Origin of the sequence: Bacillus sp. ISL-41, from assembly GCF_018613235.1 — a bacterium.
In the GTDB taxonomy this organism is placed as follows: Bacteria; Bacillota; Bacilli; order Bacillales; family Cytobacillaceae; genus Mesobacillus.
This window is the reverse complement of sequence record NZ_JAGGQP010000017.1, coordinates 1-57,100: the sequence shown is the minus strand read 5'-3', so window position 1 is coordinate 57,100 and position 57,100 is coordinate 1. Positions and strand designations below refer to the sequence as shown.

65 protein-coding genes (1 of these 65 cut by a window edge) are annotated in these 57,100 nt (G+C 36.0%); 6 read left to right on the top strand and 59 right to left on the bottom strand.

All coding sequences use genetic code 11. From position 1 onward, the window contains the following. The 4 genes from rpiA to J7I80_RS08380 form a co-directional block, all read right to left on the bottom strand. On the bottom strand, positions 1–665 hold the 5' portion of the coding sequence (rpiA, locus tag J7I80_RS08395) for a ribose-5-phosphate isomerase RpiA (protein WP_214737483.1). It extends 1 nt beyond the left edge of the window; 665 of the gene's 666 nt are visible here — the first part of the coding sequence; the start codon lies at positions 663–665; only part of the stop codon is in view: it crosses the left edge, with 2 bases visible at positions 1–2. Positions 666–800: 135 nt separating this feature from the next. Further along, the gene (locus J7I80_RS08390) at positions 801–1,400 is read right to left on the bottom strand and encodes a DUF7010 family protein (RefSeq protein ID WP_214737481.1); all 600 of its coding nucleotides are present in this window, start codon (positions 1,398–1,400) and stop codon (positions 801–803) included. Between the two features lie 91 nt (positions 1,401–1,491). Further along, complete coding sequence (locus tag J7I80_RS08385; protein ID WP_214737479.1) at positions 1,492–1,830, bottom strand: YolD-like family protein; 339 nt, start codon at positions 1,828–1,830, stop codon at positions 1,492–1,494. Between the two features lie 104 nt (positions 1,831–1,934). After that, positions 1,935–2,303, bottom strand: coding sequence for a hypothetical protein (locus J7I80_RS08380; RefSeq protein ID WP_214737477.1), 369 nt, complete (start codon positions 2,301–2,303; stop codon positions 1,935–1,937). Between the two features lie 166 nt (positions 2,304–2,469). Between J7I80_RS08380 and J7I80_RS08375 the strand changes: the two genes are divergently transcribed. Beyond that, positions 2,470–3,882 carry a LysM peptidoglycan-binding domain-containing protein gene (locus J7I80_RS08375; protein WP_214737475.1) on the top strand — a complete coding sequence of 471 codons (1,413 nt, stop codon included), beginning with the start codon at positions 2,470–2,472 and terminating at the stop codon, positions 3,880–3,882. 37 nt (positions 3,883–3,919) lie between these two features. Here the strand turns inward: J7I80_RS08375 and J7I80_RS08370 are convergent, their stop codons facing one another. The 7 genes from J7I80_RS08370 to J7I80_RS08340 form a co-directional block, all read right to left on the bottom strand. Then, a complete protein-coding gene (locus J7I80_RS08370) occupies positions 3,920–4,096 on the bottom strand; it encodes a hypothetical protein (protein WP_214737473.1) in 177 nt (58 codons plus the stop codon). Positions 4,097–4,108: 12 nt separating this feature from the next. Then, complete coding sequence (locus J7I80_RS08365; RefSeq protein WP_214737471.1) at positions 4,109–4,273, bottom strand: Fe3+ hydroxamate ABC transporter substrate-binding protein; 165 nt, start codon at positions 4,271–4,273, stop codon at positions 4,109–4,111. 290 nt (positions 4,274–4,563) lie between these two features. Next, complete coding sequence (locus J7I80_RS08360) at positions 4,564–5,544, bottom strand: ABC transporter permease (protein WP_214737469.1); 981 nt, start codon at positions 5,542–5,544, stop codon at positions 4,564–4,566. Then, positions 5,537–6,448 (bottom strand): ABC transporter ATP-binding protein, encoded by a 912-nt coding sequence (locus J7I80_RS08355; RefSeq protein ID WP_214737467.1) that lies wholly within the window; start codon positions 6,446–6,448, stop codon positions 5,537–5,539. The genes J7I80_RS08360 and J7I80_RS08355 overlap by 8 nt, the downstream gene beginning before the upstream one ends. A 12-nt stretch (positions 6,449–6,460) precedes the next feature. Next, positions 6,461–7,240, bottom strand: coding sequence for an SGNH/GDSL hydrolase family protein (locus tag J7I80_RS08350; protein ID WP_214737465.1), 780 nt, complete (start codon positions 7,238–7,240; stop codon positions 6,461–6,463). A gap of 150 nt (positions 7,241–7,390) precedes the next feature. Further along, positions 7,391–7,903, bottom strand: a complete 513-nt coding sequence (locus J7I80_RS08345; RefSeq protein WP_214737463.1) for a cell wall hydrolase — start codon at positions 7,901–7,903, stop codon at positions 7,391–7,393. 205 nt (positions 7,904–8,108) lie between these two features. After that, entirely contained in the window at positions 8,109–8,456 is a 348-nt protein-coding gene (locus J7I80_RS08340) for a hypothetical protein (RefSeq protein WP_214737460.1), read from the bottom strand. A 108-nt stretch (positions 8,457–8,564) separates the two neighbouring features. Between J7I80_RS08340 and J7I80_RS08335 the strand changes: the two genes are divergently transcribed. Together J7I80_RS08335 and J7I80_RS08330 are read left to right on the top strand one after the other, a co-directional pair. Then, the gene (locus J7I80_RS08335; RefSeq protein ID WP_214737457.1) at positions 8,565–8,720 is read left to right on the top strand and encodes a hypothetical protein; all 156 of its coding nucleotides are present in this window, start codon (positions 8,565–8,567) and stop codon (positions 8,718–8,720) included. An 18-nt stretch (positions 8,721–8,738) separates the two neighbouring features. Further along, positions 8,739–8,924 (top strand): hypothetical protein, encoded by a 186-nt coding sequence (locus J7I80_RS08330; protein WP_214737455.1) that lies wholly within the window; start codon positions 8,739–8,741, stop codon positions 8,922–8,924. Between the two features lie 29 nt (positions 8,925–8,953). Here the strand turns inward: J7I80_RS08330 and J7I80_RS08325 are convergent, their stop codons facing one another. Continuing rightward, positions 8,954–9,220: a DUF1450 domain-containing protein gene (locus J7I80_RS08325; RefSeq protein ID WP_214737453.1), complete on the bottom strand. Its 267-nt coding sequence runs from the start codon at positions 9,218–9,220 to the stop codon at positions 8,954–8,956. After that, complete coding sequence (locus J7I80_RS08320) at positions 9,221–9,529, bottom strand: DUF3817 domain-containing protein (protein ID WP_214737450.1); 309 nt, start codon at positions 9,527–9,529, stop codon at positions 9,221–9,223. A 118-nt stretch (positions 9,530–9,647) separates the two neighbouring features. Here J7I80_RS08320 and J7I80_RS08315 point away from each other — a divergent pair, with 118 nt between their 5' ends. From J7I80_RS08315 to J7I80_RS08305, 3 genes are all read left to right on the top strand, one after another. Next, a complete protein-coding gene (locus J7I80_RS08315) occupies positions 9,648–10,403 on the top strand; it encodes a DUF3891 family protein (protein ID WP_214737448.1) in 756 nt (251 codons plus the stop codon). A 158-nt stretch (positions 10,404–10,561) separates the two neighbouring features. Beyond that, entirely contained in the window at positions 10,562–11,491 is a 930-nt protein-coding gene (locus tag J7I80_RS08310; protein WP_214737446.1) for an LCP family protein, read from the top strand. Between the two features lie 175 nt (positions 11,492–11,666). After that, on the top strand, positions 11,667–12,107 hold the full coding sequence (locus J7I80_RS08305) for a VanZ family protein (RefSeq protein WP_214737444.1): 441 nt from the start codon (positions 11,667–11,669) through the stop codon (positions 12,105–12,107). A 5-nt stretch (positions 12,108–12,112) separates the two neighbouring features. On the opposite strand, the gene J7I80_RS08300 is transcribed toward J7I80_RS08305, so the two are convergent. The 46 genes from J7I80_RS08300 to J7I80_RS08075 form a co-directional block, all read right to left on the bottom strand. Next, positions 12,113–13,105 carry a nucleotidyltransferase domain-containing protein gene (locus J7I80_RS08300; RefSeq protein ID WP_214737442.1) on the bottom strand — a complete coding sequence of 331 codons (993 nt, stop codon included), beginning with the start codon at positions 13,103–13,105 and terminating at the stop codon, positions 12,113–12,115. 23 nt (positions 13,106–13,128) lie between these two features. Further along, the gene (locus J7I80_RS08295) at positions 13,129–14,928 is read right to left on the bottom strand and encodes an ABC transporter ATP-binding protein (RefSeq protein WP_214737440.1); all 1,800 of its coding nucleotides are present in this window, start codon (positions 14,926–14,928) and stop codon (positions 13,129–13,131) included. 2 nt (positions 14,929–14,930) lie between these two features. Further along, positions 14,931–15,407: a S24/S26 family peptidase gene (locus J7I80_RS08290; RefSeq protein WP_214737419.1), complete on the bottom strand. Its 477-nt coding sequence runs from the start codon at positions 15,405–15,407 to the stop codon at positions 14,931–14,933. Beyond that, entirely contained in the window at positions 15,397–15,672 is a 276-nt protein-coding gene (locus J7I80_RS08285) for a PqqD family protein (RefSeq protein WP_214737417.1), read from the bottom strand. The genes J7I80_RS08290 and J7I80_RS08285 overlap by 11 nt, the downstream gene beginning before the upstream one ends. Continuing rightward, positions 15,669–16,448, bottom strand: a complete 780-nt coding sequence (locus J7I80_RS08280; RefSeq protein WP_214737415.1) for a hypothetical protein — start codon at positions 16,446–16,448, stop codon at positions 15,669–15,671. Before J7I80_RS08280 ends, J7I80_RS08285 begins: the two co-directional genes overlap by 4 nt. A 90-nt stretch (positions 16,449–16,538) precedes the next feature. Beyond that, a complete protein-coding gene (locus tag J7I80_RS08275; RefSeq protein ID WP_214737413.1) occupies positions 16,539–16,793 on the bottom strand; it encodes a hypothetical protein in 255 nt (84 codons plus the stop codon). 155 nt (positions 16,794–16,948) lie between these two features. Continuing rightward, a complete protein-coding gene (locus J7I80_RS08270; protein ID WP_214737411.1) occupies positions 16,949–17,833 on the bottom strand; it encodes a glycosyltransferase family 2 protein in 885 nt (294 codons plus the stop codon). A 6-nt stretch (positions 17,834–17,839) separates the two neighbouring features. Continuing rightward, positions 17,840–18,949: a glycosyltransferase family 1 protein gene (locus J7I80_RS08265; protein WP_214737409.1), complete on the bottom strand. Its 1,110-nt coding sequence runs from the start codon at positions 18,947–18,949 to the stop codon at positions 17,840–17,842. A gap of 42 nt (positions 18,950–18,991) precedes the next feature. Beyond that, the gene (locus tag J7I80_RS08260) at positions 18,992–19,990 is read right to left on the bottom strand and encodes an SDR family oxidoreductase (RefSeq protein WP_214737407.1); all 999 of its coding nucleotides are present in this window, start codon (positions 19,988–19,990) and stop codon (positions 18,992–18,994) included. Between the two features lies 1 nt (position 19,991). Then, the gene (locus tag J7I80_RS08255; protein WP_214737405.1) at positions 19,992–21,374 is read right to left on the bottom strand and encodes a nucleotide sugar dehydrogenase; all 1,383 of its coding nucleotides are present in this window, start codon (positions 21,372–21,374) and stop codon (positions 19,992–19,994) included. Beyond that, complete coding sequence (locus J7I80_RS08250) at positions 21,371–22,468, bottom strand: glycosyltransferase family 4 protein (RefSeq protein WP_214737404.1); 1,098 nt, start codon at positions 22,466–22,468, stop codon at positions 21,371–21,373. Before J7I80_RS08250 ends, J7I80_RS08255 begins: the two co-directional genes overlap by 4 nt. 370 nt (positions 22,469–22,838) lie before the next feature. Next, a complete protein-coding gene (locus tag J7I80_RS08245) occupies positions 22,839–23,504 on the bottom strand; it encodes an HAD family hydrolase (RefSeq protein ID WP_214737402.1) in 666 nt (221 codons plus the stop codon). 63 nt (positions 23,505–23,567) lie between these two features. Further along, positions 23,568–24,302: a 3-deoxy-manno-octulosonate cytidylyltransferase gene (locus J7I80_RS08240; RefSeq protein WP_214737400.1), complete on the bottom strand. Its 735-nt coding sequence runs from the start codon at positions 24,300–24,302 to the stop codon at positions 23,568–23,570. Positions 24,303–24,312: 10 nt separating this feature from the next. Next, positions 24,313–25,917 (bottom strand): aldolase catalytic domain-containing protein, encoded by a 1,605-nt coding sequence (locus tag J7I80_RS08235; protein ID WP_214737398.1) that lies wholly within the window; start codon positions 25,915–25,917, stop codon positions 24,313–24,315. A 48-nt stretch (positions 25,918–25,965) separates the two neighbouring features. Next, complete coding sequence (locus tag J7I80_RS08230) at positions 25,966–26,859, bottom strand: 6-hydroxymethylpterin diphosphokinase MptE-like protein (protein WP_214737397.1); 894 nt, start codon at positions 26,857–26,859, stop codon at positions 25,966–25,968. A 23-nt stretch (positions 26,860–26,882) separates the two neighbouring features. Then, positions 26,883–27,671, bottom strand: a complete 789-nt coding sequence (locus tag J7I80_RS08225; protein ID WP_214737395.1) for a 6-hydroxymethylpterin diphosphokinase MptE-like protein — start codon at positions 27,669–27,671, stop codon at positions 26,883–26,885. Between the two features lie 10 nt (positions 27,672–27,681). Then, positions 27,682–28,170 (bottom strand): KdsC family phosphatase, encoded by a 489-nt coding sequence (locus J7I80_RS08220; protein ID WP_285289124.1) that lies wholly within the window; start codon positions 28,168–28,170, stop codon positions 27,682–27,684. A gap of 29 nt (positions 28,171–28,199) precedes the next feature. Beyond that, positions 28,200–29,192, bottom strand: a complete 993-nt coding sequence (locus tag J7I80_RS08215) for a KpsF/GutQ family sugar-phosphate isomerase (protein ID WP_214737391.1) — start codon at positions 29,190–29,192, stop codon at positions 28,200–28,202. Continuing rightward, the gene (gene kdsA / locus J7I80_RS08210; RefSeq protein WP_214737389.1) at positions 29,176–30,015 is read right to left on the bottom strand and encodes a 3-deoxy-8-phosphooctulonate synthase; all 840 of its coding nucleotides are present in this window, start codon (positions 30,013–30,015) and stop codon (positions 29,176–29,178) included. The genes J7I80_RS08215 and kdsA overlap by 17 nt, the downstream gene beginning before the upstream one ends. 51 nt (positions 30,016–30,066) lie before the next feature. Next, on the bottom strand, positions 30,067–30,807 hold the full coding sequence (locus J7I80_RS08205; RefSeq protein ID WP_214737387.1) for a 3-deoxy-manno-octulosonate cytidylyltransferase: 741 nt from the start codon (positions 30,805–30,807) through the stop codon (positions 30,067–30,069). A 16-nt stretch (positions 30,808–30,823) separates the two neighbouring features. Then, the gene (locus tag J7I80_RS08200) at positions 30,824–31,606 is read right to left on the bottom strand and encodes a 6-hydroxymethylpterin diphosphokinase MptE-like protein (RefSeq protein ID WP_214737385.1); all 783 of its coding nucleotides are present in this window, start codon (positions 31,604–31,606) and stop codon (positions 30,824–30,826) included. 4 nt (positions 31,607–31,610) lie between these two features. Further along, complete coding sequence (locus tag J7I80_RS08195; RefSeq protein WP_214737383.1) at positions 31,611–32,390, bottom strand: glycosyltransferase family 32 protein; 780 nt, start codon at positions 32,388–32,390, stop codon at positions 31,611–31,613. Between the two features lie 65 nt (positions 32,391–32,455). Further along, complete coding sequence (locus J7I80_RS08190; protein ID WP_214737381.1) at positions 32,456–33,460, bottom strand: glycosyltransferase family 2 protein; 1,005 nt, start codon at positions 33,458–33,460, stop codon at positions 32,456–32,458. Between the two features lie 24 nt (positions 33,461–33,484). Next, a complete protein-coding gene (locus J7I80_RS08185) occupies positions 33,485–35,269 on the bottom strand; it encodes an ABC transporter ATP-binding protein (protein WP_251027664.1) in 1,785 nt (594 codons plus the stop codon). Positions 35,270–35,450: 181 nt separating this feature from the next. After that, on the bottom strand, positions 35,451–36,650 hold the full coding sequence (locus J7I80_RS08180) for a glycosyltransferase (RefSeq protein ID WP_214737379.1): 1,200 nt from the start codon (positions 36,648–36,650) through the stop codon (positions 35,451–35,453). 27 nt (positions 36,651–36,677) lie between these two features. After that, a complete protein-coding gene (locus J7I80_RS08175) occupies positions 36,678–37,313 on the bottom strand; it encodes an acyltransferase (RefSeq protein ID WP_214737377.1) in 636 nt (211 codons plus the stop codon). After that, the gene (locus J7I80_RS08170) at positions 37,306–38,070 is read right to left on the bottom strand and encodes a glycosyltransferase family 32 protein (RefSeq protein WP_214737375.1); all 765 of its coding nucleotides are present in this window, start codon (positions 38,068–38,070) and stop codon (positions 37,306–37,308) included. The genes J7I80_RS08175 and J7I80_RS08170 overlap by 8 nt, the downstream gene beginning before the upstream one ends. A gap of 20 nt (positions 38,071–38,090) precedes the next feature. Further along, positions 38,091–38,432, bottom strand: a complete 342-nt coding sequence (locus J7I80_RS08165; RefSeq protein ID WP_214737373.1) for a helix-turn-helix domain-containing protein — start codon at positions 38,430–38,432, stop codon at positions 38,091–38,093. A gap of 31 nt (positions 38,433–38,463) precedes the next feature. Further along, complete coding sequence (locus J7I80_RS08160; protein WP_214737371.1) at positions 38,464–39,651, bottom strand: DegT/DnrJ/EryC1/StrS family aminotransferase; 1,188 nt, start codon at positions 39,649–39,651, stop codon at positions 38,464–38,466. 4 nt (positions 39,652–39,655) lie between these two features. Continuing rightward, on the bottom strand, positions 39,656–40,300 hold the full coding sequence (locus tag J7I80_RS08155; protein WP_214737369.1) for an acetyltransferase: 645 nt from the start codon (positions 40,298–40,300) through the stop codon (positions 39,656–39,658). Beyond that, positions 40,297–40,911: a sugar transferase gene (locus J7I80_RS08150; RefSeq protein ID WP_214737367.1), complete on the bottom strand. Its 615-nt coding sequence runs from the start codon at positions 40,909–40,911 to the stop codon at positions 40,297–40,299. Before J7I80_RS08150 ends, J7I80_RS08155 begins: the two co-directional genes overlap by 4 nt. Positions 40,912–40,914: 3 nt before the next feature. Further along, the gene (locus tag J7I80_RS08145) at positions 40,915–41,070 is read right to left on the bottom strand and encodes a YwzD family small protein (protein ID WP_214737365.1); all 156 of its coding nucleotides are present in this window, start codon (positions 41,068–41,070) and stop codon (positions 40,915–40,917) included. Positions 41,071–41,084: 14 nt separating this feature from the next. Further along, on the bottom strand, positions 41,085–42,158 hold the full coding sequence (gene galE, locus J7I80_RS08140; protein ID WP_214737363.1) for a UDP-glucose 4-epimerase GalE: 1,074 nt from the start codon (positions 42,156–42,158) through the stop codon (positions 41,085–41,087). A gap of 13 nt (positions 42,159–42,171) precedes the next feature. Further along, positions 42,172–43,245 (bottom strand): EpsG family protein, encoded by a 1,074-nt coding sequence (locus J7I80_RS08135; protein WP_214737361.1) that lies wholly within the window; start codon positions 43,243–43,245, stop codon positions 42,172–42,174. Positions 43,246–43,336: 91 nt separating this feature from the next. After that, positions 43,337–44,215, bottom strand: coding sequence for a UTP--glucose-1-phosphate uridylyltransferase GalU (galU, locus tag J7I80_RS08130; RefSeq protein WP_214737359.1), 879 nt, complete (start codon positions 44,213–44,215; stop codon positions 43,337–43,339). A 14-nt stretch (positions 44,216–44,229) separates the two neighbouring features. Next, positions 44,230–46,056, bottom strand: a complete 1,827-nt coding sequence (locus J7I80_RS08125; protein WP_214737531.1) for a polysaccharide biosynthesis protein — start codon at positions 46,054–46,056, stop codon at positions 44,230–44,232. Positions 46,057–46,370: 314 nt separating this feature from the next. Next, positions 46,371–47,027 (bottom strand): CpsD/CapB family tyrosine-protein kinase, encoded by a 657-nt coding sequence (locus tag J7I80_RS08120; RefSeq protein ID WP_251027663.1) that lies wholly within the window; start codon positions 47,025–47,027, stop codon positions 46,371–46,373. Then, positions 47,014–47,745 carry a YveK family protein gene (locus J7I80_RS08115; RefSeq protein WP_214737357.1) on the bottom strand — a complete coding sequence of 244 codons (732 nt, stop codon included), beginning with the start codon at positions 47,743–47,745 and terminating at the stop codon, positions 47,014–47,016. Before J7I80_RS08115 ends, J7I80_RS08120 begins: the two co-directional genes overlap by 14 nt. A 164-nt stretch (positions 47,746–47,909) precedes the next feature. After that, a complete protein-coding gene (locus tag J7I80_RS08110) occupies positions 47,910–49,709 on the bottom strand; it encodes an ABC transporter ATP-binding protein (RefSeq protein ID WP_214737355.1) in 1,800 nt (599 codons plus the stop codon). A 17-nt stretch (positions 49,710–49,726) separates the two neighbouring features. Next, the gene (locus J7I80_RS08105; RefSeq protein WP_214737527.1) at positions 49,727–50,863 is read right to left on the bottom strand and encodes a nucleotidyltransferase domain-containing protein; all 1,137 of its coding nucleotides are present in this window, start codon (positions 50,861–50,863) and stop codon (positions 49,727–49,729) included. A gap of 62 nt (positions 50,864–50,925) precedes the next feature. Further along, complete coding sequence (locus tag J7I80_RS08100; protein ID WP_214737525.1) at positions 50,926–51,339, bottom strand: lasso peptide biosynthesis B2 protein; 414 nt, start codon at positions 51,337–51,339, stop codon at positions 50,926–50,928. Positions 51,340–51,419: 80 nt separating this feature from the next. Then, positions 51,420–51,716 carry a lasso peptide biosynthesis PqqD family chaperone gene (locus J7I80_RS08095; RefSeq protein ID WP_214737353.1) on the bottom strand — a complete coding sequence of 99 codons (297 nt, stop codon included), beginning with the start codon at positions 51,714–51,716 and terminating at the stop codon, positions 51,420–51,422. Beyond that, positions 51,703–52,650, bottom strand: coding sequence for a phosphoenolpyruvate carboxykinase (ATP) (locus J7I80_RS08090; protein WP_214737351.1), 948 nt, complete (start codon positions 52,648–52,650; stop codon positions 51,703–51,705). Before J7I80_RS08090 ends, J7I80_RS08095 begins: the two co-directional genes overlap by 14 nt. A 141-nt stretch (positions 52,651–52,791) precedes the next feature. Beyond that, complete coding sequence (locus tag J7I80_RS08085) at positions 52,792–52,944, bottom strand: paeninodin family lasso peptide (RefSeq protein ID WP_214737349.1); 153 nt, start codon at positions 52,942–52,944, stop codon at positions 52,792–52,794. Positions 52,945–52,958: 14 nt separating this feature from the next. After that, positions 52,959–54,893, bottom strand: coding sequence for an asparagine synthase-related protein (locus J7I80_RS08080; RefSeq protein ID WP_214737347.1), 1,935 nt, complete (start codon positions 54,891–54,893; stop codon positions 52,959–52,961). 543 nt (positions 54,894–55,436) lie between these two features. Beyond that, positions 55,437–56,594 carry a hypothetical protein gene (locus J7I80_RS08075; protein WP_214737345.1) on the bottom strand — a complete coding sequence of 386 codons (1,158 nt, stop codon included), beginning with the start codon at positions 56,592–56,594 and terminating at the stop codon, positions 55,437–55,439. Positions 56,595–57,100 lie beyond the last annotated feature (506 nt).

Genomic DNA, 57,100 nt, shown 5'->3' with positions numbered 1-57,100 from the left:
CACCTTGTTTTTTCAACCAGTTCACCATTTTCGATCGTAATCAGCCTTTTTGCCATATTCACAAACAAACCGTTCTCAACCACGCCCGGAATCATATTCAATTGCTTTTCCAGCTCCTCAGGTGATTCAATCTGTTTAAAATCGCAGTCAAGAATATAATTCCCATTGTCAGTGATGAATGGCTGGGTACCACTTAGTCTTAATTTCGGTTCACAGCCTAGCTCGGCAATCTTCCTTGAGATCATTTCTGCCCCAAACGTTACAATCTCAACCGGCAGCGGAAAGTCTCCCAATTTTTTAGCTCCTTTGGATGAATCTGCTATGACAATAAAGGCAGAAGCAGCATTAGCGATGATTTTCTCCCTTAGCAGTGCCCCTCCGCCGCCTTTAATCAAGTTCAACTCAGCGTCGAACTCATCCGCTCCATCAATCGCTACATCGATCCGTTCCACATCCTTAAAATCCACAAGCGTGATACCATTCTCCATAGCTAGAGCGGCGGTTTGTTCAGATGTTGGAATCCCTTTAATATTTAGACCGTTTCTCACTAACTCTCCCAATTTTTTGATTGTATAATAAGCGGTTGATCCTGTTCCCAGTCCAACGACCATTCCATCTTTTATGTATTCAGCAGCCCTGAAGCCGACTAGTTCTTTCTCATTCATCCTAGCACCTCCATTCCTTCGAACATAGAATAGCTTACACAATTAAAAGTTATGTACTGATTTTGGGTACAATTAGGATGGTATCTTACCCTTATGCAGGGGTATTGGTCGTTTAAGGTTTCCCATTTTATAAGCTTACATACTGATAGAGTTCTCTTTTTCTGCAGCAGTCCATTTTTCTTTTACCACTTTTGCTTCCTTTATCAACCAGAATAACGTAATAGAATATACAATGATGAGTGAAAAAGGAATGAGTAAATAAGCTTGATCCATCCAGCCGAAACAGATCACAGAGGCAGCCAGAACAGTGGCGACTGTTTGGAATATATAACCCTTGCTTTGGTAAATGGCTGCATAGGGCAGGAAATGAGCACCCGTTAAAACACCGACGACGAACGGAATCCAATTTGGCTGCTGATATGCTATAAGAATGATGATTGGCGCGAAGAAGATTTGGATTCCACCCACTAACCCGCCAATAGTTGAAAGCGGATTATGTGTTGCCAGAAAATTGACATGTACGACTTTTGAAACCAAGATTCCAAGAGGCAAAACCAGACCTATCCCGAAAAGATAAAACCAAACCATAATTTGTTGTGGCACAAAAAGTCCTCCAACTCCCATCATCAGCCAGAAAATGATTCCTGCGATAAACATGGGGTACCCTTTGCCAGCCTCTGCTGATATTTCCATCCTAAGTTCTTCAAAATTCAAATGAGAAACATTCTGTTTCATACCCGAATAGCTCCCTTCATAGGAGTATGTAATCTTCTCCTATCCTAAATATAAATTACAAAATGTTCTTTTAAAAGAATTTTCTTCCAGTCTATTTGGTTACCTCCACAGCGACAATATCATCAAATTTTATTGTTACTGCACTTTCATCCTCAATTACCATCCGGATCTCCTTCCTTATCGGATCAAGAAAATGGACATGGCCTTTTTCTTCATATGTAAATCCATCATCCCACTTCGTAATTTTAACCGGATATGTATATTCCATGGCGTAACAAATCCGATTTTCAAACTCCTGAATTTCGTATTCGTCCAGCAGCGGCCTGGCTTGCCGCAGTTCGTCACGTGCCAGTTCGCGCAATAATGCACGATGCTCAGGCATAAAGTGTGCAGGCATGAATTTAATTTTTCCTCTGTCTCGTATTCTCATGCTGACCATCCTTTCGGGAGTACTTAAAGCTATTATATCCCGAACAAATGTTCGTAAACCATATAAAATTTAATTTTAAATAAAAAAAACTGGCCTAGGCCAGTCTATGCAATCACTTCATGATATTTAAAATAGGTCGAGAGCTTGGAATCTACGTGGTCCTTCCATCCGTCTAAAGGAACATTCAGCTTCTTCAGTATTTTATAGGCGTGTACCCATGCGCTCATTTCAGCCGTAATCCGATAAGACCAGTCATTCAGCCATTTTTCATAGTCAAGATCGTCATTGATAAAATCAATACAATGGCCAATCTCGTGGGCAAAGGCATATACATTTTCCATCGTGGTCGATAATGGAATCGTTATGGACATGTTTGGATTAAAATTGATTTTTTTCTTAGAGTCATAAATCACCTTGCAGTTCAACTTCTCCGCCTCTTCTACTAAAAGTAAAAAAGTGCCGTACGTAACCATACCATTTTCCCCTTTTATCTTTATAGTTTTTTTCTATCTATTATATCGGTATTTTTAAATAATTATACAGTTTTTCTAAATATTCTGAAATAAAGTGTTTTACAGATAGGACATCTTTTGCCCGCATATCATCATAAAAGGTACCATACTTGGAGGATGATTATAAATGAAAATACATGTAGTAAGACCGGGTGACACTTTGTGGGCTATTTCGCAAAGCTACCAAACTGCCATGAACCAGATTATTTTAGCGAATGAGATGGATAATCCTAATGTATTAGTAGTTGGACAGTCCCTTGTGATCCCGGAAACTAACCGGGAGTATATCGTCCAGCAGGGTGATAATTTGTGGGGAATAGCCTCACGCTACGGAGTCTCTGTGCAGGAACTGGCAGGCTATAACAATATCGCGGACCCTTCGCTGATTTTCGTCGGTCAGATGCTTCAGATGCCATTCTTGAGTCACACTGTTCGTTCGGGCGAAACCTTATGGGCAATTGCCCAGCGATACGGTGTAAGTATTAACCAAATCACAGAAGCTAACAGTATATCGAATCCTTCACTCATTTATCCGGGTAGTGTACTAAGAATACCAGCGCCTCCAAAACTATTAATTGAAGTAAATTCCTATATAACGAGAATGGATGAGACAGGCAGAAGAAATGTTTTGTCACGCGGACACCTATTCACCTATCTTGCTCCTTTTTCCTATAAGATGGGTGAAGATGGATCACTCCTGAATCTGCAGGATACAAATGTTCTTCAAGCGGCAAACATGACCAACACCTCACCATTGTTGACGATTACGAATGAAGCGGAAGGTACGTTCAGTTCGGACCGGGCAGCTGCCATCCTGCGGAATCCAGATGTCCAGGATACTTTGTTAAGCAATATCCTCGCTAAAATGAAGGAAAAAGGCTATACCGGATTGAATATCGATTTTGAATATGTCTATCCAGAAGACCGTGAAAACTATAACAACTTTTTACGAAAAGCCGTTGGGCGCTTGCATCCTGAAGGGTATACTGTTTCAACTGCACTGGCTCCAAAGCAAAGTGCAGGTCAGCAAGGTCTGCTGTATGAAGCGCATGATTACGAAGCGCACGGAGAAATAGTTGATTTTGTCGTGATTATGACATATGAATGGGGCTGGTCCGGCGGCAGGCCATGGGCTATCGCACCGATCAGCGAAGTAAGAAAAGTTCTGGACTATGCCGTAACAGCCATCCCTCGTGATAAAATCCTGATGGGCGTGCCTCTCTACGGAAGGGACTGGCGAATACCGTGGGTGCAAGGAACCTATGCTCGAACAGTCAGCCCAAAAGGAGCAGTGGATCTAGCAGCACAACAGGGCGTCAATATTCAATTCGATACTACCTATCAATCACCATTTTTCCGCTACACCGATGCAGACGGACAACAGCACGAAGTCTGGTTCGAAGACGCAAGAAGTGTTCAGGCGAAATATAATACAGTAAAAGAATATGGTTTGCGTGGTGTCAGCTTCTGGACCCTAGGGCCAGCATTTCCCCAAAACTGGCCAGTGCTGCACAATAACTTTCGGGTGAGGAAACTATAAATATGAAAAATCCTGCGATTCCGGGATCGCAGGATTTTTATATGCCATCAAATATAGACCTTGCAAGAAACCTGAACAGATAGAAAACCAGCCGGAACGGAAGAAGGATCAATTCCGGAACCCAAAACAGCACATCAAAAACAAAGTCCCAAAAATTATAGCTGCCATCCTGCTTCTTCTTCCTTCTCTTTTCTGACCGTTTTTCTACAAACATTTCAGGTTCCTCCTATTTATTGTTGCACTCTTCGCAAATGATCTTACCCTGATACTGGATAAAGGCTTTGATCTCCGTCATGCCCTTCTTTTCCGGGTACCTCATTTTTACGTAAATCTCGTCATTTGACTGGATTTCCTTCTCGCATACCGAGCACTGTGGACTAATTTTGAACATGACCATCACCTCGGTTTTAAATACGTTTTTTAAGCATCAAAAGTTTCAACCTTTTTATTGGTACTGAAATACAACATGTCAACCGTTGATAAAATTATTTCGACCATCGATAAATTCTCTCTAACCGTTGATAAAATTGCCACAACCGTTAATAAATTCTCTCTAACCGTTAAAAAAACTGCGATGACCGTTAAATTACTCTGTCTAACCGTTAGATCATCTGCTGAAACGATTCCCAAACACCATAGAATAACCAAAACCCTGACCAAACTGGCCAGGATTCTCAAAACTTAATATATATCCTGCCTAATAAACACAACAAACGAGACAATTAAAGCAGCCAATCCCCAAAGAGCCAGCACGACAAGAGAAAAACCCAGTGTCATTCCTTCAATTGGCGGTGCCTGACCAGAAAGGTAACCTGTTAGATTCAAATTGATCATGAACAAGTATTTTGCTGACTCCCAGGATGAGACCATATTGCTAAGGATCGCTCCGGAAATCAGCGCAGCGAGCATAACGCCCATTCCGGCTGGCGTATTCCGTATCAGAACTGAGAGCATGAATGTGATTGTCCCGACAATCAGCGCCACAAACCACACAAGGCTGAACTCCATTAATAGGTATTGCCACTGGGGAATCATCTGAATCGCATTCGTATTCAGTTCATTTCCTTCCACGCTGAATCCGGTTATAACGGGAGCAGTCCAGCCTTGATACCCAAAAATGAGGCCTGATATCAAATAGGACAGCACCCCAAACAACACGACAATGATCGAAACGGATAGAATCAGAGTGATGTACTTGCTCATCAGAATCTTCCAGCGCTTCACCGGCCTTGTCAACAGTAATTTCACCGTTCCTGCGCTCCGTTCGGAGGAAACAATATCAGCTGCCACCACCATAATCATCAATGGCAGGAACAAGTTAATCGAGTGCTCTGCGAAAACACGCGCAAAGCTTGGCGCACCAGGCTCCATCGGATTCACATTGTTATCAAGATAGTATTGCTGCTGCTGAATGCGTAGCTGGAGTTCGCTTTTCCACTCATCTGAGATTCCGCTGCTCGTAATCCGGTTTTGAGTATCAATGATTTGCTGCTGCAGAGTCGTCCGCCAATCAACATCCCCAAACCGTTCAAGCCTTCTTTCAATTTCCCTGTATTGAGAATATGTAAAAAGTGCAACCAACACAGCGATGATTCCAGCCACTATCAGGATTCTTTTTTTGCGAACAATCTTCAGCATTTCATTCCTGACGAGGTTAATCAATCGACTCACCTCCAGTCAGTTCAAGGAAAAGATCTTCAAGAGCAGGCAATTTCCTGTTCATTTCATTTACCTGGACCCCTTTTTCCACCAGCATTCGGTTCCATTTAGCACTTTCATTTTCTAAATAAGGAGTAACCAAAGCTCCATCTGCTCCATCCGTTACCGTCGTCACTCCATTCAAAATCTCTTTCGCAGTATCACGAGGTTCCGCAAACCAGATGACCTTCTCCTGTAACGCCAAAAGATTTTCAACATAGTCCACTTTGATAACGGAACCCTTTGAAATAATCGCGACCCGATCACACATCAGCTGGATTTCGCTCAGAAGATGGCTTGATACAAGGACAGTCAATCCTTCTTCTTCAGCCAAATATCTGATAAAGTTCCTCATCTCCCTTATCCCCATCGGATCCAGTCCATTCGTCGGCTCGTCCAGAATCAATACCTTTGGCTTTCCCAGCAAAGCCTGGGCAATCCCAAGACGCTGCCGCATCCCAAGCGAATACGTACTGACACGATCATGAATCCGTTCATTCAACCGCACCAGTTCCACCACATAATTCATATGCTCGCGGTCCATTTCGGGAAGCATCCTCGCAAAATGCTCAAGATTCTCCCAGCCCGTCAGGTAAGAGTAGAGCTCAGGGTTTTCCACGATACAGCCCATCTGCTCCATTGCTTTCGTAAAATTCTTCCTGACATTGTAACCGCCAATTTCGATTGTCCCGGAACTTGGCTTGATCAATCCCACAAGCATACGGATTGTTGTCGTTTTGCCAGCACCGTTCGGACCAAGGAACCCAAAGACCTCGCCTCGTCTTAAATCAAAATCGATCCCTTTAATGATCTCTTTTTTGCCAATCGTCTTTCTCAGCCCTTTTACAGACAGCGTGATTTCACTCATCGTTCTCCCCCCTTACCATGTAATCAAAGATGCGACCCGTTCTGCGATCAGCCTGTAGCCTTCTGCATTCGGGTGAAATTTATCTGTGTATAAATAATCGTTTACACTCAGCTGAAATAAGTCGAACGTCGGCACAAAAACGGCCTTTTCATTCTGGTCAAGCAGTTGATTTGTATCGTAATTCCAATCACGGACGACCTTTGTTGTCAGCTCTGAATCATTCAAATCAATGAACGGATTATACAGTCCAATATGAAAAATGACAGCCGAGTCATTCATAGTCCTTAACTCTTTTAAAATCGATTCAAGGCTTTTCAAATAACTTTCCTTTGCCTGAGCGATTTGCTGCTCATCCATTTGCAAGAACGTCTGCCCGCTCTGGAACAAATCATTGCCGCCAATCGTTATGAGGATGTAGTCTGCGTCTTGAATCGTCCTTTGGATTTCTCCTTGTTTCAGCTGATCCAAAAGCTGATTCGAACGGTATCCTTTAACCCCGAAATTATGTATTGTGATCTTTTCCCTTGATTTTTCCTCAAGCTCATCAACCAGGTAGCCAATATAGCCTTTGCCTGTATCATCCCCGGTTCCGCGAGTCAGTGAATCCCCAAGGGCTACAACCACCTTGCCGTCTTTTTCCGTATCTTCTTCTACTGGCTTTGTCTGCTCAATAGCTCCCGACGCTCCATTGCTGAAAAATTGATTCTGGATTGTCCATCCAAGACCAAAGAGCATTAATAATAATGAAAGCATTGAAAAAACCAGTGTTAAACTAAGCGAATACCTTTTCACCTGACCACCCTCGTTCCACTAATTGGTAAGCTTTATTTTATAATAATTTTGATCGGAATAAAAATGATAATAGTGTGGCGAATGTGCTGGATATGGGATTTTGGCGATTAAAAGCAAAAAAGCGCGCAGCTTTTTATGCTGTACGCGCTTTTAGATAGCAAATGCATGCTTCCCGATTTTTTTAACGACATTCCTAGTGAAAATCCACTGGCTTGTTGCTGTCTCAGGATTATAGAAGTAAAGAGAGTTTATATTGTTCTCATTTTCAAGGGCATCTTCAACTGCCTTAATTGCCTCTTCACCTGCCGGTTTATTGATCGCACCATTTTGGACCGGCTGGAATGCATTTCTTTGATAAATGACTTCTTTTACCGTATCCGGGAATTGTTCGTGTTCCACACGGTTCAGCACGACTTCGGCAACTGCAACCTTGCCTTCATACGGTTCACCTTTTGCTTCCGCATGGACCAGGCGGGCAAGCAGTCTCACTTCTTCTTCTTTGATGAAGCGTTTATCTGTGACCGAGGATTCCTTCGTATCAACATCTACCTTTTTGGCTGTCAAAGTCTCAGCCGGCTTGATCGTTTTCGTTGATTCGGCATAAACTGTATATGAACCAATTACTAATGTAAGGATTGAAACTAGCATAAGAATTTTTTTCATTGTAAACCTCCTGTTGGGTTTATTAGACTGAACAGGCCCTATAATAGGCTAACAGGTTTACAATCATACCACACTAGTTAATCACTGGGGGAATTTTAAACTTCATACCAACAAGGGTAAAAACTGTATTTATTATTACGTAATAAGGTGTATTCGTAAACTTTGTTACAAATTTAAAATATCATTATCAGGATGAGGCCTTCGTTTATACAGAGAAAAGTGCAGTCAAATTTTTAAGTGTGTGGATTCTCGCTGTCAGAATAAACAAGTCTGAATGATGATATTCAACATAATCATCAATAATCACCAGACCTTTCCAAAACCGCTCCACCAGCAATAAAGTGTATTTTTCATCCCACTCAAACATGTTGATTCTCGCGAGTTCCTCAGCGAGCTGGTTAAATTTATACTCTTCCATCCAGAGCTTCACCTGGTACAGCTTATCAAGATTCAGAATCAACCCTGATTTGTTGGTATAACATTTCTGCACAAACTCCACAAAACCCTTGATATTCTCCGCCAGCAGGTTGGCTTTTTGCATTTCGAAATTCATTTGCACCAACTCCTTCTATAAAACAAATATGTTTCTAGAAGGATTTTTAAAACTCCGCCATTCCCAAATGGATATTTATGTTAAACTGAACTTGTGGGGTGATTCTTAATGAAATCCAATTTTCAAACAAGAAGAATCCAAAAGAAGTATCAAGAGAAAATCAGTAAAAAAGCAAAAAAAGACCGCTCCCCTTTAGGGATCAATATTATCGCTCTTGTTGTCATTGTCATTTTTATCTTAAATCTGTACATTGACTGGTTATAGACGAAAGGAGAAATGAACATGCTTTGGTTAGCATTGTTTTCCCCGTTAATTGTTTTGGTTCCACTTGCTTTTTATATGGATAGAAAAAAAGGAACCGGTGACCCGAAACTCGATTCTGAAAACCATCGAATCGAACAAGATCAAGCCTTGCATGACAAGTCTTTCATTTTCCCAGGCGGAAATGGACCATCTGACGGTCAGTAATATAAAAAAGCATCGACTTCGATGCTTTTTTAATCTATATATTCAGCCATTTTCTTAAGCAGTTCGGTTGAATCCTTTGCGGTTACAAAATCACCGTTGACCATAGCATACGGAGACAGACGGCATTCCTTGCATCTGCTCTGGCATTCGAATTCTTTATGCTCTACATTCTTGCGGCTTAAGAATTCATTATAGGCGCCAAAGTTCTCTTCCGGTAAAAACTGCTCCAAATTCCGCTGGCAGAATTCAATCTTTGCTTTCTTTTGTTTGGAAAAAAGTTTCTGGATTACATTCATTTACGAAACTCCCTTTACTGGATAAGTCCTCTGTAAAAAGCGATCCAAAACGATATTGCCAAAAGGAATGAACGCAACTGCAAACGCACTAACAGCCCATAAAAGCGACCATCTGACCGTAAATGTCGTATATATAATCATCAGCACATAAAAAACAAATAAAAAACCGTGCAAAGAACCTACGAACCGAACAGCCTCTGGAAAACCAGCCCAATACTTAAGCGGCATCGCGATAAACACAAGCACCAGCAATGATCCACCCTCAAGCAAACCCATCATACGAAAACGACTAATAGCCGTATTTTGCATACTTAACACCTACTTCCTAACCAAGAAATTATAACATTTTTTATCAATGACTAGAAATACTAAATTCTAGCATATAACCACCTATTAAAATATGCTAGGTATAGAGGGGTGATATAAAATGATAATCCATGAACGAGAACATGAATTTGTGATGGTGGCCCAGCATGATCATGCCCTTATATCCCGGGATGCTGCACAATTTTGGAGAGATGATTATTTTTTCGGAATAGACAAGAAAGACTCGGTAGTCCTCGCCGTGCGGGAACATGATCGCTGCTGGATCGAGCCCGATAAAGAACCTTTATGGAATGAACATACGCAGCAGCCCTACTCCTTTATGGATTACCCTGGCAGTCCAAAGCTTGCCTTTTATAAAGAAGGAATCGACGAGATTGTCCAAATGGACCCATACGCCGGCCTCCTTTGCAGCCTTCACTACGGATCATTCCTAAAGGATGCAACAAGCACGATCGGAAAGAATTTCTGGATCGCGGAAAAACAAAGACAGGAGAAGTTGCTGAAGGAAATAGGGATTGCTAATGACAAGACCCTCTCCTTCCATTTAAATCTATTGAAATTCTGCGATAACCTGTCATTGTATATTTGCCTGAATGATCCTGGAACACCAAAGGAGAAGGAACACTATTTTTACCAAAATGGCTTTCCGCAGAGATTTTCATTTGCAGATGAAAAACCGATTAATGCAAAATGGTTAGACCAGGAAACCGTGTCCCTGTCGATTTCCCCCTTTAAAAAAGAACTTCGTGTCACACTCCCTTATAAAGCAGTTGAAAAGGATCAGATTAAAGAAATAGGGTTGGCTGCAGCTTATCGAAACAGCCCAATTTTATATAGAGAAGTAACATTCCTTTAACCGTACAGAATAACTTCCTGTGCGGTTTTTCTATGAATTTTTCAACATTGTAAAGAGAATTTCAAACAACTGTAACCTCATTTAAAAAAAGCTGAAATGAAGTTATGGGATAATGACCACTTCTGGTAAAAGGAAAGTTCAGCCCAGGTGGTGTAAAAATGACAAAAAAGAGAGGTAAAAGAGTTAGGTGGGGAAGAGTTTTCGGAGCCCTGCTGCTCCTTGGAATCTTCATGGTTGGTCTTTTTACCATATTTCAGTACATAGAAGGAACTTATCAAGCAATTAATCAACCGTTTCAAAAAGCTGAAGCAGATTCGTTTCAAGGAGAGCAGAACACGACTGAGGAAGTGAATGTTCTGCTACTGGGCAGCGACTCACGCGGAGAAGAAGGCGCGCGAACAGATTCAATCATGGTCGCCCATTACAACCCACAAACGCACAAGGTAAAACTGATCTCCCTTATGCGCGATATGTATGTAAATATCCCAGAACACGGACAGCAAAAATTGAATGCCGCCTATTCCTTTGGAGGCCCTGAATTACTAAGGGAAACGATCAAAATGAATTTAGGTCTGGACATTCACCATTATGCAATTGTCGACTTTAAAGGATTTGTAAAAGCAGTCGACCTCCTAGTTCCCGATGGAATTGAAGTAGAAATCCCATACGAAATGTCCGAAGGAATCGGAATGACATTGGAGGAAGGAACCCAACAACTGAATGGCGAAGAACTACTAGGCTACGTCCGCTTCCGCCAGGACCGACTAAGCGATTTCGGACGAGTCCAAAGACAGCAGGAAGTCGTATCAAAATTAAAAGAAGAAGCCGTATCCCTTAACAGTGTAGCCAAACTGCCAGAACTGTTAGACCTATTAAGTACATACGTCGATACCAATATCGACACATCCACACTCCTGACTATCGGAAAGGACATACTCACCAATGAAACCGGGGACATACAAACCCTCCGCCTTCCTGAAGACGGCAGCTTTCAGAATGAAAGTTATGAAGGGATTGGTGAAGTTTTGGAGGTGGATTTGGAGGAGAATAAGTATGCTTTGGATAAGTTTTTAAAAGAAGAAAACTAGTATTGTATAACCGCTTGCAAAAGCAAGACAACAAAATCAATTCAAAAAGGGAGCCTTGCTGGCTTCCTTTTTTACTTTTATTGTAAAAATTTAAATCGACAAAAACTTTCTACAACATTTTTACAGGTTATCTAATAGATTTGATTTAAAGAAGAAAAGAAGATGGAGAGCAAAAATGCAAAATAATAAAATCAAATCCGTAGAAACTCATTCTCATATTGTTATTAAAATTGTACTGGTTTTAGCTTGGGGATTAATATTATTAATCCAAACATGGACGAACAGCCTGGAATTTTTATTTCATTTCGGCGAAGTCTCTTTTAATATGAATGCATCTCCCAATTACCTATCCTTTTTTTTAAACGATATAACTTCGGTCCACCCATTTTTTATCCTAGTTAAATTTGGGCATTATCTTGGATTCTTAATCATGAATCTACTGGTTTTTCATTTATTAAGAAATAACACACGTGCCCTAATTGTTTCTATTTTTTTTGCTTTTATAACTGAATTTATGCAACTCTATTTTGGGAGAGATGGGCGTTTTTACGATTTTATTATAGATATATGTGGAATCTGGACAGCATACTTTATTATAAAGCTAAAGAAAAAGTAATATAATCATCCGTTTGATTTCGTTTTGTTTGATGATACCCATTGAGTAAATTCCATCCAAACATGACTAAATTTATCATAGCTTAATAACTGGTAATCAAGAAAGTCTAGATATAGTTTTAACCCTTTACCTTGCTTATACCTCCAGAAAGGCATTGCTCTTTTATAAGAAAGTATTTTAAAACTATCCAAATAGGAAAATTGTTTATAGACAATTGATAGTGTCCTGATTATTCTTTTTTTAGTTTGATGATTCTCTGCAAGTTTTATTAATTCATCATAGTTAATATGATTGTGGTAAAAATGCAGAATCTGGAGTATATCAATAAAATACTTTGCTGAATCTAAATTGTGCCTCCAGCCATGTAGACAAACCATATAGAAAGTATGTAGAGGAGCCATCTCTTTGACATGCTTAAAATCCCCTATAGGTTTTGTATCTTTCCAAATATCCTCAATAGTAAAATCAGAAGTATTCTCCTTAACAAGGTTCCAATGAATCTCAACTGTTAATGGTATTTCTGAATAGGGAAGGACCTTACCAAAGCTGCAATGAAAATGATCTGGAATAACTTCAAGTTCTAAAATAAATCCTAAAGATTTAACTATTTCAATTGTTTTTTCTATATCTCTGTGTCTGATTAATATATCTATATCACCTGTTGGTCTAGCTCCCGTATGGCCGAAATACTTCTCTGCCATAAAAACACCTTTAAGCGGAATGACATCTATGGCCTGTTCATCCAATCTCTCTAAAATACAATCAAATTGACTTTTAATAATAAGGTTTTGATAAAGTCCCTTTTCATATTTTTGCTTTAACTTTTGTTGAAAAGAGACTGGAGTAAGGTTCAGGTTTCCTTGCCGCTTTAACAAGGAATATACTTGAGGAGCAATTTTTTCCTTATCAATTTCCAGAATCGCTCTATCATAATATTCTTCTTCTTTAGGCAATTCCATTCCTTCATTATATAGAATACCTACAAAATCTAAGCTCATCTTTCCTCCCTCCTCATTTATTCCTAAGCTAAAGATAATGACTTATAATTTTTGTTTATAAAGGACCTATTGTGCAAGTGTTTATATAAACCTTCCTGTTTTATTAGCTCGCTATGAGTTCCTTGCTGTATAACCTTCCCTTTTTCCATGACCAAAATCAGATCTGCGTGCTCTATAGTAGATAAACGATGGGCAATAATCATTGTGGTCCGGCCTTTCATTAATTCATCTAATGACTCTTTTACGTAAAACTCCGTTTCTCCATCCAAAGCAGATGTTGCTTCATCCAGTAACAAGATTGGTGCATCCTTTAAAATTGCACGGGCGATCGCAACCCGCTGCTTCTGTCCTCCTGAAAGCTTCATTCCGTTTTCGCCGATTTCAGTTTCATACCCATTTGGTAAGCTAATAATAAAATCATGAATCTCTGCCTTGATTGCTGCCTGAACCATTTCCTTTTCTGAGACCTCAGGACGAGCGAGTAAAAGATTTTCACGCATTGTACCAGAAAAAAGAAAGGTTTCTTGGGGAACAAGCGCAATCGAACTCCTTAATTCTGAAGAAGAAAAATCTTTTAGGGATTTCCCACCCATGACAATTTCTCCTGATTGAGGTTGGTAAAACCCCTGCATTAAATTGAATAACGTACTTTTGCCAGCTCCACTCGGTCCAACTAATGCAATGACTTTCCCCGCAGGGATTTCTAAACTAAAGTTTTTAAATACTTGCTGATTTTCTTCATAACCAAACATTACATTATTAAACTGTATTGCTCCTTCCTCCATATTATTTGGTGAAAAGGTTGGCAATTCGACAGTGCTGACCTGCTTATCCATTACATCTAAAATTCTTTCTAATGCAGCTACAGAACGTTGAAATCCAGCCCATACATTCCCTAATCCAGTGATTGGGTAGAATAAATGGTTTACAAGATTCAAGAAAGTTAACAATGCACCGACAGTCAATTCCCCATTTGCGACAAAAAGGGCACCAATCGATAAATTGATAATAAAAGTTACCGATCCTATAATTTGCTCCCCGGTACGATACCAGCTTTGAAGTTTTGCATTCCCTATCTCTAATTTATACAACTCACTATTTTGATTAAAGTACTTAATATATTGCAATTTTTCTAGCGTAAAGGAACGAATGACCATTAAGCCGTGAAAAGTCTCGCTCAAATGACTATTAATATTACCTACTAGCTGGTGAATTAATCTTCCATTTTTCCGAAGCAATAATCCAAATACTACTCCAGAAAGGGCAGAAAGTGGTGCGATAACGAGGCTGACTAAGCAAAGTAAGAAATTAATCTGTGCCAAATAAATAAAAACCGTTATATAAATAATTGGCAATCTAATAAGACTTATTAAACTGCTGCCAATAACCCCATCAACACCATTTATATCATTAGAAAAATGGGACATTAATTCACCTGAACGATAATTCGATGTTACTCCTGCAGGGAGTCTTAAAACATGATGAAAAAAATGATTTTTAATATCCATTTTCACACCATTAGTAGCACTTAAATTGCAAAAGGTATAGGCTACGTTCGAAAAGATGCTTATTAAAATAAGAATTGCTCCATAAGGTACTAATGACAAAATTTCCTGATAACCACCACGAATAGCAGAGTCTGTAAGATTACCAAAATATCTAGCAAAAGAAATCGTTAAATATATATCCAGTCCTAATAAAAGAAGAATGAACAAATAAGCCTTCCACCGTTTTAAGATAAATGGCCATACAAATCTTAATGCTCTTTTAATATCTTTCATACTAAAATACTGTTTTATTAAGGAATTTAATTGCTCCCTCATGATTAGGACACTCCATCAATCTTCAAGTTATTATTTGTTTTGCCATTAAGATATCTCCTCAGAAAAGAAGAAATAATCGGAAATGCTAGAATAAGGTATGCCCATATTCGCGCCATCACATCATCCGAAGTAAATGTGACATGTTTTTTTTTCACATATGTTAACTTTCCAATAAGCCTGCAATTTTCAACTGGCTGATCAAAACCAAGGTTGGTGTCTCCTTTAAATACGAACTTATTATGGATATGTTGACTTTCTGTTCTTTTCACAAACCGATGGGCTATTAATTGGTTACTTGAAGATAGAAACAAAACTACATCACCCTTATTAAGGGCAGATGGATCGCAAGGGACAAACCTGCACTTATCTCCTTTTTGTATATATGGAAACATACTATTTCCTGTTGCAGGCAGTTCAAGCCATCCTTCCTTTTGGATGGTTCTTAAGAGCAAACGGAAAATGGCTTCATCAATCAACATTTTTAATCAGTCCACACCTTTGAAGGTTAAATAAAAAATCTTCTATATCGCTTATTACTAACCCCTCATGTAAATTGCTTGAGAAATCCTGCATCACCTTTCTGGTAAGGGATATGGAAGTCTGAGGTTCTTTTAATAATGACCAACAATAGCCGCCAACCTGGTTCAATTTAGTTACGGTTAATCGATCGGGATCTAAAATAATCCATTCATCATCTAATTCTGTTGCTTCATAATTTCGTTTTTGAATATATTGAGCGGTCATTTTATTAACTCCCAGAAAGTATTATTTTTTTGAAAGTGAAGGTGATATACAGGAACCTTATTCACCAACACAGTTAACAACCTTACTATTGTATTAATTTCTCTTTGATCTGTTGGCCAAAAGAAAATTTTATCCATTATTTGAAGCAGAGCATCAGACTTTGCGAGTTTAATTCTATTATTGCTAAGAGACTGTAAAAGTATTTGAACTCCTTTTAAGTCCACGTTTCCATCAAATTCGCCAGCTTCCAGCTCACTTCGAAATGGAGAATTGAATACTTTTATACCATCAGATGCGATTTTCACCAGGGTCGCTTCATCCGATAATAGAGTCCTAGGGTATGAAAGTTTAGCTGCAGTCGATTTACCCGCACCAGAGTACCCGGCAAATATTTGTGCACTTCCGTTATCAATAACACATGAGGAATGAATTAAAAGGCCCCAATTATGATGGACTACAAAAGCACTATATAAATTTGTTAAAGCATGCTTTAAGGCTAAATCATCAAAGACTGATAGTTTAGCACTATTGAACTCTAAGTCTACCTCAATAAGATAATCTGCCCTTTGATAAGTAATTACATTTGCAGATCTGTCGATTTCTACGTTATAGTCCCTAAATGGTACTCCATAACCATCTGTAATTTGGATTGTAAGGTCTTCCTTGAAATATCCTTCTATATTCTTGAATCTTGAATTAATATAGGTATGAATTATTTCAGTTTCCGATATCAATTTAATATAATGGTCGCCAATTTTTGTTTGTATTTGGTTCATAGTTAGGCTCCTAAAGGAATTTACTAAATGATTGAAAGGGAAGTAAAAACAATATGCTTAATGCTTCCCTTTCCCATTAACTAAAAATAACTAAGGATTTACATTAGGATTACACTGGCCAACTCCACCGCTGTTCCCATTCCCATTTCCATTACCGTTTCCGTTTCCAGTTCCCGCTCCACAAGGCTGGGGATTAGGATTGTTGTCAACAGGAAAATTAATTCCATTATTACCGTTTGCATCCGGATCATTTCCCTCACCAGGATTCCAGCTCTGTCTTGTTTCAAACCGGATTTGTTGATGACTTAAAATGATTGGTTTAGTATAAATCGTTTCAGCTAGCATTTATTCACCTCCTTCGCTCACTACCGTTCATTATAGTGAACATTCCAACTAAAAAATTTTAAAATTCACTATTTACATATTAGTTTTTACTGTCTCATTAAATTATAAAGGATATATAGTTCTTTAAAAAGAACATTCATTCGACAAATATCCCTTTATTTCACTGCCAACTTCATCCTAATGTATTTATTTAGTGCGATACCAAAAGGGACTGCCAGAAATGTGAGAAGTTTCAAAGGTGAATGTTTCAGGACTACTTTCCTTTCTGCGAATATGCTGGAAGATACATAATGTACCGCCTGCTTAAATTTAAAAAGCAGTGATGTATTCGATAACTTCATCATTTCCATCCGATAGAATCTGAAACCATTGGGACTATTTATATATTGGGGCAGGATATTCCTGGATGATCCATCAGGAAGATACTCAACACAACAAAGAGCCTCATTCATTAATAGTATGCTGTATTCCTGATCGAGCATGAAATACTTATATGATAAGGGAACCAGTTTTTCATTATGATAGATTGGATATGGGTATTTCTTTGTTAATTCCGATCTATAGACAAGCTTTTTGTCCCCTTTTACTCCATGTTTATGGTATAAGTTAAATAAAGTTGATGTTTTTAGGTAAGATGGAAGCTCTGTACCGATAATTTCGCCCCTATTATCTATATCAAGTCCAACTATACCCCCAACATTTTTGCTGCCATTTTCTGTCCAGAAAGTATTAATTTTTTCAACTGCATCATCCGGTAAATAATCATCGCTATCTATACAAACATTCAATTCTGTATCGATCAAGTTATACGCGGTATTGTGTGCGCCGTGCATCCCTTGGTTTTCCTGTCTGATATAACGGATTGATATGGCACCTTCTGCTATCCAGTTCCTCACTAAATCCTCAGTGTTGTCAGTAGAGCCATCGTCTATGATTAACCATATAAAGTCCTGACTCGACTGCCTTTTAAGACTCTCATAACATTTATGGAGGATGTAAGCTCTATTATATGTCGGTGTAAATACAGTTAATTGTGGCAAAAGAAATCACCTCGTATTTGCTAAATAAAAATCCTGCAGCCACTCTGCAGTCTTTCGGATATCATACCCTTTTTCTCTTAACACCCTATTCCTTGTGGCGATACGTTTATTTTTTTGAACTTTAAATTCCTTCAATTCTTGAACCCATAAATCCCTATTCGATAAATCTAAAAACTTCATTAACTCTAACCCCAAATCTACCTCATTGGTAATCTCCTTGGATATTAAGCAAGGAATACCTGCTGATTGCGCCTCTATTAAAGTAACAGGCAGGCCCTCATGGAGAGACGGGAATATAAATACATCAAACGCTTGAAGCAATTGATGAATATCACTTCTGACACCAAGGAATTTAACGCTGTTTCGAATGTTTAATTCATCTACGCGATTTTCTATTTCTTTACGGAGCACCCCGTCTCCGCATAATAATAAAATTGCATCAGGCCTTCTGTTCAGAAGCTCCGCAAAAATCTCAATCAAAAATTTATGATTTTTTTGTTTTGTAAATCTTCCAACATGCCCAATCACCAGTTGATCCCCGATACCTAATTCCTTACGTTTCATCATTCTAACTTTCGAAGAGTATTGAAAGTTCTCAGGTTCTATTCCGTTATTCAAAATAATTGCATCTTTAGATTTACTGCCAAATAACCACTTGCCAGCAGCTTCTGAGCAAGAAAATGTGAAATCCGAATTAGACGGTATATACAAGCCAGAATACCACTTATATGCCTTTGCTAAAAAGCTACCTTCTCCACCAGTATTATGACTGTGAGAGATACAATAACGAACCCCATTCCGCTTTGCGGCTCTCACGACCAATCCGCTCATCTTATTTAAATGGGAATGGACAATCGTATAATCTTGATTATTAGAGAAAAATTGATTTAGAGATCTTATATATTCAAAATGACCAACATCATTAATATACGGAATTCGATGTACTTTACCTCCAAGTTCTTTGATTTCAACATCAAATACCCCTTCTCTGCAGGTAAGGAAATCAAATTGGACTTTTGTACGATCTAAATTCCTGTAAAGATTCATGATTAATGTCTCCGCACCGCCGCGGTTCATATTGACCACTACGTGTAGAACCCTAATTGGTTTACTCATTACAGCCCCCATAATACTTTGAAATAAAAAGAATTTTAATACTTAAAGTTTAACCGTTGCATCTGCTCGTAAATTTTCTTTATACCATTCTATTGCTGCTTCAATCCCCCGGTCAAAGCTCCATTCCGGATCATAGCCCAACATCTCTTTTGCCTTAGAAATATCAGCATTGCTGTGCTTGATATCTCCGCATCGCTCAGGAGCAAATATAGGTTCCTTATCTTTTCCTAAAGCTTTTAATAAATGGGTATAAATTTCAATCAAGGACTCTCTTCCACCGAATGCAATATTATAGACGTGTCCAGCAGCATTACTTTCGCCCTTGCATGCCTTTAGATTTGCCTCAATTACATTTTCGATATAAGTAAAATCCCTGCTCTGATGTCCATCACCATTAATTGTAGGCCGTTCATTATTTAGCAATTGTTTTATGAATTTAGGAATGACAGCTGCATACACTCCATCTGAATCCTGTCTTCTGCCGAAAACATTAAAGTATCGCAGACCATAAGTATCTAATCCGTATAACTTTGTATAGAGCTTTGCATATTCTTCATCTACACTTTTGGTCAGTGCGTATGGTGATAACAAGTTACCCTCTATACCTTCTTTTTTGGGAAGAGTAGGTTCGTCTCCATATACAGACGAGCTTGATGCATAGACAAACTTTTTCACTAGATTTTGTCTTGATGCTTCAAGCATATTTAAGGTACCTCTAATATTAATTTCCTCATAAAGTAAGGGCATTTCAATACTTCTTGGCACACTTCCCCATGCAGCCTGATGCAGGACGAAATCCACACCCTCACATGCCCTGAGGCAGGAATCGAAATCACGAATATCTCCTTCGATGAACTCGTAATTCGGATTATGCCGGAAATCATCAACATTATCAGTTTTTCCAGTCGAAAAGTTATCAAGCCCTCTAACCTTGTACCCTAAATTTAAAATTGCTTCAACTAAATTTGATCCAATAAATCCAGCAGAACCTGTCACTAGAAATTTTGAACCTTCTGGAAATTTCAAACCTTGGTATCCCATCTTATAGCCTCCAATATAAATAGCCCGCTTCATCTGCTTCTTTTCGATTAAAAATCCCCTTTATGTCGATGAGGACATTATTGTTTGTACTAATATCTAACTCTGAGGCTGCAGCGACTTCATTCATGGCTTCTGTGTCGATAAACCCTAGTTGAGAGGTCCTATACATCTTTTTCACATCTTCTAGCTGAATCGCTTTAAATTCATCATGCGGGACAGCGAAAATCAATGCATCCATTTCTTTTATCTCGTGCATTTCACTTGGATTAATTCTATATTCATGCCAGAGATCATCTCGATCTGCTAATGGGTCGACAACCTTTATATCAATTCCATACTCTTCTAATTCTTTAATTACATCGACCACTTTAGTATTTCGGACATCTGGACAGTTCTCCTTAAAAGTAATCCCGAAAATCGCTACCCTTGAGCCATTTATTTGTTTATTGGCTTTAATCATTTTCTTTACAGTACTTTCAGCCACATACTTGCCCATATCATCATTGATTTTTCTTCCCGAAAGGATGATTTGAGAATAATAGCCCATTTGTTCTGCTTTGTATGTAAGATAATAAGGGTCAACCCCAATACAATGTCCGCCGACAAGGCCAGGTGAAAATTTTAGGAAGTTCCACTTCGTACCTGCAGTTTCTAAAACTGCGTTTGTATCGATTCCCATCTTATTAAAAATAATGGAAAGTTCGTTCATAAATGCAATATTAATATCCCGCTGTGAATTCTCAATGACCTTTGCAGCTTCGGCTACCTTAATGCTTTCTGCCTTATAAACCCCAGCATCTACAACTAATTCATATACTTTTGCAACAATATCTAGTGTCTCTTCATCCATTCCTGAAACGACTTTGATGATGGTTTCCAGCCTGTGCTCTTTATCTCCAGGATTAATTCTCTCAGGAGAGTACCCAACTTTGAAGTCCAGCCCACATTTCAGACCAGACTCTTTTTCCAGTATCGGGACACAGATATCCTCCGTCACACCTGGATAAACTGTCGATTCAAACACAACGATCGAACCTTTTGTTAAGTTCCGTCCAAGAGTTCTAGATGCTGATTCAACCGGACTCAAATCAGGTGTTCTATCCTCCTTTACCGGAGTAGGAACAGCAACAATATGAAACTTCGCCTCTCTAAGTCTCTTTTCATCTGAGGTAAGATCTACAGTGGTATTTTTAATAACATCATTTCCAACTTCTTTTGTGGGATCAACACCGTTTTTATAAAGCTCGATCTTTGCCTGATTAACATCAAAACCAATGACCTCCACTTTTTTTGCAAAGGAAACAGCGATAGGCATCCCAACATAACCCAGGCCAATCAATGATACTTTCTCTTCCCTGTTAACAATCTTTTCATATAAGCTCATAGCAGTTCCCCTTTTAAATTGGTAATTTCCTCTAAATATGCGTTAATCACCAGGTTGCGGTCATAATCCCTTTCCATCTTCTTGCGGCCGGCTAAGCCCATTGCTTTTTTCTGATCGTAAGGGAGGTTAATAAAGTAAATGATTGCATCAACTAAACTATCAACACTACGTACTTCAAAGCCAAGACCACTTATATTTTCATCAAAGGTTTCTCTGCAGCCAGGAATTCTCGAAGCTAAAACAGGACGACCAGTCGAAGCAGATTCAAGGAGAACATTGGCTGTCCCTTCATGATGGGATGGCAGAAGTGTAGCGTGAGAGTTTTTGATAAACGAATGTATATCAGATTGTTGGCCATGATACTTAAGAAATCCTTGCTCTTCAAGCTCGGTTAATTGTTGCAGATAATTCTCTTCACAATGACCAATCAAATCAAAATGAGCATTAGGATAATTTTGTTTTACTGCTTGAATGGCTAGCAGCAATTCGTCAATACCCTTTGCTTTCATGATACGGCCAATGAAAAGAAATCTTATGTCTTCACCTTCTGGATACTCCTCAAAACAATGAAAATCTAAGTTGACTCCAGATCCGGGAACTAGCCTAGTCTTCCCTTTAGCGATTTTCTTAGATAGAAAGAATTTCTCATTCGTTTCATTTTGGAAAAATAAACAAGATGCACTTTTTAATCCTGACTTATAGAGGTTTAATGTAATCTTCTGAATTACACCAGCATTTTCTATAGAAGTTCCCAGCCCCGTTATATTGGTAATATACGGTGTACTCGTCATTCTGCATGCCAGACCACCATAAACATTAGGCTTAATCGTATAGGTCAATACTATATCGGGCTTAATTTTTTCAATGATATGGACATATTGGAGCATTAGCTGAAAATCTTTTACTGGATTGGTGCCTCGCCGATCCAATGGAGTGTCAATAAATTTGCAGCCTAAGCTGATTAGCTTCGGAACATATTCGTCATCTGGCAAAGATATATATACTTCATTCTTTTGATTAATCAGAGCTTCAAGTAATTCTCTTCTGAAGTTATATAGGCCCATGCCGAAATTTGCTAATATGAGGATTTTCATATAATTCCTCCAAATATAATTGTACACGGAATCTACAAAGGTGTTTCCTAAAACGAACGTTACGAATGAAAAAATAAGATATCAACAGTTTATGTTCTTTTTAAAGAACATTATAACTTTAAGATAGTATCTCTATGATAGAAAGTCAATAACTTTTATTAAGATACATTTTTATCAAAATAGATTCTTATTTTCTAAATTTCACTACCCTACTAAAAACTTGAAATCGAATGCTCCATTACCACTTATTTTACCTATAACCCGCGTATCAGATTCATAGACTTAAACATACCTGCAATTTAATAAAATGTTTTATAGAGGCGTATTTTAATTCATTCAAATTAAAATATAAATTATTTTATTTCAAATATTAGCATTGTATTAGTTCTTCTAGGGTTTTAATAATCTTTGTTGCTCCATCCCTGCATAATTGATCCCTATCATATGACTGAATTGTGAAATTAGTCATATAAATAAATTCAATTTGGTATTCTCTAGCTGTTTTTAAATCTGCTAATGAATCTCCTATAAATACAGCTTTTTTGCCTGGGTGATTATTCAAAACAATAGAAGTGCATTCTGATTTAGATTTTGGAGATCCGTAAATTCCAGAAAAATATTTTTTTAAATTTCGTATAGAAAATACCTCTTTTAATTCAATCTCATCACTTCCAGATGCGATATATAAGTATTTATTTTTCAATGATATTTCTGAAAGCAACTTCTCAGTACCAGGAGTAATTTTTGCTGACATATAAAAATCCTTGCAAATATTAGAATATTTACTAACAAGGTCTTTATATATTTCTTCATTATACGGTTCATTTAGAAAATCACTAAAAAATTCTTTAAATTTCACATACCTAGATATTCCAAAGCTATTCCGGCAATGGTAAACGAACTTCTCTACTATATCAGTATCATATCCTTCTACAGCCTTTCCGAAAGCTTCACATTTCAATTCGTTTATATCTATAAGTACCCCATCACAATCAAAGATGATAATTTCATATTGATCTAATAAGTTGGATTCCATATTAAACTCCTTTAACTAATTTGAAAGTGGCCTAAATTTTTCAAGGCCACTTTCATTTCTTATTTATGATTGAACATGTGTAAGTAAAGATTCTTCTACTCGTTTTATATCTTCCGGATTATCTACAGCGATTGAAGCACTAGAAAGCTTAATCATTCGTACTTCCCATCCTAATTCTAAGAAACGAAGTATTTCTATATCTTCAATCTTTTCAAGAATAGTTTTCTCAGATACTGAAGCAAATTCTTCTAATGCCTTTCTTGGAAACGCATATACACAAACCTGTCGCCATGCCTTTTCATATCCAAGTATCTTATTTGTTGGAATAGATGATCTGGACATATAAAGCAATCGACCATCTGGTCGGAATACCACTTTTGGTATAGATCCGCTTCTAAATAATTGCTCATCGCCAATTTCACAATATCCGTTCAAGATTTCTCCAGGATATTTAAACAAGTTAGAAATTACCCTTTTTAGATCTTCTGGGTTAAATATTGGCTCATCTCCCTGAACATTAATAAAAATATCAGCATCAATATATCTAGTACACTCAGCAATCCGATCTGTACCAGTTAGACAATCATTTGAGGTCATAATAACTTGGATACCGTCTTTTTCACAAAGCTCCTTGATTCGTTCATCATCTGTTGCAACATATACCATTTCAGCTGGGCATGCTTTTATACATTGCTGGTATGTTCTTATAATCATTGGAATGCCACATATATCAATTAATGGCTTACCTGGTAATCTCGTAGATTGATAACGAGCAGGAATAATTACACAGTATTTCATAGTTTCCCTCCTAATAAGCATAAACAGAACTAGTTAAAATTTTATATTGTGTTGGAGTAATAGATATTACAGGTGGAGTATTTGGCACTTGAATAAATGTACTTAATAAATTATTTACTTCACTAGTTCTAGGGTCGTCAGCACCGTAACCATCGAATCCTGCTAACAGTATGCTTGAAGCATTTCCACTCGTCGCGATAGCTAATGCGTAGGATAGGACAAGTGAATTAGGCAGTACACAATAAGTTGATTCGAATGTAAACGTGTTTTCTTGTATTGAAATTCCATAGTCCAACAAGTCTTTTCCTGTATAAGCTTTGTTAACGTTTTCAGATAACATTGATGAAGGTAATACTAATGGTTGTGGGAGAGTGGCATGAGTTGAACTATCTGCAAGGAGACGCATAGGGTGACAGGCAGCCCTGACATCAATCAAATCAGGTGCAATGTGATTTTGCGTATTTAATGCAATAACATATGGTCGTTTATTTTTTATAAAATCCTCTAATGCTTGCTTATGTTTAAAAATACTGGGCCCTGTGCCAAGGATTAAAACTTTCTTATCAGATATTTCTGTTGCAGGGTTCCAAGTACCCATTGGATTTCCGGAATAAAATTTACGGGCAGCTTCTAATGTATTAATGTTAAACTTTTTTCCGCCTTCAAATTTTAGATAATCAATTACAGCTAAAATATCTTCTTCAATGTATCTGGAATCACTTAACATTTCTTGAATGTATGTTGGATGGATACCATATTTTCCCGAAAGGTAGTAAAATGTATTTGTCCCCCATCCACATTGATGCTGAAGAGGCTTAAAGTATTCATCAATTAGCTTCATCAAGGGAGTAATATTACATTTAACATTGCGATATTCCGCTAACTCAATTGCTAAGTATTCAGTTTTCGCGTTTCCTGGACCTCTACCCATTCCTGTTACTGTACCATCGATCCATGTTACACCTTCTACAACTGCACAAATCGAGTTTGCTAATGCCTTTCCCATGTTATCGTGAGTGTGGATACCCATCTGGCCCCGCCAATATTTACGGATAATTTTAATAATTTCAACTGTGTTTTCTGGACCCAGACTACCTAAGCTATCGGCAAAATAGAGTACATCAATTGGATAATTACCAGCCTCAATTGCAAGTTGACTGATTTCTTCTTCACTTCGGTCAGCAATTTGCATTAGGTTGAATCCAACAATATATCCATTTTTCTTTAACCAGTTAGCTGCAGGCAATGCTTTGACAAATTCATGACCATGACAAGCTACTCGTACGAGACTTACTGGTGATTCGGAAGCAGGAGCAAAAAGTTTAGACAAAGCCAAATCAATTCCTTCAGGGTGTCTAATTAAATCACTCGCATTAACCATTACACCTATTTTTAATCCTTCCGGTATAACTAAGGAATTGATAAAATGATCAGTAGTATATGCACAAGCACCTTTAAATCCATCTTTGTTAAACCCTCGTAATCCTAGTTCAACATAGTCAACAGAAATTTCTTTCATTGCATATAGATAATCCTGTACTACTAATTTATCAAAATCCCAGGAATTATAATAGCCACCATCACGTAAAGTACAATCTAAAAAAGTTTTATTCATGGAAATCCTCCTATTCATTTTCGGATTTAAATTTACTATTAATTTTACTCATCCCAAACTTTTTCTATTTAAATTAGCTGTTTCTCCAATAAAGTTACCTCTATCATCAAATAAACCATCAAAGTTTACACGTGGAAAAACCTCCAAACTACCACCCTTTGTTGCATTATAAATTTCAACGCCTTTTTCATCGCAATACTTTTTTGCAGCTATATAAGACTTTGTCATTAATTCTGTATTTGTAGTTGGCTTTTGTCTGTCATTAAACCATCTTTCATAATAATTACTATCAAAATGATCCTTGCCTATCAATTCTTTATTTATTACGTAAGTACCGTCTTCTTTTTTGTTAATTGCATAATTATTATCAACACCAATTAAGTAGATCTTTTTAAAGCCCATATAAGTTGCTAATTGGATATTCACATATGTAACAGTCGCTTGTGTAGAAATTTTTTTTGAAGGATCTTTGCTAAATATAGGTAACCCATTGGAATCTTTTTTTCTATAACTCCTCAAGAATATATATTTAGTTTTAAAATAATTTTTCAGAGTATCAAAACCATAATTTGTAACTACGGCAAACATTTGTTTTTTTTCCATTAAGTCAATTTCTTGGATAAACTTATTTGCCATTGATGAATCAGCAATGGTGTAATAATAAGGCTTCCAAAGGGTCCTATCCAAAATTAAATTAATCCTATTAGAGGAAAATGAAGGTATTCCAGTAATCCGGTTGAGATCCCTTGCCGATAAACTTGGTCCATTTCCGATAATGAAACAACTTTCTCCTAAATGCTTATTCTTATACATGGTCACTCTTTTTGAAAGCTGACTCAGTCTCAGATTTACAAAAGGTAATCTAAGATAATTCTTCCAATTCCAAATGATCCAAGAGAGTACATTATTAACTACTTTCTTAAAAAACGTTAGCATCATCATATAAACAGTCCTTCACATTTTTCTTAAAACAACTTTTCAAATTCTTTCACTTTAAACACATCTAAATAGGTAACACGTGAGGAATTATAAATAATTTTACCTGCAGCTTCATAGGAATATTTTGCCTTTTCCATTCCTCTGTAAATTTCTTCTGGTGCCTGACCGGGTTTTTTTTCGTCTGCTCTAATATAATCTTTATTAAAATAGTGCTGTGAATTGTCGCTGCCTTTTAGAAAAGATAGATCCTTTGTTTTAGAGACAGCCCCTTTGAAATTATAGTCATGTCCTAACAAATACACTTCAGAAAACCCCATGTAGTTTGCTATTTGAAGGAGATGATAGGATACACTGCCAGAAGAGTACAACGTTTCCATGATATTTTTTGAAAATGAACCACGTTTTTTCTTGTATAAATTATTATTAAAATACACGTCTGCATTAAATAAATGCTTATAACAATTCAAGGTAAACTTAGTTCCAGCCTCAACTAAATTGATATCTTTAACATTTTCTTCCAAAACGATAGGATCTACGACCATATAGAAATTAGGTCTCCATGTAGTTTCATTGAATATCTTATAGATTTTGTTTGAAGCGAATGTATATTCATCTTTTAATTTTTCTAGGTCCTCAGGTTTCAAGCTGGGACCATTCCCGATAATAAAACATCTCTTTCCTTTATATTTGTTTTTTAATTGTAGGATTTTATAATTGTTCTTTGTTAATGGTATATTCCATTTGGATAAGTAATTTACAATGGTGTAGAACAATGTGATGGATTTTCTTTTCAACACCTTTAAAAGTTTTAACATGATAAATCTCCTAAGAATGAATCATTCGATTTTCATGATTTGGTTTATATGATTGTTTTAAAATCTTATCGATAAATTCTCTAACTGCTCCATTTCCACCACTAGCCTTGCAGACATAATCAACTTCTTGCTTTACTTCATCTATTGCATCTGCAGGGCATGCGCTAAGATAGCTAATTTTCATACAATCTAAATCATTGACGTCATCACCGATATAGGCAATATTCTCATAGCTCAATCCATATTTTTGGATGACACCATTTAAGATTTTTAATTTATTCTCAATGCCCTGGTGAACTTCAGTAATTTTTAAATCAGCAGCTCGCTTTTCTAGAATTTGTGATGTCTTTCCCGTAATAATTACAGGAGTGATATTAAATTTCTCTAAATTAATTAATCGATATCCATCTTTTACATTGAATGCCTTGAAGACCTCCCCATGCTCACCTACATAAATTTTGCCGTCCGTGAGTGTTCCATCTACATCCAAAACAAGCATCCTGATTTTTGAAAAATCCTTTTCCATTATCATATAAAGATTCCAACTCCCAATATATCGTTGACTCGAATGGTCCCAACCAATTTATTTTCTTGGAGAATTGGCAAGGCAGAAATATCATGTGCCTTCATTAGCTTTAAGGCATCAACTGCCAGCATGTCAGAATGTATGGAAATTGGTTGATTCGCCATAACTTCATCAACTGTCAAATCAAACACGTCAACTTCTTTTGTAAAAGTTCGTCTCAGATCTCCATCTGTAAATACGCCGAGTAATTCTTGATGCTCGTTTACGATATTGATAATCCCTATTGCTTTGGAGCTCATTTCAATAATGGCATCTTTTAATTTTGTACCTGCTCTCACAACTGCATTATTATCTCCTAAATGCATAAGATCCTCTACCTTTACAAGCAGTTTTTTTCCAAGTGAACCAGCTGGATGGAACAATGCATAATTATTTTCATTAAAGCCATAAAGCTTGGATACACAAACCGCCAACGCATCTCCAAAAACCATCGCCACCGTCGTACTGGATGTAGGCGCCAAATTCATTGAGCATGCTTCTCTAAATTTTGGAAACACAAAAGAATAATCACTATATCTAATTAATGTTGAATTGGGATTTCCTGAGATACCTATTAATGTTGCACCAATTATTTTGATATTCGGAAGAATTCTTGTAATTTCTTCACTTTCTCCGCTGAAGCTAATGGCAAGAACGATATCATTATCCGAAATCATCCCTAAATCCCCATGCAACGCTTCAGCGGGATGAAGGAAAAATGATGGAGTACCAAGGCTTGACATTGTAGCAGCAATTTTCCTTGATACATGACCTGGTTTTCCCATTCCAGTAAAGATCACTTTGCCTGTACAATTAGAAATCAGTTCAACTATTTCTACAAATTTGTCATCCAATGCATCTTTTACAAGCTTAATAGCATTTATTTCAGTTTCAAAAACGCTTTTAGATTCAGAGAGTATGTCAAAACCAGCTTTCTTTTCAATGAGTAGATCCAATTGGTTCAACCTCCCGCACTGCGTTATATGTTTTTAGTATCCTTTGTAGCATTTCTTCAATTTCATCAAGTTTAACCATATTAGGACCATCTGACTTTGCCAGATCAGGATCCTCATGAACTTCCATAAATAGAGCATCAGCACCTACTGCTATCGCTGCCTTTGCTAAAAGCTCAACGTACTCACGATTTCCACCTGTGGAGGTAAGATTACCACCAGGCTTTTGGACGCTATGCGTGGCATCAAATACAACTGGGTATCCGAACTTTTTCATTTCAATGATGTTCGTCATATCGACCACTAAATTGTTGTAGCCGAAAGTATTTCCTCTTTCACACAGAAGAATATTTTGGTTTCCAGCTTCCTCAACTTTGTTGATAACATTTTTCATGTCTTTTGCTGATAAGAATTGAGCTTTTTTGATATTGACTGGCAATCCTGTATTAGCGGCTGCAATTAATAAGTCAGTTTGCCGGCATAGAAAAGCTGGAATTTGAAGCATATCGACCACTTTCGCTGCAATTTCTGCCTGGTATGGTTCATGAATATCGGTTAATACCGGTACTTCTAATTCATCTTTTACTCTTTTAAGTATTCGTAAACCCACCTCAATTCCAGGACCTCTGTACGATGCAACAGACGTTCTGTTCGCTTTATCGAACGACGATTTAAAAATAAAAGGAAGACCAAGTCTGCCTGTAATCTCTTTCATTTTTGCAGCTACATCCATAACTTGTGACTCTGATTCGATCACACATGGACCAGCAATTAATGTTAGTGTTTCTGGGTTAAAATTAAGATTACCAACTTTGATATTATTCATTAATAATCATTCCTTTCAGCAACAATCTATTATATATATAGATTCGATATATTATACAGAAATCTTCCCATTTTCATACATGTATTCTTCAACCTTTTCTATATCTTTAGGTGTATCGACTGAAATTGTTTTACAATGTGCATTTATATAATAAATGTCTTTCCGATTTTCAATGAACCTGAAAGAATCGTTCTCTTCAATCTTTTCAATCTGACCCCGTGGTGTCTCATGATAGAATTGTAGAGCCTTTTTAGTGAATGCACCTACGCCTACAAATTTCTGGTATTTATAATTCATTCCGCCTTTAGGATAAGGAATCGGACTGCGTGAGATGAACAAACAAATCCCATTAGGATTCGTTACAATTTTCAAATTTGAAGAATCCACAACTTCGACTGGATCGGAAAAATCCGTCATAAGATTTGATACATAGAATTGATCTTTATTAAGATTTAAAGGGATACATTTTGCAATATCTTCCGCTTTTATCAGAGGTTCATCGCCATTAATCATGACATAAAGGTCAGCATCGATATGTTGTGAAACCTCATAAAGCCTTTCAGTTGCTGTATCATGATCTTTTGAAGTCATAACAACTTTTGCTCCGAATTCTTCGCAAACATTTTTAATTTCTTCACTATCCGTTGCAATATATACCTCTTCGAAGAGTTCAACTTCTTTAGAATGTTTGTACACCCACCAAATCATTGGCTTTCCGAATATCTTGGCCAATGGTTTATTAAAAAATCTCGTTGAACCGCCTCTTGCTGGTATTACACCTAATACTTCCATAATATTCTCTCACCTTTCAGAATTTTATTTCATCAAAATTTATTCTCTCAAATACTTCTAGCTTCCCTCCTCTTGTTGCATTATATATTTTGATATTGTTTTGATCTGCATATTTCTTAGCTGCACTAAAAGCACGTTTTGAAATTTCAACATTCGGAATATAAAGAGTATCTTTATCTGGATTATATTCATCTGAAAAGTAGTCTTTAACCTTTTCATCAATGATGACTTCACCTCGGTCGTTTATCATCTTACTAAAGTTATGGTCGACACCTAGTAGATATATTTCTTTTATCCCCATGTAAACAGCCATTTGCATTGCTGTATATGCGACTGTGTTTCCCCAGTATAGCCCCTTTGTCATATCATTCGAAAAAGCCGGTGCCGAGTTCCTATCACCTAACTTTAAAATATAATATTTGCAATCTTTAAAATGAATTTTATAATCCCATGGAAAATTAACTGGAATAAATTTATTTGGTAGTTTTAAATTATTGATCTCCTCTTTACTGTTTAAAATTGTTTTATCATCTTCGGAACAATAGTAAGTAGGACGCCATTCTGTCTGATCAAAAATAGAGTAAATACGATTGAAAGCAAAGGTAATCTCATTTTTCAACTTATCAAGATCCTCTGATTTTAAGCTTGGTCCGTTTCCAATGATGAAACATCTTTTATTCTCATGTAAATTTTTATATTTTTTAATGTCTTTACCGCTGATACTGTATGGAAAAATGTTATTTAAAACTAATCTCTTAAATTTAAATCTTATTTGGTTTATATTTTTTTTTAACGCCATGATTCTATTCTCTCAAAAATAACTTAATATATTTTAAGCGTAACATTCTTGCATTCTCATTCCCGATAATCAATTTAACTAAATAAATTGCACCCAAGACGGCTTTTTTATAGATAGGATAATACCATTTATGCATAAGTGCTACTTGCAAACGTTCTTCTTCTGGTCTCCAGGAAGAGTTGAAATGGTGGACACAATGTGTCAAATTCGAGAAATCTCTGTTCCCATTTGCATCAATTGGACAAAAATATGTTTTTGGATAAATGTGCATTCCGTTAACATTTTGTAAGCTATCATTATTTAATAGTCCATAGCTTTTTAATATTCGTGTTATAAATCTGACATTAGGGTCATCATTTATACCTCCATTTTCATTAATAAAATGTCGGTTATCATAATATTGCAAAAATGTCTTTATTACTGGATGCTTTGTAACGCTCCCCATTATTCCTGTGTTAACATATTTGTCATTTTCAAATCCCGAAAATGCTTTATGTCCTAAAAATACATCTATATTTTTAAATAATTCGACGTCTGTATCAAGATAAACTCCTCCATAATTATAAAGAGCATATAACCTAACATAATCGGAAACAAAGGCATATTTTTTCTTCTCATATGCTTCTTTTGTCCAAATAGTAGAATTTATATCAAAGTTCGTCTCATTCCACTCTATTATTTCGTAGTCAGGACAAAATTTTTTCCAACTTGAAATACACCTTGTTATCAATTCTGAATGCTCACCTTTTCCAAACCAGCAATAATGAATAACTTTTCTTATCATTTAAATCGATCCCTTTCGTTGCTGTTTTCATTCATTTTTCCTTCCATATTGGCAAAAGTTCATATTTACCTCTGAGTTACTAAGAAAAACATCTTAACCATTCTAAACTTAATTAATAAAATTATTGCTTTCGTTTTTAACGGGACATTTGGCAGCTTAAACCCCGGAAATATTTGTTTTACTTTCGGTTGATACATAATTTCTTCAATCATCTGGATTCGACATACCAGGTTAGAATTAGAATATCTTATTTGCCCTAAGGTATTTAATGTAAAATACAGCATATTAATTTTAATCTGTCTTGTAAAATCGTATTCATCTGTTTTCTCAAAATATTTCTCTAACCGCTCGTTTATCTTTAGATAAGAATTCCATTTTTTATCATTATATGTATTCGTGGTAGATGTTGGGTTATAAAAGTAGTTGTAGAAATGAAAACCCTTTAAGTAAAAGAATCTTTTAGCATGATATATCATTTTTGATCCGAATAATGAATCTTCGCAGTAGTGTATATCTTCGTCATACGAAATATTGTTTTGTCTTAAAAAATTTGAATCAATTAAGCAAACACAGTTTGAGATGGTAGGTGGAAACTCAATGTGATCGAACATAATTAAACATTGAAACAGCTCTTTTTTGATTTGATCTCCTGAATAGTAACCGCCTCGTATAGGCTGAGTTCTCTCTTCCTCGTAGTTCTCTGATTTTTTTTTGTAATCACACATAATAAAATCCAAATTTAATTTTTCAGCTTTTTGAATCATGACTTGGTACATTTCAGGCTCAATCCAGTCATCTGAGTCAATAAAACTCACATATTCTCCCTTTGCTAATTTCAGTCCGTCATTTCTCGCTGCAGAAACCCTTGCGTTATTTTTATGAATTACGGTTATTCGACTGTCCTTCTGAGCTAATTCATCACAAATTTGACCTGAATGATCTGTGGAGCCATCGTTTATCAGAATGATTTCAAAGTCTTGGAATGTCTGATTCAATACACTTTCTACACATCTGTGCAAGTATTTTTCAACATTATACACTGGTATTATGACGCTTATCTTCGGCAGCATCCCCACCTCCTCACTAGTAAGCATTTACATTGTCTGTAAAAGTTTACTTTCCGAAGAAATCAACTTTCCCTTTTCAACTCTAAACACAATGTCACAATTTTCAATGGTACTTAGTCGATGTGCTATAATGATCAAAGTTTTTTCCCCTTTAAGACGATCAATTGCCTTCATGATTTCTTTCTCTGTCTCGTGGTCTAAGGCAGAGGTTGCTTCATCCAAAAAGATAATTTCTGGGTTATGATACAATGCTCTCGCAATTCCTATGCGCTGGCGTTGACCACCCGAGAGCCTTACACCTCTCTCGCCAACGACTGTATCTAATCCGTCAGGCAGTGATTCAATGAAATCTTTTAGCTGTGCATCCTCAATAGCCCTGAGAACAGCATCTTCTTCAATGTCTTGATCCATAAGTCCAAATGCTACATTTTTTCGGATAGTGTCGTCAGATAGATAAATGGTTTGAGGAATATATCCTATTTTCTCTTTCCACACGGGCAAAACCCTATTTAATTCATGGCCATCGACAAAGACATGACCACTTTCTGGTTCTAAAAGGCCCAGGATTATGTCGACTATTGTCGTTTTCCCAGCACCGGATTTTCCTACAAAAGCCACTGAGCCCCCTATCGGAATTCTTAATGATATATTTTTTATAGAACACTCCTCTTGATTTGGGTATCTAAAATGGATGTTTTCTAATTGAATAGATTGTTTGAAAGTCTTCTCATAAGTATTTATTGTGATTTTTTTGGAGTTGTTAGCTGGTTCTTGGCCGTTCAAGCTTGTCACATTATTTTCATTTATTAGATCATTAAAGATTACCGTTAGGGCTGGCTTACTATAGCGAATTGAAGTTAGCATTGCTACGATTCTTGTAATTGAAGGCATGAGCCGAAAAGCTGCCATTGCAAATAATGACATAGTGGCCACCAACTCGGCTGTTTCTTTTCCTTGAAAAACAATGATGATCATCGTAATCAAGACAACAGAAACTAATAATGTCTCTATAAAAAGCCTGGGGACTTGGTCTAATGTATTTTTATATATAGTGTTTTTGGCCATAATTTGATTTTGTTGATTATAGCTTTCGACAAAGAAATTTTCTTTCCCTGAAACCTTTACTTCCTTACTTGCTCCTAAGCCTTGATTTACCCATTTAATTACCTCACGACTTAACCTCTGCTCTTCTTTACCTAAATGGGTAATCTTTTTGCGGAATACCTTAAAGAACAGAATTACACTCCCACTTAACAAGGTTCCAGATGTAAGGGTGGCCAACGGTGCAGTGACAATTAGTAAAGATAAAATAAACATGACAACAATAATTTCGGTTATCAGTTGGAAACCAGCTAGTAAAATACCTGTAAATATTTTTCCTACCTCACCATTTACATTTCTTAATAATTCTGCTGTATTCCTTTGCAAATGAAAGGTATATGGCTTCATTAAATATTCTCTAAACATGGTTCTCGAAAGCTTTATCTTTGTATTGAAAATCAATCGGTATTGAAGGTTTTGGAATAATAATAAATATGAATTTTTCATTAGAAAAATGGCTAATAAGACTATCACTGAAAATAAGATAAAGGCATTATTAGATTGAAAACTTAAAGATTTGTATAAATAGGAAAGAAATGCTTGTTCATGAATCATCGCTGGATTTGTAACAATCCCAACAAAAGGAACAATTAAACTGATTCCCACAGTCTCAAATATTGCTGCAATGATCATCATGATAAAAAGAATTAGAAACTTCTTTTTATCCTTTTTGTTAAAAAGTACCCTAAGCTTCATAATAATATCTTTCAAATTATTCACACCTTAATTATAGAAATCCTTACTCGTTCACTATAGAGAACAACATGAGCAAAAAAATATACAGAGAACATATGAACTTATAAATCCATTCACTTTTTTAAATTATAACTCACCAATTGTTCTTTTTAAAGAATAAGATGTCGACATAAAACGCCAATTTGCCCTAACCTTTTTAACAAATTAACCTATAAAGCTTCTCTAATTCGTGATAATTACTATAATCCCTGTTTTGCAGATGATTGATTAAATAAGTCTTCAATTCTTGATTATTATAAAACTCCTCTATTCCTTTTGCTAAACCTGCAGAGCTCAATTCACAGATAATGCCTTCCTTTCCATGTTCGATCTGGCTCGATGCTGTTGGATAATTCGTTATTAGAATAGGTTTTCCAAGGATTTTAGCCTCAGATACCGTCACTGCTTTTCCTTCGTACCTGGAGGGCTGCACGTAGAGGTCACAGTTTTTTATATAAGGATATGGGTTCGTTTTTTTGCCCAGAAGAATAAAACTCTCGTCTAAATTGAGGTTTGAAATTATCCTTTTCAATTCCTTTTCATACCCACCATATCCAATAATATACCACTTTATATTAGTTAGCCCTTTGTTATGAAGCAGTTTAAGCGCTTCTGCTGCCAGATCAAAGCCTTTTACATATGATAATCTGCCAACAGAGACAATTGAAAAGGTTTGAGATTTATCTTCAGAAAAATTCATTTCTTCCTCCGCCATTTTCTTAATGAAAGCAGGTGAAGTAATGTTTTCTACCACGCACACTTTTTCTTTCAAGCCTGGATATGTTGATAAGAATGCTTCCTTGCAAGCATCAGATACAGATGCAATATGATCAAATTGGTTCCAAACTTTAAGATCCAGTTCGTTGTCAATTTCCAGCTTGCTATAATCAGTATGGACCCAGGCTATTTTCTTCTTTGCCTTTACTTTTTTCGCAACAATATCATGCGGCCAGGCATAACTTATTGCGACATCGTACTCTTTTTTGTGGTTCGGTAAAATGAAGGAAGAGTACTTCTGGCTAAGCTGCATTTGTATATAACCAGCTTTCTCCTCAAAGACTCTATTTTTGTATTTGGCTTTCGCCAAGTACTTTGAAAGTAATCTAACACCGGCTAAATAATAATGTTTTTCTTTAATGCAAAGTTTGATCGGTTTACGAAAAACTGAATATTCATCAATCTGAGGCAAGATATTTACTTCTTTTGGGATCAAACTCATAAATTCGCCCACGTGATGGAAGATTAATAGATCCACATTAAATTCTTGGTAATCAAAGCTTTCCAGCATGTTTATTAAGCTTCGTTCAATGCCGCCAATTTCCATATTATAGACAGAAATTAAGATATTTTTTTTCATTAAATTATCCTCACCATTAGAATACTTTTAGCCGCCAAACTGCACAATTTTTTCATTATTTTTAAAAGGCCTGACCTCTGTCTCTCTTTTACTCATATAAATTGTATTTGAAGGTACATTCCCTTTCACGACACTTCCAGCAGCTACAACCACATTATCTCCTATTTTTGTATCTCTCAATATGACTACATTGGAACCTATCCAGACGTTTTCTCCTATGGTCACTTCTCCTCTTATCAAATGATCCTTTGAATCCTTTTTATAATTATGATCATGATCATTAATGCACACATTGGGAGCAATCTTTGTATTTTTACCTATAGTGATTCGATTGACACAGTTGATATTGCAATTATCATTAATGAAAACATTTTTGCCAATATCCAATACACCATCAAAATCAATTCGAATGCTTGCATTTTTTCTTATGAAAACGAATTCCCCAATCGATACCCTTGCCTTTTTATTGAAAATTTCTATCTTACTATTTGCTTGAAGAGAAAATAGGGTTGATTTTATATTTTTGTAATACAATCCTTTAAAAAACATACCCCTTAATAGACCGATAGCATGCGATATATTCATTAGAAAGGCGATGAAAAACCCACGCTTTTTACCTTCTACTATTAATGTCATTATAATTTTTTTACACAGGTTAACCATGAGCATTCCCCTTAAAGATTTTACCTGAACGATAATTCCTTATTCTGGCAATATTGTGCCCTCCTATAAGCCGCGAAAGGACAAATTTCACTTTGCCTTTTAATCTTGTTTTGAATGGCAGCCAGCTCTTATAAAAATGGTGAACAGTATACGTTTGATCTGTTTCGAGTGATTGACAATTTATATAATCGTATGGAGAAAAAAATGTTTGTGGATAAAAAACGCCCATTCCTTCAATTTCTTGATAATTGCCGTTTGTCTTTAGTCCAAACCACTTGAGCAGTTGTGTGATTAGCGCAACATTGGTTAACTGATTATGTGAACCATCTTCATTAATAAATGTTTTCCCATTATATGAATCAAGGAATTGCTTGATTAATGGATTTCCTTTTTCAGCTCCTATTGTGCTAGTTGCTATATAGTTTCCTTGTTCAAAGCCCCAAAAAGATGGGTGATGTAAGAGATCGTCAAATGGTTTATATACCTCTACATCTGTATCCAAATAAATGCCCCCATAATGGTAAAGAGCGTATACGCGGGCGAAATCGCTTACAAAAGCATACTTTCCTGATTGGTATGCTTCCTTGACATAGTAGTTTTTTTCAATATTAAAATTTATTTCATTCCATTCAGTCAATTGATAATCTGGTAAATGCTTTCGCCAACTTTCAATACACCTTTTCACCAGGTCCGGTTTTTCTTTCCCTCCAAACCAGCAGTAATGAATCGTTTTGGGAATTCGATTACTCTTTTCCATAATACATACCTCATTTAATTCTATGTCGGATTCTGATTCTTCCATTGAATAAATTCGAAGAGCGTCTTGTACTCACTAATTTGTTCTTTTTGTATACCTGATTCCTTCAGTTCCGCAGCAAAACTAATTAAATCCTCATCAATATTATTCGGATTTCCATTTGTTTTCTCAATCCTTAAAAATTCTTCTAATTCGATATCCAGTACTGCTGCTATCCTTTGAACAACATCAATAGAAGGATTTCGATTTAAATCGCGTTCAATATTGCTTAAATACGATTTTGAGATCTTGGTTCGTTTCGCTAACTCAGATATCGTCAAACCCTTTTGTCTTCTGCGTTCATACATCGTTTTACCAATCACGACTCATACCCCGTTTTTCTTAAAATAAATGCTAAATATTAATCATATCCACTTTTTCCTTCCTTTTAGAAACTGATTGCTTGATATAGTAAATCACAGAATCTATATCCGCTTCTGACATATTTGATCCAGATGGCAAGCACAATCCGTTGTTAAAGAGGTTTTCTGATACGCTTTCTCCGACATCATGTGGATAGTATTTCCGACCTTTAAATATAGGCTGCAGATGCAGTGGCTTCCAAACTGGTCTAGCCTCAATATTTTCAACACTTAATGCTTTGAGCATTTCAGAAACTGATATACCAGATTCCTTCTCATTAATCGTTAAAGCAGTCAGCCATCGGTTAGAATAGGTTTCTTGCAGCTCAGGCATGAATGAAAAACCAGGTAATTCTGACAGTGCATTATAGTATCTTTGAAATACAGCTCTTCTGGTAGTAACTCTTTCCTCGAGTACCTCTAATTGTGCTCTGCCAATGCCAGCTAAAATATTACTTAATCGATAGTTGTATCCAATTTGACTATGTTGATAGTGTGAAGCATTATCGCGGGCTTGGGTTGCTAAAAACCTTGCTTTCTGTAAAGCGGCTCGGTCTTCAGAAATGAGCATTCCACCACCCGAAGTTGTGATGATTTTATTTCCATTAAAAGAAAAGACTCCGAATTTACCAAATGTTCCGCTGAATTTCCCTTTATAAATCGCTCCAAGAGACTCTGCTGCATCTTCCACTATCGGAACGCCGTATTTGTTACAAATGGTTAAGATTTCATCCATTTTTGCACTTTGTCCATACAAATTTACAACAATGACTGCTTTAGGGAGCGCTCCATCCATTAATGAGTCCTCGAAAGCCCGCTCCAATGCCTTAGGAGACATATTCCATGTTTCAGGTTCAGAATCAATAAAGATTGGCTCTGCACCTTGATAAATGATAGGATTGGCACTAGCTATAAAAGTAAGGCTAGAGCAAAACACTTTATCACCATTTCCGACACCCAATAAAGAAAGAGCCAGATGGATAGCAGCCGTTCCTGAACTGACGGCAACTGCTTCACTGGCTCCTACATAGTGAGCTATTTCTTCTTCAAACGCATCCACATTGGGGCCAAGAGGGGCAATCCAATTGGTTGCAAATGCTTCATTAATATACTTTCCTTCATTCCCACTCATATGTGGTGAGGACAGAAAAATTCTCTTCTTTTGAACTACTGGTTCCATTTCTTCACCCCGCATTAACTTTTTCCTTCCTCTTTACCTTTGCAGGCGTCCCTACTGCAAGACAATTCTCTGGAAGATGATCTATCACAGTTGCTCCTGCGCCAATGGTTGACCACTCACCAATTATTTTATTTGGTATCACCGTAGCCCCACTACCCACGAATGTTCCTTGGCCCAGTTTTACAGTGCCTGCAATTGTAGTATTGGGACAGATGTGAACAAAGTCTTCCAATATACTGTCATGCTCTACCACGGAACAAGAATTAAGAATACAATGATTCCCAATGATGGCATCTGAATTCACTACAGCTTGAGGCATTATAACTGAACCATAGCCGATAGTGACAGACGGACTGATGCTTGCTGATTGATGGGCAAGAGAAATATAGTCAGTGCTCAAAAAATTAAGCTGTTCAGCAATTAATTTCCTTGTTCGATTATCTCCAATCGCTATAATAAATTTTACATTTCCATGTGCATCTTTAATTTCCTTTGCTGCTTTAACAGGACCTAATATCACGTTGTTTATGACTTGCTTAACTTCGTACTTATTATCCAAATATCCAATAATTTGAAGCTCAGGTATTGGCCGAATGATATCAGATATAACCTTGCTATGCCCCCCATGTCCAATAAGAACTACTTTCATCGATTCCCCCCTCCCATAGACGTTTTTGATCCTTTAAAACTCTCTACTGTTACGTTGCCAGGTTGGTTTATACCTTCAGATGTAATAACTTTGTAGGCTGTTAAAAACAAAATTCGCATGTCAAGAAGGAAAGAATGGTTCTTAACATACCAGATATCCAACTTAAATTTCTCTTCCCACGAAATAGCATTCCTCCCATTTACCTGTGCCCACCCAGTAATTCCTGGTCTAACATTGTGCCTCAGTGACTGTTCTTTTGTATATAAAGGCATATATTCCCTAAGTAGAGGCCTTGGCCCCACTAAACTTAAATCACCTTTTACAACATTCCACAACTGGGGGTACTCATCCAAGCTATATTTCCGAAGTAATTTCCCAAATGATGTTAACCGTTTAAAATCAGGAAGCAATTGTCCATGTGCGTCTGTTTCATCCGTCATGGTTCTGAATTTGTACAGACAAAAAAGTTCTCCATATAAACCGGGTCGCTGTTGTTTAAATATAATGGGAGATCCTAGTTTTACTCTTATTATTAACGAGACAATGATAAAGATTGGAGATAAAGCAATTAACAGTAGTAATGACACGGAAAGATCAAATAACCGTTTCATATTTTATTCTCCTGCTCTTTTAGACGTAGCTAATAACTGTTCTTTGATTTCTTCAATAAATTCATTTATTTGGATATGTTCGGACTGTATTCCCTTAAAATAAATATTCATTAATAAGGCATGCAGCTTCTCTGTGGTTAATTGTTCAGATATATCCATTTAACTTCCCTCTCTTACACCTTATTTCTAAATAAAAAATCCTCACTCGAAAATGAGTGAGAATGTGCATAATCTTTACTCTCAAAACCATCCGGGTTGTTAATCTGCCAGCGCCAAGTGTCTCTGCACATTTCCTCAAGACTTTTCTTTGCTATCCACCCCAGATTTTTCTTCGCCTTCTCAGGATTTGCATAACAAGCAGATACATCACCCGGCCTCGGATCAACAATTTTGTATGGGATATTCTTTCCTGTAGCTTTTTCGAAAGCAGATATCAATTCGAGAACACTATTGCCTTTACCAGTTCCTAGATTGTATACTTCAACTCCTGTTGAATATGTAACTCTTTCTAAAGCTTTCAAGTGTCCAAAAGCTAAATCAACTACGTGAATGTAATCTCTTACTCCCGTCCCATCGAACGTTGGGTACCCGTTTCCATAAACTTTTAGTTCCTTTAATTTCCCAATTGCAACCTGCGAAATATAAGGCATAAGATTATTTGGCATCCCATTTGGATCCTCACCTAGAAGTCCACTCTCATGAGCACCGACAGGATTAAAGTACCTTAATATTGAAATGCTCCAATGATTATCTGATAGATAAAGATCATTAAGTATTTCCTCTATCATATGTTTACTGCGTCCATAAGGATTTTTTGCACCTAAAGGGCTATCCTCGGAGATAGGGAGTCTCTCAGGTGATCCATAAACTGTAGCTGATGAACTGAAGACTAGTTTTTTTACATTATATTTTTTCATCAGCTTACAAAGGATTAGAGTGCTCATTAGATTGTTATGATAATACAAAGTCGGATTGCTGACTGACTCTCCTACTGCCTTTAACCCTGCAAAATGGATGACAGCTTTAATTTCGTTTTCTAAAAATACTTTCTCTAGTCTAATCTCATCCAGTAAATCAACATTATAAAACCTAAATGAACATCCCGTTATTTCCGTTATTCTTTTTAACACCTGGGGCTTACTATTAAGAAAGTTATCCAGTACGACAATTTCGGAGCCGGCACTTAGTAATTCCACACATGTATGACTGCCGATATATCCGGCACCTCCAGTAATTAAAATCGCCATCTTTTCCTCCTGCTCATAATCCAATATAGTTACTTGAATATTTAATATTCAAACTGATTACACTTTCAAAGAAATAGTAAGCAAGGTAGCATAAAATAATTACTAAATATACTAGCTTCTGATCTTTCTCTCTGAACACCTTGACAATCCAAGAGATTAAGATAATTTGGTAAAGTTCGAAATAAATATTAAATCTTGCGAATATCCAGTTAGCAGTTGATATAATCATGAATGATAGACCAATTAATGCCATATTAACTATGACATCACTGTCTGGAAAAATATCTTTAAGTTTTTCTCTTCCAAAGAAAGCAATTATTAATGGAATAGAGAATACAAAAACCCTGATTATATTTGCTCCACCTTCATCGAACTGACTGTATACTCCATACTGACTATCCTGTATGACTGAAAATAATGCACTTGAAAATTGGTTAAAGCCTAAAACAATCAAAGCTGCACCAAGCAGCAAGACTAATGTTGCTTTAGTCCATGCTTTATTTCTTACCAGGAAGTATATAGGAATTAAAATCAATGCACTCTGGTGAAAGAAGGAAGCAAATATCACAGCAAGAGTGTATTTTAACCAATTTCCTTCAATCAAATATTTTGTAGCCGAAAAAATTATCGCAGCTGCTAAACACTGCCTAATGCCGTTCATCGTAACTAAAAATAAGCCTCCAGTTACATAGACATAGACGCTTAATTCAAACAACCTAGAATATTTATACAAGCCAATTATAATAAGTGCGTTGGTGATTAAAGCTGTTATAAAAACCAATATTTGAGGATCATTTGAATAACTTTTTAGAATCATTTGAAGGATGGCAAACCCCATATCATCTTGGGTTTTAACGAATTCCCATGTAAAATCGGAAAGTTCAAATGCGTGCATATAGAAGGGTGTATCACCAATATTATTACGTAACCCTGAAACCAAAATGAAAGATATAACAATTCCAAAAACAATGAATTTATTTGGCTTTACTGATACTATTGAACCGTTAAGAACAAAAGTTGTAGAAAAGTAACGTGAAAAAACAGCTAATAAAAATACAATTAGAAGATTGATCCAGAGGACGGTCATCTACTTGTTCCTTTCATTTTTTACATATGTTGTCGCTTATAGATTAGATTAAATCCATTCCTTAAGGATAATTTTGTTGACAGCAAATTTTTTATCTGATCAATTCCCGATCTAAAGTTGTAGCTAGATAATTCAATAATTGATTTCTTAAATCCTTATGCTTTAATGCAAATTCAATAGTAGTTTTAATAAAGCCCATTTTTTCACCAACATCGTAACGTGTGCCTTCAAAGTCATATGCATAAACAGCTTCACGCTTATTTAATGAAGCTATTGCGTCAGTAAGTTGAATTTCTCCACCAGCACCAGGTTTCTGCTCAGATAAAATTTCGAAAATTTTCGGACTTAATATATAGCGACCCAAAATAGCTAGATTAGATGGAGCTTCATCTTGGATTGGTTTTTCCACTAAATCGCTGACACTATAAATTCGGTTTCCAATCGCATTTCCTCCGACAATTCCATACCTGGATACCTCTTCCTCTGGAACCGATTGGACTCCCAGAATACTGGCATTGTAACGATCATATTGTTGAATCAACTGCTGTAAACAAGGTTTTTCAGCTTGAACAATATCATCTCCAAGCAGGACCGCAAAAGGTTCATTACCTATGAATTTACGTGCACACCAAATCGCATGACCCAATCCTCTTGGTTCTTTTTGACGGATATAATGGATATCCACTAGTTTAGAAGATTTTTGCACTTCACTTAAAAGCTCATACTTTCCTTTTTCGAGTAAGTTCTGTTCTAGTTCAAAAGAATGATCAAAATGGTCTTCTATTGCACGCTTTCCTTTGCCGGTGACTATAATTATATCTTCTATTCCAGATTCAACAGCTTCCTCAACAATGTATTGGATGGTTGGTTTATCGACGATCGGAAGCATTTCTTTTGGCATTGCTTTTGTTGCAGGAAGAAACCTAGTTCCAAGTCCTGCCGCTGGGATTATCGCTTTTCTTACCTTCATATTTTCCACTCCCTTTAAACTGATACCCTCATTTTTTGTGTTCTTGGAATTTTATAGTTTGCTATAGAGAGAAGGTGTTCTCTCAATTCTTCTTTACTTACGTTCGGATAGTCAGAAATCAGATTTTCAATCTCTTCTGTCAACAATTCTGAAGTTTTGCCAACATATATTTTTGGATAGATTTGCTCTTCATGTACTTCGTTTTCATTTAATAACTCTTCAAACAGTTTTTCACCTGGCCTCATACCTGTATATTCAATTCCGATTTCATCGATTGAGTAGCCGGAGAGTTTGATTAGATTTTTTGCTAGGTCCACGATTTTAACTGGCTCACCCATATCCAGAACAAAAATCTCTCCTCCTTTAGCAAGCGACCCTGCCTGTAAAACGAGTCGTGACGCTTCGGGTATGGTCATGAAATATCTGATCATATCAGGATGGGTAACTGTGACCGGTCCCCCTTTTTCAATTTGCTTTTTAAATAGAGGTATGACGCTTCCCCTGCTTCCTAACACATTACCGAACCGCACGGCCACAAATTTTGTCTCACTTTCTTGATCCATTCTTTGTACAATCATTTCTGCGAGCCTTTTAGTTGCTCCCATTACACTTGTTGGGTTAACAGCCTTATCGGTAGAAATCATTACAAAGGTTTTGACGGCATTCCATTTTGCAGCAAGCGCAAGATTCAACGTTCCAATTATATTGTTTTTCACTGCTTCTTCAGGGTTGCACTCCATAAGTGGGACATGTTTATGTGCAGCAGCATGATAAACCATTTCCGGCTTATATGTGTTCATAACTGTCAACATTTTTTTTGCATCTTGAATATCAGCAATTACCGGAGTAAATCGAATATCTGTATTGGCACAGGAATCTTTAAGCTCCATTTCGATGGAATAGATACTGTTTTCACCGTGACCTAGCAAAATAAGCTGTTTTGGTTTAAATTGTACAATCTGCCGGCAAACTTCCGAACCAATTGATCCACCAGCACCTGTAACTAAGATGACTTTATTAGTGATGTTTTCAGAAATATTTTCATAATCCAGCTTTACAGTTTCTCTCCCAAGTAAGTCTTCTACTTGAACATCACGGAAATGATTTACAGATATTTTTCCTGTCATTAAATCTTCCAACATCGGCAAAATCTGGGTTTTAGCTTTTGTTTTTGCACACTCCAGAAATATTTTATTTAATTCTTCTTTTGCTAAAGAAGGAATAGCAATTATGATATTATCAATGGCATAGTTTTTTACGGCCTCTTCTATTTCTGAAATTCCTCCAACAACGGGTATACCTAAAATGTTTAGTTTTTGCTTCTTTTCGTCATCGTCAATAAAAGCCACAGGAAGGAGATCAGTCTGCAAATTATTGGCTAATTGTCTTGCTACCATTGTCCCAGCAGAGCCAGCTCCAATTATTAACAGCCTGGTTTTATTTTCTTTTTGCTTGATTAGAGAATCACGAAACACTCTCCATGAAAAGCGTGATCCACCAATTAAAGACATATTCAGGAGCCAGGTTACACATAATAATCTGAATTCGATTTCATTGAATACTACTAGTTGTACAACTCCTGCTAGGGCTATTGATAGGGAAGCAATCTTGAGGATGCTAAACAATTCCCCTATACTCGCATATTCCCATGCTCTTTGATATAAATGGAATTTGAAAGAAAAAATATGATGAGAAAAGATGATTACGAGAGAGGTTAAAACCATTCTTAATGTGAAAACCATTATGGTGCCATCTACAAGAAATTTACTAAAATAAATTGCAGCAAGAACGATACTTGAGTCAAAAAAAATAAAAAATGATAACCTCTGTCGATAAGTCATCTTCAATCTATTCCTCCCTTATCCTTGATTAAAATTTCATTAGTTTTTCCGATCATTTGTTCACCAGGAAATTATTTACCACACATTAAAAATGATAGGTACATGCTCTTACAAAGAACACATAACTATCATTTTTAATAAAAGCGGGCATCTAACCCACCCTCACATCACACTCTTGACGACCAGCGTCTAAGGTATTCTTACCCACAGTATGACCGAGTGCCTCCATTGATAATGGAAAGGAGACATGTCCAAGTATCATTAAAATCTTAAATTCTCAATAAAGAACAATATGGTTAAAAAATTTTAATCTGCTAATTATTCAAAATTACCCCTAATAGTTTCGCTTTCGAAAATTCAATCATCTTTTTTGACTCAGCAGCATTTTGTGCCTTTGTTTTACCATTTTTCACAACCAGGATTACTGCATCACACAAGCTTGCTAAAAGCTTGGTATCCGGTAAAGTATGAAGAGCGGTCGAATCAAGAAGAATGACGTCGTAGGATTCTTTTACTTTTGAAAGGAAATTTTTCATCATTTTTGATCCCAATAGTTCAACCGGATTGTTCGGAGTAGGACCACTTGCTAATAAGTCCAATCTCCAAATTTCTGTATGATGAACAACTTCATGAAATGAACATCTCTCTGTAAGTACATCAGTCAGCCCATTAGAATTTGAAGTATGGAAAAACTCATGCATATTAGGTGTTCTAAGATTCGCATCAATAACAAGGACTTTTTTCTTTTGTTGTGCCATGGAAACCGCTAAATTAGCTATCATTGTAGACTTCCCATCACCATCTTCTGGCGACGTCAGTAAAAATGTGGAGGCCTTTTGTTCCTGCATCATAAAATTCAAGTTGGTATGAATCATTTGAAATTGATCCGCTAGAACCGAATCTGGATAATAATAAGTTAGATAGGGGTCCTTTTTTTTAGCTTTTTTAAAAATGTCCTTATTTATAATCAATTGTTTCACCCCTATTATTAGAAACTGTTTGAATTTTACTTGCCGCTTTTCGAATACTTCTCTTGTTGATTTTAGGAATTCTCCCTATAACTGGTACCCCTAATAATTCCTCTATTTCTTTTCTGGAGCGAATTCTGTTATCTACTGATTCTAAAAAGAATCCCAAACCAATCCCCAAGACCAGCCCCCCGATAACCCCATAGATTAACATTTTATTAGTCTTCGGATTTATGGGGACAGGATTTACCTTCGATTTAGATAAAATTCTGATATAATCTTGCCCTACGATTTTGGGAACTTCCTGTCTAAAAACTTCAGCTACCGTATCCGCTATTTTTGACGCCATAACAGGATCAGTATCAACAACACCTATGCTGACAACCTGAGAACTATCCACACTATTTACTGATATTTGATTCGCTAACTGATCTGATGATTTTTCCAGCTTCATTTCCTTGATGACAATGTCTAAAATGGATGAATCGCGGACAATTACCTGAAGAGTCTTTCTAGACTCTTCGGGTGCACCAATAATAATTCTGGATGAAGAATGATATAAAGGCACTACTGTTGCTTGATTTAAGAAAAAGCCGATCAAACCTGCAATCAAGGTAACCGAAGCAATTACCCATATGCGCCTTTTGAAAACCAGGTACAATTCCTCTAGATTGATATCTTTTGATTTTTTCGGGGCTTGCCGTGACAGTTGTTGACTCATAATACCACCTTTTATACAAAAATTCGTAATTAGTTCTTTATAGAGAACAACTTTCGCGAGAAAATGCAATTTTAATACCAAATTATTAAAACTTATTATAATTATTTTAGTTCTTTATAGAGAACAAGTCAATAGAAATAAATTAAATGTTTTAATCGTGGGTATTAAACACTTATCTCCATTTGCTTTTGAAGTAAACGGCTGAAAACTCCAGTGTTTTCCTTTGCAAGTTGATTAAACTTTCCTTGTTGAATAATTTCACCCTTATTCAGTACAACAACTTGATCTGCATTTTTTATGGTGGATAAGCGGTGTGCGATTACAATAATTGTCATATTTCCTTTAATTCTTTCAAGGGCTTCTTGGATTTTATATTCATTTTCTGTATCCAGGGCACTCGTTGCTTCATCCAGTATGAGAATTGAAGGATTACGTAGAATGGCGCGAGCTAATACTAGCCTTTGTCTCTCTCCTCCAGATAACTTTATTCCCCTATCCCCAATCAAGGTTTCTAACCCATTAGGTAAATTTCTGACAAAATCATCAGCTGCTGCAAATTTAAGAGCATCCCAGATTTGTTCATCATTTGCATTTTTTTCTATAAGCATTAAATTTTCACGAATTGTAGTATTAAATAGAAACGGTTCTTGCGGTACATAACTTATGGATCGTCTTAATGAAATAATATTTTCACTTGTAATTTTTTTACCGTCAATTAAAACTTCACCTATTTCAGGTTTATTAAGACCCATTAGCAAATCAATTAATGTGCTTTTGCCGGCTCCAGAGTGCCCAACTATTGCAGTCATACAATTCACAGGAAAATGCAAGTTAATTTTTCTTAATGCATAGGTACCCGCTTCTTTTTCATATCGAAAATATACATTATTACATACCAGTCCTTGCTTATTTTCGATTGTATTAACATTAAGAAACATTTTTTCATTTAGTTCTTGTTCAGCTAGAGATTGCTTTTGTAAATGAAGCAGATTTCTAAATGATGGTATTACAGAACCTAATTGTTCCAAAATAGTCTGTATTGCAGTTATCCTAGGCCATAACCTTGAAAATATCACCAAAATTAAAAATAACGAGGCAGACTCTCCCTCAAATACTTTTATAGATACAAAAACAAAAAAGCCAATTAATAAAGAAGAAACCATCTTATAAATAAAATTCGATTTAGTTTTAATATCTACCGATTTAATTACGTTTTTTTCCATTTGTGCGTTTAAATTTTTGAACCACAAAATATGCTGCTCCTCTAGATTGTTACTCTTTATCTCTTTTATTCCATTTAGGTGGTCTGTTATCCCGGCCAAATATAGTTGGGATAATTCTATATTTTGTTGTCCTAAATTACTGGTTTGCCGTATAATCCTCCGAGAAAAAAAAATCATTAATAACCCAAATACAGTAACAAAGACAGTTAATTTCACAGAGAACAAACAAGCAATTCCTATCTGAATTACTGTAAAGATTATCGAAGAGATAAAATTAAAAAATAGATTTACACCTGCGCTCACACGAGCAGTTTCTGATACCATCGAATTTATTAAATCAGATTTTCTTTTTCTTAAATGAAAGCCCCAATTGGAAAATATCAGTAATTTATACGTTTCTTCTCTCAAATGCCGGGCAAAGCTTTGCTGAATCCGGCTATTAAGAATTGTTTGTCTTCTTTTAAAGTAACTTTGTCCGATCATTATTAATACAAAGATACCTAGAATAATCAATAGTCCAATTGTTTCTGGTATATTTTGAAATAATGAATCTAATTCACTAATAAGAAATATATCTTGTTTAGATATATCAATAATGTTTGTTAAATTTATTAAAGGTAAAAGCAAAAATACCCCTATTCCTTCAAACAAACTAATGATAATCATGGCAATAAGATTAAAATACAAAATTTTACCTGAAAAAGTATGTGTGAGTTTAATAAAATGTATAGCTTCTTTCAACTGTTACCACCTCCTTTTTAGGAAAACGCTTGCCTCTTAGCTTTTCTCCAAATACATAAAAAAGGCCTTAAAATAAAATATAAAAAATGAAGTTTTTTAGGTAAAGGTAATGTAACTGAATCGATGTGATATGGATATAAATAACTAAACAAGTGTAATATTTTTTGTTGTACAGACATTAAGGAATATAAATAACGCTTATGGTATAAAAATATTTTTTCATCTACAGGTTCATCATGTAAATTCACCATATCTTTGAGATAAAAAATTGCCTCTTGACTTAGGGAGATGGATCGTTTATCTCTATGGAAATTCTTCATTCCGTCAGTTATTTTTGAATTCAGCAATTCAGAAACTAATATTACCGCTTGACCAACAAGATGAGAATTATCATACTTTTTTATAAGAGAATTAATTTTCCTCCAGTTCAATTCCTGGGTAACCATTTGGTGTATGTCACTTAACCAGCGAATTCGTGACCATCCGTGTCTTGCTCCGTGTGATACGAGAAATAAAAACAAGTCCTCTCTACCCAATATATATATTGGATTTCCTGAAAAAAACATTTCTCTTTTCCGCTTCCAAAGTTCATAAAAGTCTGGCTCTTTTCCTGGTCCGGGATTAAGTCTCCAATGAATCTCAATCTTAATTTTTTTTGTTTTATGGTGATAAGTTATATGATGATGTCTCCATTTCCAATCTTCCAATACAGTCTTTATATAGTCATCTTTTAAATAACCATGAGATTCCAATAGGGTATGAATAAAATTGATATCTTCAATTGAGATTAATAAATCTAAATCTCCACAAGTCCTCATTGAAACATCCCCATAAATTTCAGAACCAAGCATGGGACCCTTTAAAAAAATAGTTTTAATATTATTAGTATGAAAAATATTTGCTAAATGCTCCATTTCACTACTTAACTGAAGCATTTTAAAAACATTTCTTCTATATAACCCCTCAATCGTTTGCTCAACGTATTTAGGAACAATACCTTCTTTTAATTTTTGGAGTTTTAAGAACATTAATGGATAAACGCGATGATGAATTGTTAAATCCAAGAATTTTTTCCAATTAATTTGTTCACTTTTGTTGCTTAAAAACTTCGTAATATCTTCCTCATCACCCTTAAGTACCTCAAGTATCAGCATTAATTCTTGGGGAATGGTTTGTATGTCGAGAATTGGATTATTCACATTCACTTCTCCTTAATTTAATAATTACCTCGACCATTTGATGCAAATTTATAAACAACTACAAAATTCTTCATTTCTTCTGAACCTGTAATATAAATGGATCCACTTCTTAGCCAGGCATGTGCAATCAAATTTCCATCCTTCTCTTTTGCAGTTCCCAAGTAAAGTGTACTGTCAATTTTCCTCCGTCTCAACATAAACATTGCAGCAATAGCCTGCACTAAGCATTGGCTTTCCCAGAAGGTATATTTACTTATAATCTTTACTGCATACGCCACTTTTTTTGCTACTTGTAAATTTTCGATATCTAATTCACGAGAAGATTCAATCATTTTTTTTCCAAGTAACTGGGATGCCTTTTGGAAAGGCACCCTTTTTACCACACGAGCCCATGCCAGCAGAAAAAAAGCTTCGATTAGCAAAAGTTTCATTTGATAATCAAAAGTAATAAATAACCAGATCTTTTTCACACTCTACGATTCCTTCCTCTTCATTCGAAATTTATATCTTTTTATTTTTGTTCCACCTTTATAAGATTTTCCTTAAATAAAATATTTAAAAACGGTATAAGGTCTGCTCTGCATTGATATGTATCTACATTAAATTCTTCCGCTAATACGGATATTAATTTATTTATAGAAGTAGGCTGCTGTATCAATTTCCAAATGCATCCACCAACATTGCCTAAATTGTAATATTTCCCGTTTTCTATACTCAACATAACAGTTTCTCCATTCATATCACTAGTAATCATTCCTGAACTTTGAACAATAGACATTTCGGGAGAAAGTTCATCAATTCTTAACATTTTCGTTTTCCAACTCCTTATTTATACATCTTAAAATTGAGGTTACCAGTTCATTTGCTGTAAATTTATTATTGGGCCGAGCAACTTGATACATATTGACTTGACTTATTATTTCTATTGATTTTTGAAAATGCCATTTAGAAAGATTAAGGTTATGGATCAGTAATTTCCTGTATGTATGACTCAACAGTGTACGCAAACGCAAAATACCATCAATTCTTGCCAGCTCGATCTCTTCATGTTCAGTTTTTGTAAGTTCAAATATAGCCTTTAATGGTAAGGATTTTGTTGCGAATTGTTTATTAACCGGAATGGCAAATTTATTCTCTCTCTGATAAATAGGTTTAAATTTATCTTTGTTAATTCCGAACTTGGCTAGGCTTTCATCCCATAGTTTTTGTTGGGGATAAGAAGGAATTACCAAAGGCGAATTATTATCAGAAAAATATATACCAGTTATATCATCGGTTATCAATTCATAACCTCTTTGTACAAATGCCGATGCTAATGTGGATTTACCTGCACCAGAGTTGCCAATGATAGCATAAGCTTGCCCATCAACTGAAATAGCACTCCCGTGTAATGGAAGAATTCCTCTTTGCAATAAAATAGCACCCATGCAACTTCCCAGAACGAATAGCCTGATTTCTTCTTCTTTATTTACTCCTAATGGAGAAATGGTGATGAGGTTTCCTTCTTCAATTAGAAATATAGCTGTTTCATGAACTTTAAACATTACAAGTTTTTCATTTATGATAAACTTGGTATTCTTCCTAGAATATTCTGACCATAAATCAGATAAATCATCTATTCTAATTTCTATATCTATAACTTCCCTATCATTGACAGTCTCTCTTAATTCAGGAAAGTAAATTTCACTTTTTATTGAAAATCCAAAAGCATTATAAATAAACTTATTTGCGACTTTATCCATAAAATATCCTCTCCAATAATGCCTTTATATAAAAGACCCTTATAATATCTATTATATAAGGGCCTTTTATGTAGTTAAAACTTATACAGTCTATTGAAATCATAAATATGAGTTCAAATAGGATTGTAAAAGAACTTTTTCTTAACTTTTAGCGTCCAAATGATCTCCATTTTCATCTACTGGAATTTCAGTTTCCTCAGACCAATCTGCATCATAGACTCTTCCATTGACATTATGGAATGTCATTTTGATATCCAACATTTCTAATTCTGGTTTTTTCCATTCTCTTTTCATTTTTTCACCCCCTTTCAAAAGTACTTTTTTATTAATCTATACACAATAACTGCTCGCATTAATACCCTATAATTTGGGTCTGACATTCTGTTTGGCCTAACACCCATTTCACTACTTGTTAATGCTGATCTGATTGTTGCTTCATCAAAAAACTGGATTACATAAGAATCTTTTATAAGTTCCTTTACTTCGTTCATGAATAAATTCCAAGATGGAATCATACGATGAAGCCAATCTGCCCCCTGCATCCCTCTAATGCTTTGGTTCAACCTAATTTGATCAGGCAAAATGTTTTCTGTGGCTCTTCTTATTAATGCTCTATCTAATCCATCTTGAACATATTGGTCTTCGGGTAATGCAAAACAAAATCTCACCAGACGAAGATCATTTGTTGGGTCGCGTTTCCAGAGTTTATAACGTAAAGAAAGTTTTGCATTAAAAGTACTGCCTGAATTCCAAGCAGAAATTTTATCAAAGATGATTCTTCTTTGGTTGTAAATACTTTGGCTGACTAAATTCCCATTATCGTCAATTCCATGCTGATTTAACTTTTCAAATACGCCTGTTTTCCTTGCAAGTTCCTTGTTAATTAGAGAAGACATTTTATTAGTTTTAGAAACATGGTGATTAATGAAAGGATAACCTTTTTTTACAATATCCGGTAGTAAGCGAAATCTAGCTCCTCCTGTTTTTAAACTATAATTCTGCAATTCTTGAATTAATTTCAACCACTTAAACTGTTTTAAGAGAAGTGCATAATAATCAATAGCTGATCCCCAAGAAATAGTTGAGTTGCCTTTATCACCATTAAGGAGAATTCCAACTCCCTTTTCATTTGCTGCCTCAAATATGCCTCTTAACCAGAAAGAATTCTCTGCAAATTTGTATGGCATTTCCATTACATCAAGGTAGTCATCTATTTCTGTATAAGAATTTCGTCCCTCAAAATCATAATAATTGTCAGTAATGCCTCCAACGAACTGAACTGTTTTTTTTATATATGGTCTTTCGTCAGTCATTAATTTTTTATGTGTAAAATCAATAAAATCCCTTGGGGGAATATAACTAAAAGTTTGCAAAGTTTTATTTTCTTTCTGAAGTTCCTTAGCTGCGAAACCTACCACCGCTCCAGAATCTAGTCCTCCACTTAATTGAGATCCTATTGCTTTAAATGTTCTTAATCTACAATTAACTGCCTTGTGAAAAACTTCTTGAAAAGCACTTACGTAATCTTCATTTGATTTAAATTTTATTTTTTGGTTGGGAGTAAATGCTCCATAGCGATTTAAATCATATTTTTTTCTATCGATAGATATCCTATGAAAAGGTGGAACCTGTTGAATATTTTCAAAAGGAGTTGTACGTGCATCTACAGTATCAAACATGCCAGTTATAGCTAAAAATTCTGCAATATAACTTTCATTTAATCGTTTCTCAATAAAAGGTAGACTTAATAAGGGTTCAATAGTTGTACAAAAAGCTAAACGAGTGTCATTTTTAAAATAATATAAAGTTCTGTAACCCGAAGGATCTCTCGCACCAAATAATTGTTGCTTCTTCTCATCCCATATCATAAAAGCAAAGTCCCCAATGAGGTATTTAGGAGAGTCTTCTCCCCATTTATAATAGGATAGTAGAATCAGCTCGCTATCAGTAATTTTCTTCCTTCTTTCCTTCTTAACTTGTAAAGCTTCAAATAGTTCTTCCCGGTTATCTATAATTGCATCTGCTGTTATCGCTAGTTTTCGATCGTGATCATAGTAGGGAAGCTTCTCTCCAATAGACTCAGGTGTGATCCACTGAGCGTGGCAGCCAAGGAAAACCTTATCACTATACCAGGTTTGTACATCGTCTGCTGGATATCTTTCAAGTTCCTTCATAAGCCTTATCCCATAATCTGTGTTCACAGGCTCATTATTAAGATTTAATATCCCTGCAATTGCACTCATATTTTCCTCCTGTATATCTAAAACGCATTGTTGTTCACTAAAAAGAACGAAGAAATTAAAAAAATGGCGCGACAAAATGCAACCGGTTATTCATAGTGACTTATCAACCTTTATAATTCTTTGAATCACCCGTTCTTTATGAAGAACACTTATTTAAAATTATAATATTCGTTTTAAAGAACAAAGTCAACAGAATTTTAACACAAATTCTATTTTATATCTTTGTATAGAATTAAGAACTCTTATACCTTTATTAAAGAATAAAACCGAAAGTAGGTAATCTGTATTGTAAAGAATTCCTTTCTTGCTATTTGCTTCTATCTAGCTAGCTCCATAGTTCCAACAGTTTCGTACGCTCATTCCTAAGGTGATGATCATTAGAAAGTTATACTTCTTATTTTGAAGGTTTTTCACTCACATGTTTGCTTTAAGTAAAGAAAATAAGTAACAATCTCTAATCAGGGACTATACATATCCTTTATTTTTGCTGCATAATAAAACCCGCTCTCTATGACGTTAATGCGAGGAGCGGGCTCTTTTCGTTTATTTAACCAAATGACCAATTTCGTCCATAATAATCGATTCCATATCTTCTTTCGAATGAACGGACTTAACATCTTCAAAAGCAACGTCCACGTAATAGATACTTGAATTCAACAATTCTACTTGTACCCGGTGTATGTTCAGGTTGGATGATTTTATTTTTTGGACCATCTGCCACCATTTCTCCAACCCTTCTTCTGTCACAATTGATTTATAGTTATCATTCTCGACTTCAATGGCTAGGAATAATAAATAATCTTGGCATTCCGTTAAATCGATTTTTTCTAATTCGTTATTTTGAAGGTAATTATCACAAGACAAGAAATGCGGATCATATGAATTTTCATCCCTGCTGAATCCTAAAGACTCAATTTCAGTTAGCGTATCCTCGAACACCGGATAATCCTTCTTAAAGAAATGCTTCTTAACGAGCGTGTCCGTATTCAGTGAACCGTAATAATGGTCATTATGAATGATGTTTTTCATGTCTGTTAGGGAATGGATATCAGCTAAACTCTTTCGAATAGGAACCTCTATTTCAAACTTCCGTGCGGAAGAATTATCGTATTCATACATATTCTTGAACTCAGAGTACTCCTCGCCATTCACAACAATCTTTTCAAAGCTATAATTAGCTGCCGATAGCAATTCTTGAATTTTTAGAAAAAAGGGCACTCCCTCATAAAGCATCTGATAGTCTGAGTCTTTTAAAGTAAAACCATCCTTTTTAAAAAGATAAAGTGTTGCCTTCTTTTCATTTTCATCATAGTCATGAGTATAAATCGTACTATCAACAAGCTTGGAGTGGTGAAAACCCATGTCAATAAAATCACCGTACAATGGCGAGTCTTGGTAATCCTTATTCAACTTATTGAATTCTGATTGTTCTTTGAAGCTATCGCCCGAAATACTACTAAAAAGTGGACCTATACCAGATTGAAAAAACACTTCGAACTGAAGAGTGGGGTCATCTTTACTTATTACAGTTGTAGAACCATATGGACTCTTTGCCCCCAAGGTTGGTTCCCGCGGCACCTCCACTTTTATCCCATGGTTACTCTGGACATACTGCTTGATATCTTCCTTATCCAGCCCCACCGAACAACCACTTACCAAAACGGTCAGAACAATGAGCATAAAAACCGTACCTCTCCTCATTAACACACCCCAATTTCTTTTCTATTAATTATATCAAGTTGCTGTTATTTTTCCCTTCAAATATATAAGCTTTCTATAATAAATAAGGTGATGCAAAATTGGCCGTTGAAGCGGTATCTGCGATATGGGCTAAACACTTAGCCACTATATCTCAAGAGCACAGGGACCTTATGCTTCTAATTAGATAAAGGCACTTCATATTGGACAGCTATTCTTCCTACAAAAAACCGCACAGATTGACAACTGTGCGGCAATAATATGAATATTTGCGGGACTGCGTGGAAATCAAACCCGCCTAACCAGGTATGCAGGTCACAAGCGTTTTTTGATGTTTGCTGGCTTCTGTATTAAAGAGCCTTATCATCAACCGTATTCAAATAAGCTTCAATCTCACCAATCACAGATTTCACACAACCATCTTCAAATGGAGAAATTAAGTTCGCTTCTTTGACCAACTCTGTGAATGATTGGCTTCCACCTAGATTACAAAACCAGCTAATAGTTTG

What these genes read in the sequence shown, in the direction of transcription:
- J7I80_RS08390 (WP_214737481.1), bottom strand. Translation starts at nt 1,400, where the DNA reads ATGAAACAGAATGTTTCTCATTTGAATTTTGAAGAACTTAGGATGGAA.
- J7I80_RS08385 (WP_214737479.1), bottom strand. Translation starts at nt 1,830, where the DNA reads ATGAGAATACGAGACAGAGGAAAAATTAAATTCATGCCTGCACACTTT.
- J7I80_RS08380 (WP_214737477.1), bottom strand. Translation starts at nt 2,303, where the DNA reads ATGGTTACGTACGGCACTTTTTTACTTTTAGTAGAAGAGGCGGAGAAG.
- J7I80_RS08375 (WP_214737475.1), top strand. Translation starts at nt 2,470, where the DNA reads ATGAAAATACATGTAGTAAGACCGGGTGACACTTTGTGGGCTATTTCG.
- J7I80_RS08370 (WP_214737473.1), bottom strand. Translation starts at nt 4,096, where the DNA reads ATGTTTGTAGAAAAACGGTCAGAAAAGAGAAGGAAGAAGAAGCAGGAT.
- J7I80_RS08365 (WP_214737471.1), bottom strand. Translation starts at nt 4,273, where the DNA reads ATGTTCAAAATTAGTCCACAGTGCTCGGTATGCGAGAAGGAAATCCAG.
- J7I80_RS08355 (WP_214737467.1), bottom strand. Translation starts at nt 6,448, where the DNA reads ATGAGTGAAATCACGCTGTCTGTAAAAGGGCTGAGAAAGACGATTGGC.
- J7I80_RS08345 (WP_214737463.1), bottom strand. Translation starts at nt 7,903, where the DNA reads ATGAAAAAAATTCTTATGCTAGTTTCAATCCTTACATTAGTAATTGGT.
- J7I80_RS08340 (WP_214737460.1), bottom strand. Translation starts at nt 8,456, where the DNA reads ATGAATTTCGAAATGCAAAAAGCCAACCTGCTGGCGGAGAATATCAAG.
- J7I80_RS08335 (WP_214737457.1), top strand. Translation starts at nt 8,565, where the DNA reads ATGAAATCCAATTTTCAAACAAGAAGAATCCAAAAGAAGTATCAAGAG.
- J7I80_RS08330 (WP_214737455.1), top strand. Translation starts at nt 8,739, where the DNA reads ATGCTTTGGTTAGCATTGTTTTCCCCGTTAATTGTTTTGGTTCCACTT.
- J7I80_RS08325 (WP_214737453.1), bottom strand. Translation starts at nt 9,220, where the DNA reads ATGAATGTAATCCAGAAACTTTTTTCCAAACAAAAGAAAGCAAAGATT.
- J7I80_RS08320 (WP_214737450.1), bottom strand. Translation starts at nt 9,529, where the DNA reads ATGCAAAATACGGCTATTAGTCGTTTTCGTATGATGGGTTTGCTTGAG.
- J7I80_RS08315 (WP_214737448.1), top strand. Translation starts at nt 9,648, where the DNA reads ATGATAATCCATGAACGAGAACATGAATTTGTGATGGTGGCCCAGCAT.
- J7I80_RS08310 (WP_214737446.1), top strand. Translation starts at nt 10,562, where the DNA reads ATGACAAAAAAGAGAGGTAAAAGAGTTAGGTGGGGAAGAGTTTTCGGA.
- J7I80_RS08305 (WP_214737444.1), top strand. Translation starts at nt 11,667, where the DNA reads ATGCAAAATAATAAAATCAAATCCGTAGAAACTCATTCTCATATTGTT.
- J7I80_RS08300 (WP_214737442.1), bottom strand. Translation starts at nt 13,105, where the DNA reads ATGAGCTTAGATTTTGTAGGTATTCTATATAATGAAGGAATGGAATTG.
- J7I80_RS08295 (WP_214737440.1), bottom strand. Translation starts at nt 14,928, where the DNA reads ATGAGGGAGCAATTAAATTCCTTAATAAAACAGTATTTTAGTATGAAA.
- J7I80_RS08290 (WP_214737419.1), bottom strand. Translation starts at nt 15,407, where the DNA reads ATGTTGATTGATGAAGCCATTTTCCGTTTGCTCTTAAGAACCATCCAA.
- J7I80_RS08285 (WP_214737417.1), bottom strand. Translation starts at nt 15,672, where the DNA reads ATGACCGCTCAATATATTCAAAAACGAAATTATGAAGCAACAGAATTA.
- J7I80_RS08280 (WP_214737415.1), bottom strand. Translation starts at nt 16,448, where the DNA reads ATGAACCAAATACAAACAAAAATTGGCGACCATTATATTAAATTGATA.
- J7I80_RS08275 (WP_214737413.1), bottom strand. Translation starts at nt 16,793, where the DNA reads ATGCTAGCTGAAACGATTTATACTAAACCAATCATTTTAAGTCATCAA.
- J7I80_RS08265 (WP_214737409.1), bottom strand. Translation starts at nt 18,949, where the DNA reads ATGAGTAAACCAATTAGGGTTCTACACGTAGTGGTCAATATGAACCGC.
- J7I80_RS08260 (WP_214737407.1), bottom strand. Translation starts at nt 19,990, where the DNA reads ATGGGATACCAAGGTTTGAAATTTCCAGAAGGTTCAAAATTTCTAGTG.
- J7I80_RS08255 (WP_214737405.1), bottom strand. Translation starts at nt 21,374, where the DNA reads ATGAGCTTATATGAAAAGATTGTTAACAGGGAAGAGAAAGTATCATTG.
- J7I80_RS08250 (WP_214737404.1), bottom strand. Translation starts at nt 22,468, where the DNA reads ATGAAAATCCTCATATTAGCAAATTTCGGCATGGGCCTATATAACTTC.
- J7I80_RS08245 (WP_214737402.1), bottom strand. Translation starts at nt 23,504, where the DNA reads ATGGAATCCAACTTATTAGATCAATATGAAATTATCATCTTTGATTGT.
- J7I80_RS08240 (WP_214737400.1), bottom strand. Translation starts at nt 24,302, where the DNA reads ATGAAATACTGTGTAATTATTCCTGCTCGTTATCAATCTACGAGATTA.
- J7I80_RS08235 (WP_214737398.1), bottom strand. Translation starts at nt 25,917, where the DNA reads ATGAATAAAACTTTTTTAGATTGTACTTTACGTGATGGTGGCTATTAT.
- J7I80_RS08230 (WP_214737397.1), bottom strand. Translation starts at nt 26,859, where the DNA reads ATGATGATGCTAACGTTTTTTAAGAAAGTAGTTAATAATGTACTCTCT.
- J7I80_RS08225 (WP_214737395.1), bottom strand. Translation starts at nt 27,671, where the DNA reads ATGTTAAAACTTTTAAAGGTGTTGAAAAGAAAATCCATCACATTGTTC.
- J7I80_RS08220 (WP_285289124.1), bottom strand. Translation starts at nt 28,170, where the DNA reads ATGCTTGTTTTGGATGTAGATGGAACACTCACGGACGGCAAAATTTAT.
- kdsA (WP_214737389.1), bottom strand. Translation starts at nt 30,015, where the DNA reads ATGAATAATATCAAAGTTGGTAATCTTAATTTTAACCCAGAAACACTA.
- J7I80_RS08205 (WP_214737387.1), bottom strand. Translation starts at nt 30,807, where the DNA reads ATGGAAGTATTAGGTGTAATACCAGCAAGAGGCGGTTCAACGAGATTT.
- J7I80_RS08200 (WP_214737385.1), bottom strand. Translation starts at nt 31,606, where the DNA reads ATGGCGTTAAAAAAAAATATAAACCAAATAAGATTTAAATTTAAGAGA.
- J7I80_RS08195 (WP_214737383.1), bottom strand. Translation starts at nt 32,390, where the DNA reads ATGATAAGAAAAGTTATTCATTATTGCTGGTTTGGAAAAGGTGAGCAT.
- J7I80_RS08190 (WP_214737381.1), bottom strand. Translation starts at nt 33,460, where the DNA reads ATGCTGCCGAAGATAAGCGTCATAATACCAGTGTATAATGTTGAAAAA.
- J7I80_RS08180 (WP_214737379.1), bottom strand. Translation starts at nt 36,650, where the DNA reads ATGAAAAAAAATATCTTAATTTCTGTCTATAATATGGAAATTGGCGGC.
- J7I80_RS08175 (WP_214737377.1), bottom strand. Translation starts at nt 37,313, where the DNA reads ATGGTTAACCTGTGTAAAAAAATTATAATGACATTAATAGTAGAAGGT.
- J7I80_RS08170 (WP_214737375.1), bottom strand. Translation starts at nt 38,070, where the DNA reads ATGGAAAAGAGTAATCGAATTCCCAAAACGATTCATTACTGCTGGTTT.
- J7I80_RS08160 (WP_214737371.1), bottom strand. Translation starts at nt 39,651, where the DNA reads ATGGAACCAGTAGTTCAAAAGAAGAGAATTTTTCTGTCCTCACCACAT.
- J7I80_RS08155 (WP_214737369.1), bottom strand. Translation starts at nt 40,300, where the DNA reads ATGAAAGTAGTTCTTATTGGACATGGGGGGCATAGCAAGGTTATATCT.
- J7I80_RS08150 (WP_214737367.1), bottom strand. Translation starts at nt 40,911, where the DNA reads ATGAAACGGTTATTTGATCTTTCCGTGTCATTACTACTGTTAATTGCT.
- J7I80_RS08145 (WP_214737365.1), bottom strand. Translation starts at nt 41,070, where the DNA reads ATGGATATATCTGAACAATTAACCACAGAGAAGCTGCATGCCTTATTA.
- galE (WP_214737363.1), bottom strand. Translation starts at nt 42,158, where the DNA reads ATGGCGATTTTAATTACTGGAGGTGCCGGATATATCGGCAGTCATACA.
- J7I80_RS08135 (WP_214737361.1), bottom strand. Translation starts at nt 43,245, where the DNA reads ATGACCGTCCTCTGGATCAATCTTCTAATTGTATTTTTATTAGCTGTT.
- galU (WP_214737359.1), bottom strand. Translation starts at nt 44,215, where the DNA reads ATGAAGGTAAGAAAAGCGATAATCCCAGCGGCAGGACTTGGAACTAGG.
- J7I80_RS08125 (WP_214737531.1), bottom strand. Translation starts at nt 46,056, where the DNA reads ATGACTTATCGACAGAGGTTATCATTTTTTATTTTTTTTGACTCAAGT.
- J7I80_RS08115 (WP_214737357.1), bottom strand. Translation starts at nt 47,745, where the DNA reads ATGAGTCAACAACTGTCACGGCAAGCCCCGAAAAAATCAAAAGATATC.
- J7I80_RS08105 (WP_214737527.1), bottom strand. Translation starts at nt 50,863, where the DNA reads ATGCTGATACTTGAGGTACTTAAGGGTGATGAGGAAGATATTACGAAG.
- J7I80_RS08100 (WP_214737525.1), bottom strand. Translation starts at nt 51,339, where the DNA reads ATGAAACTTTTGCTAATCGAAGCTTTTTTTCTGCTGGCATGGGCTCGT.
- J7I80_RS08095 (WP_214737353.1), bottom strand. Translation starts at nt 51,716, where the DNA reads ATGTTAAGAATTGATGAACTTTCTCCCGAAATGTCTATTGTTCAAAGT.
- J7I80_RS08090 (WP_214737351.1), bottom strand. Translation starts at nt 52,650, where the DNA reads ATGGATAAAGTCGCAAATAAGTTTATTTATAATGCTTTTGGATTTTCA.
- J7I80_RS08085 (WP_214737349.1), bottom strand. Translation starts at nt 52,944, where the DNA reads ATGAAAAGAGAATGGAAAAAACCAGAATTAGAAATGTTGGATATCAAA.
- J7I80_RS08080 (WP_214737347.1), bottom strand. Translation starts at nt 54,893, where the DNA reads ATGAGTGCAATTGCAGGGATATTAAATCTTAATAATGAGCCTGTGAAC.
- J7I80_RS08075 (WP_214737345.1), bottom strand. Translation starts at nt 56,594, where the DNA reads ATGAGGAGAGGTACGGTTTTTATGCTCATTGTTCTGACCGTTTTGGTA.